We start from the raw sequence: 57,286 nt of genomic DNA, 5'->3' as shown, positions 1-57,286 counted from the left end.
GACCACGATGCCGTCGTCGTCCTGGTCGAAGACGGCCGGTTCGGCAAGGACGCACTGGCCGGAGCCGACGCAAAGGCTGGTGTCCGCTTTGATCCGCATCACGGCCTGCTCACCAGGTGACCGGGAGCTCGTGAACACCGTAGATGACGGCGTCGCTCTTGAACGGCAGGTCCTCAGCCGGTACGGCGAGGCGAAGGGTGGGAATGCGACGGAACAGGGTGTCGAAGACGATCTGCAGTTCCATCCGGGCCAGGTTCTGGCCGAGGCACTGGTGGGGGCCGAAGCCGAAGGCCAGGTGGTGGCGGGCCCCGCGCTCGAGATCGAAATCGCCCGGGTCCTTGAACGCCGCCGGGTCCCAGTTGGCCGACAGCATCGAGACGATGACGCCCTCGCCGGCCTTGATGCTCGCCCCGCCGATCTCCACGTCTTCGGTGGCCACCCGGGAGGTGACTCCGTCGGCGATGGTGAAGTAGCGCAGCAGTTCCTCCACGGCCATGGGCGTCCTGCTCGGGTCGGCCGTGATGAGGGCCAGTTGCTCCGGGTGGGAGAGCAGCCCGACCACGCCGAGCGAGATCATGTTCGCCGTGGTCTCGTGCCCGGCGGTCAGCAGCAGGAAGGCCAGGCTCACCAGGCCCGCGTGGTCGAGGGTGCCCTGCTGGCGTTGCCGGGCGATCTGCCGGCCCAACAGATCGTCGCCGGGTTCGGACTCCTTGCGGGTGATCAGGCCGTCGATGTAGACACGCAGTTCGGCCAAGGCTCGCTGGCGGTCTTCCAACGAGGTCTTGCGCACCATCATGGCGGTGCGGCTCTGGAAGAAGTCGTGGTCGGTGTAGGGGACGCCGAGCAGTTCGCAGATCACCAGGGAGGGCACCGGCAGGGACAGCGCCTGCACCAGGTCGACCGGTCGCTGGCCGGTGGCGAGCATGTCGTCGATGAAGTGGTCGACGATGTCCTGGATTCGCGGGCGCAGCGCGGCCAGTCGCCTCACCGTGAACTCGCTGATCACCGAACGGCGGGCCGCGGAGTGTTCCGCGCCGTCCATGCCGAGCATCAACGGCGGCTGGCTGCGGAGCTGCTGGAGGGTCGCCGCATCGAGGGTGAAGAGCGGGAAGCCGTCCTTGCGCTTGTCGGAGGAGAAGCGGGGGTCGGCGAGAACGGCACGACCTTCCGCATGTCCGGACACCCACCACGCCTCGCCGCCGCTGGCCAGGCGCACCTTGCTGACCGGCGCCTGCTCGCGCAGCCGCTCGTAGGCGGCGGGCGGGGCGAACGGGCAGCCCCGCTCGACCGGCAACTCCAGGTCGGCGAGTTCACCGGCAACGCTCTTCGTCATCAATGACCTCCCAGTGATAGGTATGTCTGACTTGTTCTGCTTGTAGACGGCCTCAATGGTGTGATCGACACCGCCGGCACCGGCTTCCGGGCCTGTCGGATCGTCTTGGCAGGATGAGAGGCTCATGTTGTGCCACCGTCGGGTCCGGGGCGCTCCGAGGCTGCCAGCCGGCTCGTCACCGGCGCTCATCGCAGGGTGAGCGAGGTCTCCGATGCGCTGCGATCGGCATCTCCGGGTTGCGGACGCGCGGGAGAGGCCGGTGACGCGGGCGTCCTCGCGGATCTCGCGGCGACGGTGGCGGCACGGCGCGCGCGCAGGCCGCCGACCAGGCACAGCACGACACCCAGCGTGAGCCAGGACAGCAGGACGATGACGGACTGGGCAGCGCCGCGGCCGTCGAAGAACGCGGTGGAGCGCAGCAACTGCCCACCCGACCCGGGCGGCAGCAGCCGGCCCAGCATGCCGGACCAGCCGGGCAGCATCTCGGGTGCGGTCGCTGCGCCTGACAGGGGATTGCCGATGAGCATCATGGTGACGGCGCCGAGACCGAAGCCGACGAACCCGAGCAGTGCATCCAGCCCGAGGATGCTCAGGGAGGTGGCCGCGATGGTCAGGGCGACGGCGCCGCTGTTGGCCCAGTAGGAGCCGCCCAGCGAGCCGAGCCAGAACTGCAGGATCGCCGCCGCAGCCATGCCGCCGGTGACCGCGAAGGCGAGCGCTCCGGTGACCCGGCGGGTCGCGCCCCGGACGAGTCTGGTCAGCAGGACCGCGGCGAGCAGACCGACCATCACGAGGGGAAGGGCTCCGGCAGCCAGGCCGGCGCCACGCGGGTCGTCGGCCGGCAGGGCGGCGAGGTCGCGGATCGCGGCCTTGGCGCCGCCGGTCTGTGCCTGCGCCTGGCTGAGCCCGGCCGCGACGCTCTGCAGGGTCTGGGCGATCGCTCCGCTGGCGGCGGAGGCGATGACGACCTGCGGGGCGCCGGAGCTGACGTCGATCGCCCCGTACACCTCCCGGTCGCGGATCAACCGTTCGGCGGCCGCGGTGTCGGCGACCTCGGTGATTTCGAAGGCGTCCGGCAGGCGCTGGGCGAGGGCGGTGCTGACCTGTTTGACTGCGGCGGCCGGCCCGGCGACGGCGATCGGCACATCGTGTACCGACGAACGCACCGACGGCCAGGCGAAGGCGGTGAGCAGCACACCGGTGATCGCTGTGAGCAGGACGACTGCCTTGGCCACTGCCGGCCAGGGTGACGGCGATGTGGCGGCTGCCAGAGGGGCTGGGGCCTGGGGGGCCATGTCTACTCCTCGAAGAGAACGTTTGCGTGATGACGGGGCGGGTCGGTACGCGCTTGTGCCGATGAGCGGATGCCTCGCCGGGCTGCTCAGCACTGTCGAGATACCGCGATCAAGGCACGGCGGTTGCAGCTCTACTTCAGCGTGAGCGGGATCTCCGACGTGATGCGCGTCAGCTTCTGCGGGTTGCGGACGTAGTAGAGGCCGGTGATGCGGGCGTCCTCCACGCGGGCTGCTATGACGCCGTCGATCTCGCCGTCCACGCGCAGGAGGAGGGCCGGGTTGCCGTTGACCACGGTGGACTCGCTGGTGAGCGCGATCTGGGCCTTGCCGAGGCCGCTGACGATCATGCGGGCCACCTTGTCGGCGCCGATGATCGGCTGCGGCGCGGCCTGCTTTACGCCGCCGCCGTCGCTGATCAGGACGACCTCGGGGGCGAGCGCGTCGAGCAGGCCCTGCAGATCCCTGGCTTCCAGCGCGCGCTGGAAGGACGCCACAGCCGCCCGGGCCTGGCTCGGGGAGACCACCTCACGAGGCCGCCGGGCATCGACGTGCCGGCGGGCGCGGTGCGCGATCTGGCGTACGGTCGCCTGGGTCTTGCCGACGGCTTCCGCGATCTCGTCGTAGCCGACGTCGAAGACCTCGCGCAGCACGAAGACGGCACGCTCGGTCGGCGACAGCGTCTCCAGGACGAGCATCAGCGCGATCGACACACTCTCGGCCAGCTCGGCCTCCTCGGCCACGTCCGGCGTGGTGAGCAGCGGCTCGGGCAGCCAGGGGCCGACATAGGCCTCCTTGCGGCGCTTCAAGGCGCGCAGCCGGTCCAGCGAGCGCCGGGTGGCGATCCGGACCAGGTAGGCGCGCTGGTCCTGCACCTGGTCCATGTCGACCTTGACCCACCGCAGCCAGGTCTCCTGCAGGACGTCTTCGGCGTCGGCCGCTGAGCCGAGCATCTCGTAGGCGACGGTGAACAGCAGGTTGCGGTGGACGACGAACGCCTCGGTGGCAGGGTCCATCCGGCCGGCACCAGCCGTCGGCTCGGTCGGACCCGTCGTTGCCTCGCTGCGCTCGTTCATTGCCGCTCCTGCCTGTTCGCTTCTCACCTTGCTTCATGCACAAGGCGCCGGCACCCACCGCTGTGTGACACCCGGCATCGGTGACACACGTCACATGACCGCACTGTCACAAAGCGCGGGGCGCCGACGCCGCATGGTCGTCAGGACGCCGCACGAACGGCGCCCGCGTCCCACATCTCCACGAGTGATCGCCTTGACCCCGTTGCGTGGTGACCGCCGCGCGACTCATACCGCAGAAAGAACGGAACGCACATCATGAGCAAGGTCTGGTTCGTCACCGGCTCGTCGCGCGGCCTGGGCCGCGACTTCGTCGAGGCCGCCCTGTCGCGCGGCGACAAGGTGGCTGCCACCGCCCGCAACACCGCAAGCCTGGACGAACTGGTCGCCACCTATGGCGACGCCGTACTCCCGCTCGAGATGGACGTGACCGACAAGGCCGCCGTCTTCGAGGCCGTCAAGCGGGCCAAGCAACACTTCGGCCGCCTCGACGTCATCGTGAACAACGCCGGCTACGCCATGATCGGCGCGATCGAGGAGCTGACCGAGCAGCACCTGCGCGACCAGCTGGAGACCAACCTGTTCGGTGCGGTGTGGGTGATCCAGGCCGCTCTGCCCTACCTGCGCGAGCAGGGCGCGGGCCACATAATCCAGATGTCCTCGGCCGCCGGGCTCATGGCGTTCCCCCTCGGCGGCGCGTACCACGTCTCCAAGTGGGCCGTGGAAGCCCTGAACGAATCCCTCGCCCAGGAGGTCGCCGACTTCGGCGTCAAGGTGACCATCATCGAACCCGGCGGCTTCGCGACCAGGAACGGCAAGAACCCCGATCCCCTCGCCAACGGCCACATGGCCGAGCCCGACCCGGCCTATGACGCTCTGCGCCTGCGCATCGCCGGGATCGCCGGCAAGCAGCCCGCCGGCGACCCGGCCGCCGCCGCCCAGACCCTCCTCAAGATCGTCGACTCCGACAACCCGCCCCTGCGGGTGCTGTTCGGCCTGGGCTTCTACCCCATGATCCAGCAGGTCTACGCCGACCGGCTCAAGACCTGGGCAGACGGACAGGACCTCTCGGCCCAGGCCCACGGCAACCTCGACCAAGAAGAGCGCTGACCCGTTGCAGAGTCGACCCACCCGAAGCAAGCCAACCGACAGGAGCAACACATGAAGCACCGCATCGTCGTCCTCGGCGCCGGCTATGCCGGGGCCTACGTGGCCGGGAACCTGGCCCGCCGGCTGTCCCCGGCGGACACCGAGATCACCGTCGTCAACGCCGAGCCGGACTTCGTCGAGCGGCTGCGGCTGCACCAGCTCGCGGCCGGCCAGCAGATCGAGGCTCCCGCACTCGCCGACGTCTTCGCGGGCACCGGGATACGGCTGCGCCTGGCTCGTGTCACCGCCGTCGATCCCGAGCGCCAGGTCGTCGCCATCGCTGACGCCGACGGCGGCGGCGAGCTCGGCTACGACACGCTGGTCTACGCGCTCGGCAGCCACGGCGACGACTGCGGCGTCCCCGGCGTGGCCGAGCACGCCTTCGACATCGCCGCCCGGCCCTCGGCGCTACGCCTGCGCGAACGCCTCGACAGCCTGGACAGCCTTGGCGAAGGCGGGAATGTGGTGGTCGTCGGCGACGGGTTGACCGGCATCGAGACCGCCACCGAGATCGCCGAATCCCGCCCCGGCCTGTCGGTGGCGCTCATCGCCCGCGGCGAACTGGGCGCCCGGCTCTCCGACGGAGCACGCAGCCACCTGCGCCAGGCCTGCGACCGGCTGGGCATCACCGTCCTGGAGCACACCAGCGTCGAAGCCGTCGAAGCGATGCGGGTGCTGTGCGCCGACGGCACCGCCCTGACATCCGAAGCGACCGTGTGGACGGCCGGGTTCGCGGTCAACCCCATCGCCGCCGCCAGCGGACTGGAGGTCACCCAGAACGGGCGGATCATCGTCGATGACACCATGCGGTCGATCTCGCACCCGAACGTCTACGCCGCCGGCGACAGCGCCCACGCCATCGGCGACAACGGCCGGCCGCTGCCGATGTCCTGCGCATCGGCCGGCGCCACCGGCCGGCAGGCCACGGACGCCATCGTGGGCCGCCTGACCGGCGGCAAGATCGCCAAGAGCAAGCTCGACTACCCGGGCAACCACATCAGCCTCGGCCGGAAGGACGGGATCCTGCAGCCGGTCGACGGCGAAGCGCAGGCCAAACCGACGTACGTGGGCGGCCGGAAGGCCGCGCGCATCAAGACGGGCATCCTGAAGATCTCGCTGTGGGGCGTCTCCCACCCCACCTTCGGCCTGCCCAAGCGCAAGCGCCGCCTGGCCGCCTTCGAGGCGTGGGGCCGCGTCCCCGAGTCCTTCGTCCGCTGAACCGTAATGATCAATTCGGTGAAAGGGCCGGCCGCCGTGCCTGGGCTCGCTCGCATGGCACTGAGCACTTCCGCCGTCTAGAGATGAGGAACTCGTATGAAAAGACAGCAACGTCGATCAGTCGGGGCGATCGCCGCCCTGGTGCTCGGCGCGGCACTGACCGTAACGGCGTCGCCGTCGCTCGCAGCGGCGGCCGAGCCCGTTCCCGCTCCGGTGGGCACAGGCAAGCCACCAGCGGCGCCCGCCTTCCCGACGTTCGTGCGGCTGCCGGCCGATCAGGCGGCGCATTCGGACGCGCGCCAGGAATGGTGGTACCTGGTCGGACACGTCAACGCCCGCGGCCACCGGTTCGGCTACCAGGTCACGATCGGCGGCGCCGGACGACCACAGGTCATGATCGCGATCTCCGACAAGACGACCGGCGCGTTCTACACCGAAAGCAACAGCTACTCGCTCGACCAGACCAGCATTTCCACTACCGAACTGGACATTCGCACGCCCACGGCGATGCTGTCCGGCCCCATGGAGGCGATGCGCCTGCGCGCCACGCTGCCGGTCGGCGAGATCGACCTGACACTCAAGGCGCAGGGGCCGGTGCTGTACAACAACGGGACTGGGCTGATCCCCTTCCTCGGCGGCACGAGCTACTACTACTCCCTGCCCAGCCTGGCGACTCAGGGAACGCTCAAGGTGAACGACCGCACCTATCCGGTGACCGGGCAGTCATGGTTGGACCGCCAGTGGGGCACGTGGGACTGGAGCACCATGCGCAAGTGGACCTGGATGGCCGTGCAGCTGTCCAACGGCGACCGGGTCAACCTGTGGGACCTGTTCGCCGAGGGGAACGAGTTCCCCTACGCGACCGTGCTGCGCCGGGACGGAACCCACGAGGTCGTCGCGGTGAATCCGCTCGCCGACACCACCTCCGGCTTCTGGACCAGCCCCACCAGCGGGCAGCGGTACGGCACACGGTGGAGCGTGAACATCCCCGCGCTGGACGCCGGCCTCACCGTCATCTCCCGGCCCGGGCACGAACTCCAAAGCGCTTTCGGCGGCCTCTACGAGGGCGCGGCCACCGTCACCGGACGGTACCGGGGCAAGCCGATCACCGGGCAGGCGTTCGTCGAGCAGAACGGCAACTGGCGATAGCGCCGCTGACAGACGCCCGGCCCTGAACGGCCCTGAAAGGCCAGTTCCGCCCCATCACCACATCACACCTGAAACCCTCCTAGGCGCTCCGCGTCGGCACCTCCACCGCTCCGCTGTGCTCCGGTTCGCCCAAAACGATCGAAAGGATCCCCCATGTCCGTCGGTCTCCTGCTCGCCGCACCCGAGGCCGTGGAGCTCTCCGTCGCCGCCGCTGGCTACGACATCGGCTCCGGGCGCACGCTGCCCACAGTGGCCGTCGTGGTGGGACTGATCAGCGTGGTCATCGGCGGGCTGGCCCGAGCCCGCTCCACGGGACGTATCGGCGTCGGCAACCGGCGCGCCAGCGCCGCCACGGCCCTGACACTCGGGCTGACCAGCCTGATTATCGGTGGACTGCATGCGGCCAACTCCGCCGGCGGCTTCGGTACCGGCAACGGGCTGGCTGCGGCCATCTTCGCCCTGCTGCTCGGGCTGATCGGCATGGTCCTGGGTGGGCTGGCCCTGTCCCGAGCCCGCCGCACCGCCTGACTCGAACAATGCTCGGCTTCACCGTCGCCTCCGACGCGGGTCCGTGTCGGATGTGGTGACGTCTGAGCATCTCCAGTCGTGGGCGGCCGGGTTGGATGAGCTGTTCGCGCGGGTGGCCAGCCGTTTCGGGCGGGTGGAGCCGCGTCGGCAGGCGCGGGCGTATCTGGTCGGGTTGCTGGCGCCGGTGAAGCGGAAGAACGGCTGGCAGCTGGCCGAGGCCGCGGGTGATGCGCAACCTCATCGGATGCAGCGTTGACCTGCGCGGGCGGTCCTCATGCGATCCCATCCTGGATGGGGCGGATCGGGACTCGCCCCGCGCGGGGGGTGGCCACTTCTTTGCCTGAGGCATGTCGTGATCAGGCTGTATGGACAGTGACGCCGGACTGCGTAGCACGTATACCGTTCGCCTGGCCAGCGGCAGGCGTCGTCCTGCCGGCGATTTTGCCGACACGATCAAGACCGGCCAGGCATGTGGGTGAGCCGACGATCTAGGCTGCCAGCGGTTCCGAACCTCCCGAGCGAGCAGGCCATTAAATCCTCCTGCTCGCCCGGGCCTTGCAGGACGCGACCGTGTCCTCCTGTCTACGCCGGCCTCGTCGGCGTAGACAGGAGTGTCCTGGTCACGGTCATAACGCGGATTGTCCCCGCTGAAGAGGGACTGCCCCGAGCGGAGACCGTCAGCTGATGTCGAACAGGACGTCGACCCAGTAGTTCGTGCCCTGATAGGTGCTGGTGGGGAAGGTGTTGGACGCGCCGTAGGCGTACACGCCGTTGGAGCCGGCGACGCCGCCGTTCTCCAGCGCGGTCAGCGGGTGGTTGCTGTGCGCGTTGAAGAACCCCTGCTGGGTGTACGAGAAATGCCCCGATGGGGCGAAATAGGAGGCGACATAAATGGTGTCGGCGCTGAGGGCGACCGGTGAGGAGAAGTACGCCTGCTGCCAGCCGCTCGCGCTCTCACCCGAGAAGGTGACGGTGGCGAGCTGCGTGCCGCCGGTGGTCCACAGGCTGCCGACGTGGGTGCCGGTGTTCTGGGAGCCCTTGTAGAAGCGGATGCCCCTGGCGGTCCCCGCGACTGCGGTCCGGAACTTCACCCCGAGCGTGACCGGGTCGGTGCTGGGGTGATTCTCCACGGCGGGGGTCGCCGCGTCGGTCCATATGGCGTCGGAGCGCAGGAAGACCGGTTCGACCCAGTAGTTGGTGGCCTGGTAGGTGGTCGACGGGAACGCGTTCGTCGTGCCGTAGGTATAGAGGCCGTTGCCGGCCCCGGCGGTACTGGCCGGCGCGGTCAGGGGCGGGTTGTTGCGGTCGGTGGCGAAGTAGTTGAGCGTGTAGGAGAAGTGCCCGACTGGCGCGAAGTACGAGGCGATGTAGGTGGTGTCGGCGTCGATCGGCACCGGTGAGGAGAAGGTCGCCTGTTGCCAGCCTGATGCGCTCTCGCCGGTGAAGGTGACGGTGGCGAGCTGTGTGCCGCCGGTGGTCCACAGGGCACCGAAGTGGGTGCCGGTGTTCTGGGACCCCTTGTAGAAGCGGATTCCCTGCACGACTCCGGACGTGGAGGCGCGGAACCTGACCCCGAGCGTGACGGGGGCGCCGCTGGTGTGGTTCTCGACTGCCGGGGTCGCCGAGCTGGGCCACAGGGTGTTGGTGACCACGTGGTTCACCCCGGCTGAGGTGCTCGGGGCGAGGGTGACGAGGGCCTCGCTTTCGAAGGCCTGGCCGCCGAGGAAGACGGCCGTGAGGCGGTGGGTGCCGCCGCTCAGCGCCGAGGTCTGGAGCTGGGCGTGGCCGTTCGCGTCGATGAAGTCCGTGCCGAGCAGCGTGGTCCCGTCCTTGAAGGCCACCTTTCCCTGCGGGTCGATCAGGGAGGGATCGACGCTGACCGTGGCGGAGAGCGTGACCTGCTGCCCTTCGACGGATGAGCCGGAGGGCGAGACGCTCAGCGTCGTCTGCGACGGCACGTCATCGGGCACCGAGACGCGGGTGTTGGGGCCGGACGTGGTGCCCTGGAGCGTGACGTTGTTGGTCAGGGCGAAGACCCGGCCGGTGACCGCGGCCCCCGAGCTGACCGTGGCGGCGTTGTTGGCCAGCACGTTGCCGCGGAACGTCGAGCTGACGCCGAGGGTGGCCGTGCCGGTGATCTGGAAGAAGACGTTGTCCGTCTGCGCGCCGTTGACCAGGTTGAGGTTGCTCACGGTGGCGGTCGTCAGGGTGGCCGCGCGGAAGATGAAGATCGCGTTCGGGTCCGCCTCGGCGTCCAGGGTGAGCGTGCCGTTGATCTGGAAGGTGGTGCCGGACGACGGGACGTAGACGCCCGGCCCCTTGACCGTGCCGCCGAGCTGCGCGGCCACGCTCGCGGTGACGCCGCGGCCCGCGGCATTGTTGTAGGCGGCGACCGCGTCGGTCTTGGCCGACGCGGCGGTGGCGTCGCCGGCGTGGATCGTGCCGATCACCTGGCCGGGCGGGAACCCGGACACCACGGTGCCCGGGCTGGTGCCCAGGTCACCGGTGACGGTGGTGTTGTCGGCGTTGGCGACCGCGCCGCCCGCCAGGACCGCGAACCCGGCCGCGTTCCCGAGCGGGATCAGCGGCGCGGCTACGGCCCTGTCAGGCATCACCGCGAAGAGACCTGTCGCGAGGATGATCGGGATCGCCGCCAGCGCGGTGCGGCGCGCGCCCGGCCGGCGCGCGGGCAGCGCGCGGCGGGAGCGGAGGCGGGCGAGCGGCGCCGGTGACGGCGAGCCGAGCGGCCCTGAAGTGCGGTGCGACGGGGCGGGTGTCGCCGAGGTACGCCCCTGCGAGGGGAACACACCCCCGTTGTACTGCTGTCATGGCGCTGAGTAACTGAGCTGCTATGCCACGTCATGCTAACTATGGGCCAGCTCACCCTTACGGTAAGTTGGCGAAACGTTGGATCTCGTCCGTGCGTCCGGACACGATGACATGGCTTCCGCGGCGCCCGGGGATCCTCGTCGTCGCCGGGGCCGGGAGGTGGTGGAGCTCTGGGGTATTCCATCCGTCGTGATCGGCTGACCAGCATTTGATCGGACACAAGCCGCAGCGGCGACCGATTGATCACTTACGGTGTTAACGTCTGCGTGACCTCCCGTTCCACCTACAGGTACAGGTACAGGAGGACATGCCCATGAGGAGACGCAGCCTCGCGTTGCTGACGGCGCTCGCCACGGTGAGCGGGACGGTGGCGATCACGGGCGGAGTGGCGGGGCCCGCCTGGGCGGACACGTGCGCGGAGGACGTGGCCTGTGCCACCACCACGACCTTCGACGTGAGCGTCGGTGCGCTGGAGGTCACCGTGCCGGACACCGCCGATCTGGCCAACGACGCCGCACCCGGCGGATACGCCTACGGGCAGCTCGGGGCGATCACGGTCACCGACGCCCGCGCGTCGGCCACGCCCGCGTGGACCGTGACCGTGAGCAGCACCGACTTCGTCACCGGCGGCGGCGACGACCCGGGCGAGACCATCGACAACGGCGACGTCTCCTACTGCTCCGGAGCCGCCACCGCCACCACCGGCACCGGGACCTTCACCCCGGGCCAGACCGGCTGCGCCGCGCCGCCCCCGGCGACGGGGCAGACACTCGGCGTGAGCCGCACGGCCTTCAGCCACACCGACGGCACCGGCAACAACTCCGCGACGTGGAACCCGCTGCTCACCGCACGTCTGGACATCAGCAACATCGGCGGCCAGTACACCGGCACCATCACCCATACGGTGACCTGACCGCGTGGGCGAGCACCGCGCGATCCTCCGCTGGGCGGGGCTGCTGGCCGCGCTCGTCCTTGCGCTGACCGGTGCGCCGGTGTGGGCGGCGGATGCTCCGGACGGCTCGGACGCGGGCCGTCCGGACCGGACCGGCTCCGGCGGGATCGGCCTCGGCATCAGGCTGTTGGAGGCCTCCTCGAACCGGCGGGACGACCCCCGCGCCCGGGTCTTCATCGTCGACCACATGAACCCGGGCAACAGGATCACCCGCCGGTTCGAGGTTCGAAACCCCTCGAGTCACTCGCAGCATGTCCGGGTGTACGCGGGCGCCGCGCAGATCGTCGACCACGAGTTCGTGCCGGCGGCGGATCGGGACGCCAACGAGATCAGCTCGTGGGTGTCGATCGACCGTCCCGACATCGTCGTCCCTGCGCACGGCCGGGCCGAACTCCGGGCGACGATCGACGTCCCCGGGTCGGCCTCCAAGGGGGAACGGTACGGCGGCATCTGGGCCGAGGCCCGATCCTTGGCCGGGCCCCGCCGCAACATCGAGATGGTCAACCAGGTGGGCATCAGGCTCTACCTCGACATTGGCCCGGGCGGCGACCCGCCCTCGGACTTCGCGATCGACCAGCTCACTCCGGGACGCACCGCCGACGGCGTGCCGATCGTCAAGGCGACGGTACGCAACACCGGCGAACGCGCGCTCGACCTCGGCGGCAAGCTGTGGCTGTCTGAGGGAGCGGGCGGGCTCCGGGCGGGCCCTTACCAGGCGCGGACCGGGACGACCCTGGCGCCGGGCGACAGCGCGCCCGTCATGGTCAACCTCGATCCCCGGCTGCCCGAGGGGCCGTGGCAGGTCAGGCTCACCCTGGAGAGCGGCCGGGTCCGGCACACGATCACCGGTAGGCTCACCTTTCCGGCACAACCGGGAACGTGGGGACTGCCGGCCGTCCTGGACAGCCTGTTCACCAGTCCTGTCATGGTCACGGCCGCCGCCGGGGCCGCCGCAGCCGTCGCGCTGTGTGTCTTGCTTATCCTGCGCCGGCGCGCCCACAGCCGCCACAACTAGACGAGTAGCTCCGATGCGGCTCAGGGGTGTAGGCAGGTGACGGGTGCGCCGGTGTTGCGGTGCCATTTCGCGCAGATCATCGCCACGATGCGCTGGGCCGCGCGGACGACGACGCCCTCGACGGTGCGGCCGCCGTGCTGTTCGAGGTCGAGGTGGCCTTTGAGAATGTCCCACCGACTCGATCAGCTGCCGAACCGTCTCGAGTAGAGCTTCTTCCGGTTGCGAGGTGTCGCAGTTGCGATAGAAGAGTCGCAGCAGGCCAATACCGCGGTGGCAACTGCCGCGACGTGGATGACCTGGACACGCCGGACACCAGTGCCTCACCGCTCCCCACCGCCTCGGCGTAGCGCCGCCGGCGGCGGTGCGCGAGCGCCTCGCACGCCGGGCCGCAGTACAGCGCATTCGCGCGGGCGGTGGCCCACACCGGCCTACGGCAGTACCGGCAGCGTCCTTCCCATGGGCACCTCTACGGCAGGTTGGCGAAGCGTTCGACCTGATCCGTCCGGCCGGACACGATGACGACGTCGCCGTAGCCGAGCACGGTCTCCGCGGTGGCGTAGGTGAACTCCTGCCCCTGGCTCTTGACCGCGACGATGGTGACGCCGTACTTCCGCCGCAGGTCGGACTCCCCGAGCGGGATGCCCACGTACTGCTTGGGCGGAGGCGTCTTGGCGAGCGCGAAGTTGTCGTCCACCTGCATGAAGTCGAGCATCCGGCCGCTGATCAGGTGGGCGACCCGCTCGCCCATGTCGTGCTCGGGGAAGACGACGTGGTGGACGCCGATGCGGTCGAGGATGCGTCCGTGCTGCCGGCTGACCGCCTTGGCCCAGATGTGCTCGATCTCCAGCTCCACGAGCAGCGACGCGGTCAGGATGCTCGCCTCCAGGTCGCCGCCGATCCCGACGACGGCACGGTAGAAGTCGGGCACGCCGAGCTGCCGCAGCGCCTGCATGTCGGTGCAGTCGGCGGTGGCGATGTGGGTGATCTCGCCGGACAGGCTCTGCACCACCTTGGCGCGGTTGTCGATGGCCAGTACCTCGGTGCCGCGCCGGGTGAGCTCGACGGCGAGCGAACTGCCGAACCGGCCCAGCCCGATCACCACGACCGGATCGCTTGTCCTGTCAGCCAACGATGACCCTCTCCTCGGGGAGTTGGAAGCGGCGGGTACGGTCCTTCAGCGCGAGGGCGGAGCCCAGGGTGAGCGGACCGGTCCGGCCGACGAACATGAGCAGCACGAGCAGCACCTGCCCGGCCGGAGGGATGTCCGTGGTGACACCGGTGGAAAGGCCCACGGTGCCGAACGCCGAGACCGCTTCGAACAGCACCTGATCCAGGCTGTGCGGGGTGAGCGCGAGCAGCGCGTACGTGGACACGGCGACCAGCGCCACGCTGACGAGGCTGATCGAGATGGCCTGGCGCTGGGTGCTCTGCGGGAGGCTGCGGTGCCCGACGGTGACCTCGCGCTCGCCGCGCAGCTCGGCCCAGATGACGAAGGCCAGCAGCCCGAACGTGGTGACCTTGATGCCGCCCGCGGTGCCGGCGCTGCCACCGCCGATGAACATCAGCAGGTCGGTGGCCAGCCAGCTCGTGGGGTACATGCCGGCGAGGTCCAGGCCGTTGAACCCGGCCGTGCGCGGCATGACGGCGGTGAAGAACGCGGCCAGGACCTTGGCCTGGCCGTCGAGCGCGCCCAGCGTGCGCGGGTTGTCCCATTCGGCGGCCAGGAAGACCAGCGTGCCGCCGACGAGCAGGATCAGGGTGACGCCGACGGTGACCCTGGTCAGGACCGACCAGCGGCCCGGCCGCCGCCATGCCCGCAGCAGCTCGAACACCACCGGGAAGCCCAGCCCGCCCACGATCACCGTTACGGCGACGGTCAGGCAGATCCACGGGTCGGCGACGAACCGCATCAGGTTGTCCGGCCACAGCGCGAAACCGGCGCTGTTGAAGGCCGAGACCGCGTGGAAGACGCCCAGGTAGACGGCGCGGCCGAACGGCTCGCCATGACCGATGAGGAACCGGCCGGTGAGAACCACCGCCGCGGCCGCCTCGCACACCAGGCTGAAGACGACCACCTTGCGCACCACGTGCCGCAGGTCCGCCATGCTCAACGTCTTCGTCTCGGCCTGCGCGAAGATCCTGGCCCGCAGGCCGAGACGGCCGGCCACCAGGATGGTGAACAGCGTGGCGAGCGTCATGATGCCCAGCCCGCCGACCTGGATGAGACCGGCGATCACCCCTTCCCCGAACGCCGACCAGTGCGTCCCGGTGTCCACGACCACCAAACCCGTCACGCACACCGCCGAAGTGGAGGTGAACAGCGCGGTCAGTAGCCCCGCCGCTTCGCCCGACTCGGTGGCGATCGGCAGCGCCAGCAATGCCGTGCCGATCAGGACCACTGCCGCGAACCCGACGACGATCACCTGGGCCGGATGGTGGAAGCGGTTGAGGACGCCGGGGGCACGCCTCACGACTCGCCGCCCCGTCTGCGCAGCCGCCCGAACCAGGCGGGCACCTCGCGCTCGTCGTCGAAGCCGCGCGCCACGACGATGTCGGTGGAGGAGTGCAGCAGGATGGACAGCACGATCGTGACCGCGACGAGCTGGAAGACCTGCACGTTCGCGGCGATGCCGGAGCCCAGCACCAGCAGCCCGTACACCACCGACGCGAACCCCTTGGGACCGAACCACGCCACCGCCGCCTGCTCACGCACCGACAGACCGGAGCCCAGGAACGACAGCCAGATCGCGACCGGCCGGGCCAGCACCAGCGCGCCGAGCGCGAAAAGCCAGCCCGTCCAGCCCACCGAGCCGAGCAGCGCCGGCGTGATGAGCGCGCCGAACAGCAACAGCGCCGCCAGCTTGAACAGCTCCGCGATCAGCTCGCCGAAGTGCTCGAACGACTCGCGCTGCCGCGGGCCGAACGTGGCCACGGTGATGCCCGCCGAGAACGCGGCCAGGAACAGGTTGCCGTGCGTGGCCTTGCCCAGGGCGAGCACGAGCAGACCGATGGCCAGGGCGTTGAGCGGCTCGTACTGGGTGGAGGCGGCGAACCAGCGCGTCTGCTCCAGCTTGATCGCCAGCCAGGGCACGGCGACACCGATCAGGACGCCGACGCCGAGCTCCAGCCCCAGCTCGCCCAGGTGCAGGTTGTCCGCGCCCTGGGCGATGGCCAGGAACACGATGACGAACGGCAGCGCGAGCCCGTCGTTGATGCCGGACTCGACGTTGAGCAACTGCCGCAGCCGGGGCGGCACCTTCTCGTTGCCGACCAACGCGGCGGCGAACACCGGGTCGGTGGGCGCCAGGATGGCGCCGACGAGCAGCGACTCGATCCAGCCCAGCCCGGCCAGGTAGTGCGCTCCGACGGCGGTGATGACCAGCGTGAGCGGCAACCCCCACCCCAGCGCCCGGCCGGGCAGCCGCCACGCGGCGCGCAGGTCCTGCCAGCCCACCCGCATGCCGTCGCTGAACAGCACCGCGAACAACGCCAGCTCGGCCAGCGTGCCCACCAGCGGATCGGTCGCCTGCACCGAGACCACGCCCAGCACGCCGTCACCCAGGACGAACCCCGCGACCAGGAACAGCGCGGCCGTGGACAGGATCGTACGGTGAGCGAGGCTGGACAGGAGCACGGCGAGCAGCAGAACGCACGCGAACGCCGTCAACAGCGTGGCCAAGGGGAACCTCCGGTCGATGTCCGTCCAACGTGAAACCTTGCCGACCAGACTTCCCGGCGCACCGCGCCCACCGTAACGCAACCCCCCGACGCGCATTTACACGGGAGCCACGAGGGCGGGCCGCTCGGACGGCCGGAACGCCCCGCGCCTGCCGGCGAAGCCCGATGCGCCGGTCGCCGCTGGCCGCTGGCCGCTATGCCATGGAGTCTCGCGATGGGGCGCGACTTGCGCGCATTGATTCTTGCATTGAGCAAGAGTCGTGTACTGTCGTGTCCAGGTGAGCCGGGAAGTCTGGTCGGCGCTGTTTCGCTGTGCCGTCCAGAAGGTGGTCGAAGATGCCCCCGCCGCTCCGTCCCGTCGTTCACCTTCGCGTCGAAGGCGCTGGCACCCCATGACAGGAACATCAGGGCCGCCCCCCGGGCTCTCGGTGGACCGGTGGCTGTGCGGCCCGATCACCGTTCTCGACCTGGCCGGATCCCTCGATGCCGTGGACGCGCTGCGCCCCTACCTGGTGCCTCCACTGGCCCACCGTATGCCGATGATCGTTGTGGACCTGACCCGGCTGGAGACGGTCGCCCCCGAAGCGTTCGAGATGCTCGCCGACGCGTGCAGGCACGCCGACGAGGCAGGCGGACGGATGATTGTCGTCACCCGTCCCGGGACCGCGCCCGACACTCCGGACCTGATCTTGTCCTCCTCCATGGAGGGGGCTCTGGAGGCGTTCGTGATACCTGGCCGCGGAGGCCGCCACCGCAGCCGGGACCGCGCGGCGGGCGGTGTACAACAGGGGGATGGAACAGCGCCCCCCGACCCAGGTGGACGGTGACGAACTCGACGCCGTGACCTCCGCCGTCGTCACCGGCTCCCGCCTGCTGGTGGCCATCGCGGCGCGTTCCCTGGCCGGTGCGCAGGACAAGGTGACGCTGCCCCAGTTCCGCATGCTCGTGGTGCTCTCGGTCCACGGCGAGACCAAGCTGGTGAAAATGGCGGAGCTGCTCAACGTCAACAGCTCGACGGCCATGCGGATGGCCGACCGGCTGGTCGCCGCCGGGCTGATCGTCCGCGAGGTCAATCCGCACAATCGCCGCGAGAGCCTGATGCGGCTGACCGCGGAAGGGCGGCGGCTTGTGGACGAGGTGACCGGCCGCCGACGTGAGGAGATCGCGGTGATCCTCTCCCGCATGACGTCCGACGAGCGCAGCGCGCTCGTGGCGGCCATGGCCGCCTTCACACGAGCCGGTGGTGAACCGCCGGAGGACATCCGCTACCCACTGGGCTGGCCGGACGCCTGACGCGTTTGCAACCCAAGCCGAAGGCCGGCACGTCAGATCAGGAGACGTCGTGTGACGATGCGGGTGCCGACCTCGTGGTCGCACCAGAGCTGGAATTGGTCCAACAACCCGCAAGAACGGCTGAACAAGGAGATCCGCCGTCGCACCGACGTGGTCGGCATCGCCCCGACCGGTCCGCGATCGTCCGCCTGATCGGCGTTGCTCTAGCCGAACGGACCGACGAATGGCTCGACGCCCGCCGCTACATGGGCCTGGAAGCCCTCGCCGAAGCTCACCTGCGCGTCCCGCCCGGCGACACACCAGTGCGGCATCCACTCCCGCAGAAACCTATTGTTTGACCTGCACAGGATCCCACGAAGATCGATGGGGAGCGAGGTTGGCCAGACCGCGCTTGAGCACGGACCAGACCTGCTCCACCGGGTTGAGCTCCGGTGCGTAGGCGGGCAACTGAAACACCGTCAGCCAGGCACTGCGAGCGTCGATGTAGGCGCGCATCGCCTTGGACAGGTGCCGGCGGTCGTTGTCCCACACCAGCACGATCTTCCCGCCGAGCTGGGCGTGCGCGGCATCCAGCAGACCGGCGAATTGGCGCGGGCCAAAGCCCTTGATCTCACCCGAGCGGCCGCGTCGCAGCAGCGTGCGGAATATCAACGGGGTGCGCTGCCGCGGCCGGATGCAGGTCAGCGCGGCCAGGCTCACTCGCCCGTATCCCTTGCCGGTGACCTTGACGACCGGGGTCTTGCCGCGTGGAGCCCAGGTGCGCGCCTTGGGCGGGCGCAGGCTCTGGCCGGCCTCGTCCTCGAAAACCAGCCACGCACCCTGCTCAGCGACGGTCGCTTTTGATCCGCGGCCACTGCTCGGCCACCCACCGCTCGATCACCTCCTCATCGCGCTCAATGGCCCGATGCACCGGCACCTGCGGACTCCACCCGACGCGATGCAGCAGATACGACACCCCGCGCGGGGTATAGCGGACATGGAACAAGGTGGCGATCAGATCGGACACCCGCGCCAACGTCCAGCGCTGATCCTCCTCCCAGCCGTGCGCCGCCGGGCCACGCTCCAGCTCCGCCGCCAGCCGGGCCAGCCGACGCTCATCCAACCGGCACTTCTCCCCACCGGGTCCCTTGGAGGCCAACACCTGCGCACCACCCTGCTGCCAGGCTCTATGCCACCGACTGGCCGACATCCGCGTGATCCGAAACCGCCGGGCCACCTCCGCCGCCGAGACCCCTTGAGCGAACAACTCCACCGCCTGCAGGCGTAATCGCTCCCGCCGCTCGCGCTCCTCGGCGCTCAGCCCACCACCATGCGCATACCTCACCCACCGGGCATAACCCAGCCAGCCACCGCCGTCACTACCCCCGAACGGCTGTAACTCCTACCTTTCAATCTCAGTAGCATGTTCGGCTGTCAGCCTGTGTGATCAGGTTGGAGAAGGCGTTCTAGCGAGGTCAGGCGCCGTTGGGAATGCGGTAGAGGACGCGCGACGTCGCGAACCATTCCCGGTCAAGGAACCGGCCCGTGATGCGTCCCGCCAGGGTGAGGAAGCTCTCCACTGTCAGCTGAAACCCGACGTCCCAGCCCACTTCCAGGTCATCCGTGTAATGCCGGAACTCTTCGATCGCCCCCAGCGAGCCTATGAGCTCCCCATCGTAGTAATAGAGCATGCCCTCATCGGGGAGCTTATATATGTGATCCATATGCATATGGGTGAAGATGCGCCTCCGTTCCGTGCTGGCTTCCTCTTCAATCGAAAGTCGCCCGCTCATGGCGACCGCGACGGACCAGCCTGGAGAATGCGTCCCGATCCATACCAGAGTGTCCTGGGCGTTATCGCCAGCCTCATTGAACGCCGTTTCAAGATCGCAAAGGATCCCGGAATGCTGATCCGCCCGGAAACGCTGCGCGATCTCCTCTATGTCCTCCGTGTCGATCCAGGCCGCATCGAACCGTCCGTTCAAATTGTGCTCCTCCAGGAGATTCCATTGACTCTCCGTCGGCACAGCTCGTGACATGTCCAACAGCTCGCTCCTTCGATGTTGTACAACGCTATAGGGTGGAGGCGATCCTGCAATCGCCTCCACCCTATAGGCATCCTGACTAGACCATCGCAGCCCTCCAGGTCGGCACCGGTCGCCGCCAATCGAGCCGTTCCGGGCTCTGGACTAGCTCACGATCTTGACCCAGAACTGGCTGTCGGGCACGACACGGTAATCGGCATAGAACATGGCGAGGGCTTCCCCGTGCGCATCATTGTGGGCGTAGCTGACGGCTTTGATGGAGTAGTTCCCATCCTGCATGCCAGCCCCCTGCTTGGTCGAGGCGAACGGATACTCATCGCATGCCACGTCCTTTTTGTTCGGAACCCCGGCGACCACCTTGTCTGGAGGTTGGTACGTCTCCTCGAAGTAGTACTTGCAGTAGTTCACTGAGAAGAGATCCCACGGCCTCGGCTTATCGATATCCGGCCAGCGTCGCTGAAGAGAAGAATTCTTATCCGTGGTGAACTGCAAGCCTTCAAACTGAGCCCGGTTGGCGTTCGCCTTCTCCTGGTTCACCTTGATCAACGGCGTGCTGCTCAGGTTCACCCAGTTTCCGTGGATGGCCTTGCTCACGGGAGTCACGATGCTGATCTTCGCGGGCGGATGCTCGGGGTGAGTCCAGTCGTGACCGGGTCGCTTCGGAGGGGCGGTGCCCGCGTTGGTCTGCGGGTTGAGCGCCCTTTCGATGTGCTGGATGACTTGGAGGAAGTTCGCGTTCCTGCTCTTGGACATTACGAACACTCGGGGGACCGAAGGGATGATGCATCCCCCTCTCCGTTGATGCTTCCCAAACCCGACTTGTTCCCAGTCGCACTGGACCACAGGCACCAATTCCGTGTACGGGTAACCGTCCCAGTCGCTGACGGGAATCCCCGTACCGTGCCGGAGAACCATGTTCTCGTCGACCTTGTATCGACTGTCGACAAGTTTCCGGTTCCAGAGCGGGATGGCCAGGCCTGTGCCCTCGTCCTCGCCCGGAATGAAGACGACGACACCGACCTCGCACCGGTGGACGCCGCTGTTGATTCCTTCCCATCCGAGAAGGAACTGGGCGTCGGGGGCGGCATGCCATGCGGAGACATCACGCAGTGTTCTGGGTCCGCTCTGATAGCGGCACTGCCCCGCCCCAGAGTCGGGGTGGACCTTCATCTCGATCCCGCTCAGGTCATTCGACGGCACCTTCACGTCACCGTCGCTGCCGACGACGGCGAACCCGTCGAGGCGGGTCCATATCTTGAACGTCTGGGCCGACAGTTGCCCCTGGGAGAACTCTCGCCCGCTTGCGTTGCCGAGCATGGTGTGCATGACCCAGGTGGCGCGGAAGCGGAACGCATCGTCGTCCTCGACTTCGACCGCCTCCCCGTTCTTCTTCTTCGCCTTTTTGAGTAACGACCGCTTCGCGGCCCGCACCATCCCGCCCGTGAAAGGATTCTCGGCGAATTCCAGGACGTAGATGTAGGACGACCAGCAGTAGTTGTAGCTGGATTCATGGATTCGGGACTGGCCGAAAGCGTACTCTCCCTTCATCCAGGTCACGTAGGTGTCTGCTGTGTCTCCGTCATAGTTGTCGGCCAGGGAGTGGCAGTCATCCAGCTCGACCCGCTTGTAGAAGCCGCCGTCGATGGCGGTCGCAGGCGGGGTGTTCGCCGCCGTGGCGGGGGCGGCGTGAGCCTGCGCGGATGGCGTCGGCGCAGCCCGGGACTGGGTGAACAGGTCGGCCACCCCGGCTGCTGTCAGCGGCCGCTGGTAGACCCGGACCTCGTCGATGCCCCCGGCCATCGCCGCGCCGATCCGCAGTGGGGCCTGGGCATCCCAGGGGGGAAGGACAACCGCGTGGTTCCGGCCTGTGTCCCGTCCAGGTACAGGGTGGCCGTCCGGGTGGCCGCGTCGTACGTTGCTGCCAAATGGAACCACTCGTCGACCGGTGGCTCAACCTTCGATAGGACACCCTCGGCCATGGCATCCGTGGCGTCAGCGTTAGTGAAGGTGAACACCAGACCGTGTTCGGCGGTGTTGCCCAACCGGAACGGCGCCTGGTGGGTGCCTCGCTGCTCGGCAACGGTGTCCGCCCAATATCAGTACGGAGTGCTCCACGGTGATGTCCTCTCACTGACCTACATTCTGTAACTTTCATTTTGTAGCTTATGCTGTGAGACGACGCAAGGGAGGACGATGGCCACAGGATCGACTCGCCTGTCCAAGCCGGCCAGGCGGGAGCAGTTGCTCGACACCGCCATGGCGATCGTGCGCGCCCACGGCACCGACAGCCTCACGCTGCTCAGCCTGGCGGAGGCCGCCGGAGTGAGCAGGCCAATCGTCTACGACCACTTCGGCACCCGCCCCGGCCTGCTGATCGCGCTCTACCGGCGGCTCGACGAGCGGCACCGGGCCGCCGCGGCGGAGGCCCTGCGTGACGCCCCGGCCGTCCCCCGCGAAATCGCCCGCGTCCTGAGCGCCGCCTACTTCGCCTGCGCCACTGACATGCCGGAGTGGACCGCCATCTCGGCCGCGCTCAAGGGGAGCCAGGAGATGGAGGAGATCGAGCGCGAGCTGCTTGACGGCTACACGGACCTGATGGTCACCGCCCTGCGGCCGTACTCCGGGCTCACGCAGGAAGCCCTCCGGCTCCGCTGCGTCGGCGTGCTGGGCGCGGCCGAGGCGATCGCCGCGGAGGTGAACCGGGGGCGTGCCACCGTCGCCGCGGCCATCGCGGCGCTGACGGACCTGACCGTCGACGGCATTGACACCGGAGCTCAGGATTGACGCTGTCGCGGCCCATTGTGTGGTGATGCTGCCGAAGAGCAGGACCCCGCCCGAGGCCGCGTTGCCCCTGGCCGGTGAGGGACTACGCCCCCGGGAGAGCGTCACAGCCCCAGGCCCGCCTCAGCGCTGGGCCAGGACAACCATGAACTTCGGAGTCATAGCCCTCGCTCAAGAGGAGTCGATCTTCGACCGGATACTGCCAACTTCGATGACGGGAGCGCCGATATTTCGGCACCCATCGAAGTGACAACGCCCAGCTTGAGAGCGGGCTCCACTGTCATCTTCGCTGCCTCCAGACATACGCGCCGGCGACCCGGAGCCGGCCCGCCGGATCGTCGAGGCCGTGGAGGCGCAGACCGGCGGCGTACGCGTACCCGTGGCCCTGAGCAGGAGGCATCTGTCCCGCGCGCTGCTCTCGGACGGCGCCGACGCGGAGTCGCACTACCGCGGCGCGCTGGCGGGCTGCGAGCTCGACCAGCGCCTCTTCGACCGGGCCCGGATCCAGCTCCTGTACAGCGAGTGGCTGCACCGCGACCGAGGAGCCGAGGCCCCGCCGATGCTCAGGGCGGCGCGGGAGACCTTCGAGACGCTCGGGGCGGAGACCTGGGCACGGCGTGCCCTGGGCCCGTTCCGCGCGGCCGGTGGCACCCTCGACCGGGCCGGGCGGTCGCCGCCCTGCTCAGCCCGCAGGAACCGGAGGTGTCCAGGTTCGCCGCGAAAGGGTTGAGCAACCGCGAGATCGGTGAGCGACTCCACCTGAGCCCGCGGAGGGTGGGCTCGCTCCTGTACCGGGCGCTCCCCAAGCTCGGAATCTCCACCCGCGCCGAGCTCCGCGACCTCGACCTCGACTGAGTTCGGAGCCGGCCGAGGCCCCGCCCGGCGCGGCCGGCTTCAGCGGCGGACGGGTTTCGCGACCTGCCCCGCCACGAACATGCCGATGGCCACCAGGGCTGCCCCGAGGACCAGAAAACCCAGATCCCACAGAAGCTGGTCGGCGCCGTGGCGGACGTGATGCACGCCCATGACCAGGTGGTCGATGACGCCCTCGACGAGGTTGAACACGCCCCACCCGGCGATGATCCAGCCGGTCAGTGCCCTGCTCGGCACCGGTGCGGCACGCACCAGCAGCGCGAGACCCGCGCAGACCAAGATGAGGCAGAGGAGGTGGAACAGGCCGTCACCGAGCATGTTGATCTTTTCATCGTGCGGATACCAGCCGGACAGCATGTGGTGCCAGCCCATCAACTGGTGCAGCACGATCCCGTCGACGAACCCGCCGAGGCCCAGCCCGAGCACCAGACCGGCGGAGCGTGTGGAGGCCATGGCCGGTCCCGTACCCAGGACAGGCCGGATAACCGGGTTTCCGAATGATGCGTCCCTTGACCATGGTGTACCGAGTGCGGTGACCACGAACGTTCACCGGCATGAGTGATCAGGCTGCTCGAGCACGTGGTCGATCCCAGCGGCGTTGTTTCTCGCTGCGGACACGGGCGCGTTCCCGACGCTGGGCGGCCAGCACGTCGGGATTGGCGTAGCGCGTAAACGCCCAGGTAGTGACGGCTTCGTCTTGCTGGCGGCGGACTCTGATTGTTGATCGCAGGTGATCGCCATTCCTTCCGCGTGTGGCGGCGGCGCATGCTGCTACGAGTCCTGTGATCGCGGATCAGCCCGGGTTCTCAAGAACGGGCGGGCCGTGAATGACGTCGCCGCCGATGATGGGGCGGATGGCCGCGGCTGCTGCCCCCGCTTGAACTTTGCTTGGTTCAGCCTTGCGCTACTCTCCGCATTCGAGTCATTACTTGAAGTCAAGATGCGGAACGGAGAGAACCAGCGTCGAAGCGTTAGTCGGCGTTCGTGCTGGCCGCTGCTTCTGCTCTGTCTGACTCTTGTCGGCTGCCGGGGAGGCGTGACTCCTTCCCTGCCCGAGGACGTTCCCAAGACCCATCCAGCTCAGAGCTCAGCCAAACCCTCGCCGGGACCGCACGACGTGGTCGTGACGACGTACACCGAGTACTGGCCGGTGCTCGCCCAGGCCGGAAAGTCGTCCCCCGAGCAGGCGCGGAAGCTGCTCAAGCCGTACGTCCAAGGGGCCTACCTCGACCACCTCGTCAACGGCGTGCGGCGGATGGTGGAGCAGGGACGAGAGCCGTACGGCCAGATGATCCCGGGGGTGAAGGAAGTCCGCGTGGGTGGGAAGCACGCCGAGGTCGTTGACTGCCAGGACATGTCACAGGCAGGCATGGCCGACCGGCGGACCCATCTCCTCATCCCGGAAACCGCCAAAGGCCAGACCAGGGCCGACATCCGTGCCCAGCTGGAGCAGTCCTCCGACGGCCGGTGGCGGCTCACCGGCATCGTGCTGCCGACGACGACAACGGGGCATGGCGATGGGGAGACAGCTGGATCGCCTACGGCGGCCATGAGATCGCCCGCCCCGGCACTCGCGGGGGAGCAGGCGCTCGCAGAGCAGGAGGGGGCGGCCTGCTGATCGCATCCTCCGACCTTGCCGTGATGCTGCTGCGCCCCTCCCTGCGCCAGATCACCGAGGCCCGTCCACGGCTGGAGGCGCTCGGCCGATACGTCGGGACCAGCGTGCCGGTGGCTCTGTGCCTGATAGGTGACGGCGACTACAGCGCGTCGGCGACCAGCTCGGTGCGCATATGATCGGCGATCGACCAGCCCGCCAAACGGCGTGAGTGCAGGTCCAGCACGGTCGCCAGATAGAGGAAACCACCGTCGGCCAGGGGCAGGTAGGTGATGTCGCCGACATAGCGCCGGCCGGGCGCGGGGGCGGTGAAGTCACGGCCGAGCAGGTCGGGCACCTTCTGATGCGACGGCTCGGACACGGTGGTGCGCACCTTCCTGCGCAGCCGCAGCCCGGCGATACCGAAGACACGCATCACCCGCGCCGCCCGCTTGCGGTTGACCCGCCGCCCCGCAGCGCGCAGCTCGGCAGTGACGCGAGGGCTGCCATAGGTGCCGTCGAACTCGCCGTGAATCCGCTTGATCTCCTCCGCCAGTGCGGCATCGGCCACGGCCCGCTCAGCCCGAGCCGGCGCCGCCTTCAGCCACCGGTAGAAGCCGGATCGAGACACCGCCAGCACCCGGCACAGCCGCTTCACCCCGAAGGCGTCCCGGTGGTCGGCGACGAACTGGAAACGGCTCACCAGTTCGTCTCGCCCGCGAAATACTTCGCCGCCCGGCGCAGGATGTCGCGCTCGGTCTCCAGCTCCCGGATCCGCGCCTTGAGCTGCTTGTTCTCCTCTTCCAGCACGTCGTCGGACGATAGCGGGCCGCTCGCCGGCTTCTTCGCCGGGCCCGTCTGCTTCGCCCCAGCGGTCCCGTCTGCCTGGGCCTGACGCACCCAGTTACGCAAGGTTTCCCGGCTGATGCCCAAATCCTGAGCCACCGACGCCAGTGTCCGGGCCGGATCGGACAGGTACAACGCGACGGCGTCCGCCTTGAACTCCGGCGGGTACGACTTCATCGCCACGTGGAACTCCTTGTCTCCGGATTTCCATCATCCGGTACTCAAGGTGTCCACACTTCAGGGGCAACCCCCGTACGCAGCCGCCGCAGAAGCGGCCCGCTGCTGCGCATGGGTGCACTTCGATGACGGTTTCCACGCCCAAGCAGAGCGATTCTTCGACGCCGCGCTGCGCGCCTCCGCCACCGCCGGTGACCCGCTCACCGGCGCGTACGTGCTGTCCTTCCGCGCGATCCAGCACTACACCGCCGGGGATCCTCGTGATGCCGTGGCTCTCGTGGAAGCTGCCAAGGTCCAGGCCAAGTCCAAAGCCACTCCACGCTTCCGCGCGATGCTTGCCGCTCGCGCCGCACGCTCCTACTCCAAGGACGGCGACCGCCGCGCATGCGCACGCGCCCTCAATGAGGCCCGCGACCTCCTCGCCGCGGGGCCGCACGATGAGGACCCGCCTTACCTGTATTGGGTCGATCTCGGCGAGGTCGAGATGATCGCCGGGTCGTCCGCGCTCCAGCTCGGCGACCCCTGGGAGGCGATCCGCCGCTTCGAGGCGGCGATTGAAGCGAACTACGCAGGGGACGACCAGTATCCACGCACGCACGCCATCTACTTGACGCGTGCCGCTGACGCCCACCTTGCGCTCCGAGATTTGGACCAGGCGGTAGCGGCAGCTCAGCATGCCGTTCGCTGCCTGGGTGGAGTGGACTCCGCCAGGTCGACGGCGACCCTTGAGGAGCTGCGGGGCAAGCTGGCCGAGTACCGGCATGTGCCTGTGATCCGACATTTCCTCGACCCCACCGCCTGAAACGCGGGGCACTCCTACGAACGTGAGGTGCCGCGTAGAGCGCAGCCTGGGACCTATCGAGGAAACTCAGCAGCAAGACCGCCAAGATCATCTGGCTCGCTGGCGCGCACCGTGAGAGCGAAGCAGCCGCGCCGGGGTGAGTGGACAGGCGATCAGGCCCTCGCTGGCCACGCCGCCTCGGCGCGAGAAGATCGGCATGCGGGGTTGCCCCGCTACGAGTTGACCGCAGTCGTCCAGACGCGGGTCTCGTTGATCCGTTCTTTCGCGCGCAAGGCTTCGGCCAGATCGACCCCAGCACGATTGGCTATTGCCGCGACGTAGATGAGGACGTCGGCCAGCTCGTGCGCGACAGTGCCGATCTGACTGGTCGGGTCGATCGACATGGCGGCCTGCTTGCGCACCGCCTTGCACACCTCGCCGGTCTCTTCGGCCAACTTCAGGCACTGATCGACGATGCTGCTGTGAGTGAAGCCCCGTTCCTGCTCCATCTCGGCGACGTAGCGCTGGAGTTCTTCCAGGGACGTTGAATGCGTGTTGGGAAGAGGCTGCATGGTGATCCCGCGTGTGGCTGATGGGTTTGCCACGCTAGCAGCAGCGCCGGTTGAGGCTCACCAGAAACCAGACTTTCACAAGCTCAGCTGGCCTACCGCGATTCGGGGGTCGGGCGTGCGGTGTAGGCCGGAGCGCATAATGGCCGTGAGCCGGGCGGCGGCTGCTCGAACCTCGGCATGTCGGGAGGATGGCACGAAGCGAGGGATGAGCCGGTGGCGCACCCGCTTGGCCGTGGGGTCCCATGTCCAGGTGCCGACCACGCTGCCGTCCAGCAGGATCGTGGGCAGGACCTCGCCGATCTGGTTGAACGCCGCCTCCGGGGCCAGATCGCCCATGTATCGGCGGCGGGTCTCGAAGTAGGCCTTGAGCGCGACATCCTCGTGCGCGAGCAGGTTCACGCCGCTGGCGTAGTCGGCGTCGTCGGCCACGGTGAACTCGGCGAACCGCTGGGCGCTCATGTACAGAGGGCTGTCGCTCCACGGGGTGGACAGCTGGACGAGCTTGATGGCGGCTCGCTCGAGGCCGCCCGCCACGGCGGCGCGCGACAGCGCCGACCACCAGGTGGCGTCTCGGATACTGATCGGTCCATAGCGGTCGAGGTAGGCGGCCATCAGGCGGTCGGTCGCCACATGCGGATCCAGGGCGGTGTCGAGCACGGGGTAGGCGCGGGCGGTGAGCGTGAACGTGCGCACCTCACGGTTCCACCCCGCGGCCTGGTTCACGTAGGTCAGCGTGCCGCGTTCCCAGGCGAGCTTGAGCGCCAGCCGCGTCACCACCACCGGCATCCCGGCCGCGGCGAGCCGGTCCTCGATGGTGCGATGAAACAGCGGCCCGGATTCGCCCAGCAGCTCGACAACGGCGGCGGTGGCGGTGGCGACGGTGTGGGTGCTGTGACCGGCGTTGACGATCGCGCGCAGGGCGTCCCGTTCCCGGAAGCGCAGGGTGGCGGCGTGCGCCGCGGCGGCGAGGTCCAGCGGCAGGGTGTGCAGAGTCTTGCGCATGCACCGCAGAGTCACCAGGCGGGAGCGAACCGCTGGGTCGAACAACTTCAGCGGGATGGCCGGGTCTGCCGCGCGGGCCGCCACCGTGGCGAACGGCGACGGCAGCCGCGCGGCGTGCAGCCCTAGCCCCGCATCGGCGATCTCCTCCACCCCTTGCCGGCGGGAGTGGGGGGCGAGGCCCTGGCGGGCCAGCACCCAGTTCCACAGCCTGTCGGCCTCTCGCTGGTTGAGCGCGTGGGACTCTGTTGTCTGTGGGACGGGGCTGGCCATGCGGGGCAGGTTAGCAACGGCGGTCACTCCTGCGGTCCCCATTGGTCTTCGACGAACCCGCGCAACTCGGCATAGGACCGTTCGGTTTCGGCCCACTCCTCCTCGTCGCCCCACCAGTGGTGGGTGTTGTGGTGGATGTGGAACTTGCTCCAGTCGCCGTCCCAGCCCGGCTGCTGGTGGGTGCCGCGAATGCCGTGCAGCAGCGCGTTGGCGTACACCTCGGTGCCGGGCAGCGGCACGAATCGAAACAGCGACACCCGGCCGAGCATCGGCCGTAGCTCGCGGAGCAGAGCGATGGTCTCCCGCGTGGTCTCGGTGTTCTCGCCGGGGTAGCCGTGGATGACGAACACCTTGGCCGAGATCCCGGCGGCCGCGGTCATCTCGACCGCGGCGCGGATCTTGGCCCGGGTGGTGTTCTTCCGCATCGCTTTCAGCAGGCGTTCGCTGCCGGACTCCATCCCGTATTTGATCTCGATGCAGCCCGAGGCGGCCATCGTCTTCAACAGCGCCTGGTCGACGGTGTCCACCCGCGACAGCGCCGACCAGCGCAGGCCGAGATCGGCGATGTCGGTGCAGATGTCGGCGACCTTGGCCTTGTTGACGATGAAGTTGTCGTCGACGATCGCGAAGCCCTCGATGTTGTAGGCGTCGATCAGATGAGCGAGCTCGGTGCGGGCGCTGGCCCCTGCGCGGTACTGCATGCGGCGCTGGGCGACCGCGCAGAACGAGCACGGGAACGGGCAACCCCGGCTAAACATCACGTGCGCCATGCGCGCATCGGTGCCGGCCAGCCGGTCGGTCAGCACAATGTCCTCGCTCGGCAGCAGATGCCGGGCCGGCAGAGGCAGATGGTCGATGTCGCGCATGAGGGGGCGAGCAGGGGTGCGCACGATCTGGCCGTCGCGCAGGAACAGCACGCCCGGCACACCGGTGAAGTCCCGGTCGTCGGCGTGGCCGAGGATCTCCAGGATGGTGTCTTCGGACTCACCGTCCGCGACGACGTCGGCGGCCAGGTCCCGCAAGGCCTCCCCTGGGTAGAAGTTAGCGTGCACGCCCCCGGCCATGACCAGCGTGCCGGAGTCGAGCTTGGCTTCGCGGCGGGCTTGCACCATCAGGCCGTAGGTAGCGGAGGAGGCGAGGCTGAAGCCGACCGCGTCGAAGCCGGTCAGATCCAGCGCAGTGTGGCCGGGTGCGACGCGGTGGATCTCCACCTGGTGCCCGGCCGCCTCCGTCACAGCCGCCAGGTACAGCACGCCGAACGGCGGGAACTCCTTGCGCTGCTCGCGGAAGCGGGCCATGTCGTAGACCTCGGGGTAGAGCAGTGCGACCTTCACCAGTCACCTCACTGGAGGTAGGGGGTGGGGGCGTGCGGCGATCGCGGTGGCGATCTGCTTGGCGAGCGCGGCGGCGACCGCGTCGGCGTCGGCGTGGCCGATCTGGTAGATCAGGGTGGGGGCGCCGGTGGCGCGGAACTGCTCGGCGGTCTCGGCGAACAGGGCGCACTCCCGCTTTGCCGCAGCCAGGTCGCTGTGGTGGAACCGGCTGTAGGTGCCGCGATCCTTGGCGCGGCGCAGACATACCTCTGGCTCGCCGAGCAGGAACACCGCCAGGTCGGCGCGGCGGGCGTGCCGATATAGGTCGGTGATGAAGTCGTCGCCGGCGCCGTCGAGCCGGTCCAGGACGAACGCCGAGGGGACGTACCGGTCGCACACCACCACCCGTCCGGCCCGCAGCTCGGGCTCGATCACGGTGGCGATGTGGTGGTAGCGGTCAGCGGCGACCAGGCACGTCAATGCCAGACCGTGGAAGTCGTGGGTTCCGGAGCGGGCTAACGAGCCGATCGGAGAGTTGGACGGCTGGGTGGTGCGAATCGCGGACAGCCCCGATGTGGTGAGGAATCCGCACAGGAGTCGACTGCAGGTCGTCTTGCCGACTCCGCTGGGGCCGTCCAACGTGATCAGGAAACCCGGAAGGCCATTTGAGCAGGTAGGCGGCATTGCGCTTCCCTTCTCGCGGGATTTGAGTGTATGCCGGGTGGATCGACCTGGACATGACGCGAGGAGCGATCTCCGGTAGGGCCACGTCGGTGTGGGTGCGGATCAGCACCCGCCAGCGTTCACGGTCGCCCGGTACCGCACAGTGTCTGTCCCCGTGATAGCCGACCCGTCCAGAGAGGGGATGACCTCGGCCCGCGGCTCATCCCCGAAACGCCTCGATCTCGATCTCGACCAGCATCCGCTTGTCGATCAGCCCCGCCACCTGGACGCCCGTACACGCCGGCCTGACGTGCCCGAGCACCTCCGACAGCGCCGTGCCGACCGCGTCGTAGTGGCTGTCATCCACCACGTAGTAGCGCACCATGACCACGTCCTGCCTGGTCAGTCCAGCCACCTCGACCGCATCGAGCGCAATGCCGAAGGCCGTCATGGCTTGCAGGTAGGCGTCGCCTTCATGCTGTATCTCACCGTCGATCGTGGCCGTGCATCCGGAGACCACGACCCTCGGCCCTGCCACCACCGCCCTGGCGTAGCCGTACTTGTCCTCCCAGACGCCGCCCGAGAAGACCCTCATCTCCTCACGCACGCAGCTTGCCTGAACCATTACGCATCCCTTCATCAGGCCCTGGCCCGCAGACTGCGGCCAGGGCGTCTGTGATCGACCGCGGTGCCCGGGGCGCTCGCCCGCGCGCCGGCATCGGCATCGGCCAGAACCCCACGCGTGCGTCGCGCACCGGTGCTGGGGAGCCCAGCGTCACCACGGCGCCCGCGTTGGTCAGGGCGGAGAGCAGGGTGTCAGCCACCACCCAGCCGGAAGCGGCCGACAACCGCTCAGGGTTGTTGGAGATGTTGAGCAGGTACAGCACCTTCGGTCCCATCACGCGCGTCCTTTCCGCTCTAAGGCCGCGCCGCTCGCGCGGCCACTGAGCTGGGCCTGCCTGGTTTCGTTGGTCAGCGTCTGCTCGTAGCGGAGGGCGACGCGGCGCGCTGTGGTCGCCACGTTCCCGGTGGAGGCACGGGCATAGATCCACCGGCCTCGCCCGGTCGTGTGGCCGGTCCACCACCACCAGATGTCCCCGTCCGTCCAGACGACCAGCTCGGTCGAGATCAGCACCAGCGCGACGCCGTCGCCGTGACGGACCTCGGAGGCGATCCGGTGTGCTGCGTGGAGCTGAGTCTGAAGCTGCTCGGCTGCCGCGTCGGCCGATCGCAGGCCGGGCACAAGCCACATGGTCGCGGTCATCGCTCGTCGCCTCCGTCAGCAACGCTGAGCAGGACGAGCTCCGCGACGCCCTCGCCGACCTCGACCCCCAGGAGGCGACGACCGGGCTGTCGTGCCTCGCGGACGGCGCCGACGCCATCTTCGCCCGCGCCGTGCTCGACGCCGGCGGGCTCCTGGAGGTCGTGGTGCCCGCCATGGCCGTTCCCGCGCGTGGGCAACACGACCGACACCGTGCAAGAGCTGCTCGATAGATGTCCTCGGACATTGCAGCGACGCTATGGCCGGATCTCCTGGTTATCCCCAAGCCGCACTTGGGGGTGGGCAGGAAGCTCTATCCGTGTTAGGGCCTGCCGCTGCCCGCTCAAGGCGGGCCGTGGGAAGCTCTCCGAGCTCAGTTCTTCGTGCTGGCGATCCGGTTCATGCAGACCTCGTAGATCCGCTTCAGCTCGGACCTCAGCTCCGTCCACGGGAAGGAGGCGGCGCCGGGCTCGCCGGACGAGGGCTGGGGCAGTCGATTGGTGTCCAGCAGCACAGAGATCCCGCTCGACGTCAGCCGCTCCACACTCAGCGGGAAAGCCGGGTGCTTCGCCAACGCCACGTTCGGCCACGGGACCGCGACGACGGGCAGGCCAAGGCCGATCGCCTCATTCAGCAACCCCAGCGCCAGCGTGTCGGAGATGCCGCCCGCCCACTTGTTGATCGTGTTGAATGTCGCGGGCACCACCGCCATCGCGTCGGCCGGTGGTAGCACGTCCGGCTCTTCCGGCCGCTTGTAGTCGTCACGCACCGGATACCCCGTCAGTTCCGCCAACCGCTCCCGGTTGACGAACTTCCGGCCCGAGGGTGTTGTGACCACGCACACGGTCCACCCACCGGCCCGCAGCGACGCCACGAGATCTGGAAGCCCGCCCGCCGGGCGACCGCCACACGCGATCACGTACAGAACGGGCTGTCTGACGTCGGTCATCGTGTCAATCTCCTGACTCACCGAGTGAATGCCGTTAGCGTCAGTGACGACGCATCCAGTGCGGTCGGGGGGCACACTACGGCCAACACGCGAGGGCGCGCCATGACATCAGCTCACGAGCACGTCGATCCGCTCGACCGTCAGGTCGGCGCGAACGTCCGAGCGCTTCGGCTGCGCCGCGGCCTAAGCTTGCCTGCCTGCGCACAGCTGTGCGGCCGTACCGAGGAGTGGCTGCGCACCGTGGAGCGCGGCAAACAGCGGCTGGACAAGCTGTCGGTCGCGATCACGCTGGCCGAGGTTCTGGGCGTCAACGACCTCGCCGTGATCCTGGGCGAACGCCTGCAACGCCTGCGCTGCAGCATCGGCGAAAGCGCCCGTGTCCAGCACGAGGCCGTTCCCGTGCTACGGCGGCTGCTGTCCACCCCCACCTACCCGCAAGCCTCCACCCGCGACCCCTTCACCGGGTCCGAACGCATCCGTCGCCGGTTGTCCCTGGCCTGGTCCGCTTGGCATCGCTCCGATCGTCCCTACACCGCGCTCGGCGTCGTGGTGCCCGACCTGTTGAGCGACGCCCTGGCCCTGCACCGAGCCAGCCCGCCCGCTGGCCGCCGTCTCACCTGGCAGTTGCAGAGCGAGGTCTTCCAGATGGCCCAGCGCTTCCTGTACTGCGTCGGAGAGCCGCATCTGGCCGCTCGCGCCGCCGATCGCGCGATGGTCGCCGCCGAAGAGACTGACGATCCCGTCCTGATCGCGGTCTCTGCCTGGACCTCCACCATGGCCGCGCTCGGCCGCTCCGATGCCGAAGAGGCCCACGCCATCGCTCACGACGCCACCGCCCACCTCCGCCACATCGTGCCGACCAACCCCGCGGCACTATCCGCCTGGGGCGCACTCAACCTGTTCGATGCCATCGCCCTGGCCCGGCTGCACCGCCCCGCCGACGCCTGGCACAGCTGGACTCTCGCCCACCAAGGGGCCACCGCACTTGGAGCCGAGCACCATCACCCGCTGACCATGTTCGGTATGGCCAACGTCGCCATCTACGCCGTTGCTGTCCATATCGAAACCGGGCAGGCGGCCACCGCCCTCAAGCTCGCCGGCCGCCTCGATCTGGACACCATCCCCTCCACCAACCGCCGTGCCCAGCACCTCATCGACGTCGCACAAGGCCACCTACGCCACAACGAGCCCGACGCCGCGATCACCGCGCTGCTGGCCTCCGAGAAGCAATCGGCCGAGACCATCGCCTTCAACGCCACTGCCCGCACCACGATCATGGAGATCGTCTCCGGTACTCGACGGCCGCCGCGAGCCGCGCTGGAGCTGGCCGCCCGCGTCCTGCGCGCCGGTTGACCATCGGCGGACGTCGCCGTTCGGGCCCGGCATCGATCTTGACGTACCGTGGGACCACAGGGGGCTACAGCATCTGCTGGGAGAGTGGCGGCTGGGCATGCTGGCACGACGCACATTCCTTGTCCTGGGCGGCGCGGCGTTGACCGGTCCGGCCTGGCAGTCGCTCGACATCCCCGTCCCCATCCCGGAGCGGGGGACATCGAGCCAAGTGCCGCCTCCGCTGTTGTCCCTCATCGAGGCCACCGTGACGCGGGCACAGCAGCTCGACGAGGAACACGGCAGCGCCTCCGCCGACTTCGTCGCCAGCCAGTTCGCCAGCGTGGCCCACGTCGTGCGCACCAGCAGCTACGACGCCCAGACCGGCAGGCGCCTGTGCACGGCGCTGGCTCAGCTTGCGCAGACCTCCGGCTGGATGGCGCAAGAAGCCGTCCAGGACGGGCGCGCGCAACGCTGGTACCACCTTGCGCTACGCGCCGCTCACTCCGCAGGGGACCGCGGCGTGAAGGCCAGCATCCTGGCGTTGATGAGCAACCACGCGACCGCGCTCGGCCAGCACCGCGAGGCGCTCCAGTTGTCCGCCGCGGCCGCGGAGGCCGCCTCTCACGCTCCGGCCGCCGTGCAGGCGTTGATCGCCGCGCGCAGCGCTCTGGCGCACGCCGGCGCAGGAGATCTGATGGGTGTCGAGCGTGCCCATGACCGAGCCATGACCCTCCGCGCCGGCCCCGACGACGAGCGACCGCAGTGGGCCGGCTACGTCACCCCAACCGAGCTGGACGCTCTGGCCGGCCGCGCCCTTGTCATGCTCGCACGCCACGTCCCCCGACGTCGCAACCACCTCATCCAGCAAGCCGAACCCCTGCTACGTCAACGCGCCCTCGACGTCTCCGACGCTCACCGCCGCTCAGCGCTGCGCCACAGCGCGCTGCTCGGCCTCGCCCACACCGCAGCAGGCGACCTCGAGCAGGCCGTGCACGCCGGGCGCCTCGCGGTGCGACGGCTTCCGATGGTGACTTCAATCCGCTGCCAGTCCCTGCTGGGAGAGCTCCGCTCCGAGCTGGCCGCTCATGCACAGAGGTCCCAGGATGTGCGAAGCCTCATCGCAGAGATCGACACCCACGTGCCGGGCCCGTCTCGGCGCTGACGGCGGATGGGAGAGAACAGCTCCGGCGCGTTCGCCCTTCCGAGACTATCGATCTTGGTTTAGCGGATCACGCGGGCGGCGGAAATGTCAGTGGCATCTGAGACCGTAACAGACGGCGCTCATACGACTGCCGTCCGTCACTGTGATGGGAGGGGATGCGTTCATGCACGCCCGCAGGGCCGACACCCGGCATCCATGCAGCCGCTCTGCCGAATCGGGAACACCTGGGGACAAGACTCTACGGCTCAGTCCGACTTCTGCCCCGTCCCATGGAGAGTTCTTCGCCAGGGCGCGCCATGCTTTCGCCCTGGCAGGCAGGCCGCTCCCGACCGGGACCAGGAGCCGCCGACGTGGCTGAGGAGACAACCGTCACCGACACCGACGCCGCCCCCCAGCCGCCCACCGAGCAGCTGACGTTCAACTTCAAGGGCGGAGACAGCGCCGAGCTGGCGCAGCACCTGACCGGCCGCAGCCTGAGCCGACGCCTGCCGGCGCTGGTGGGCCGCTCCCTGGCCCTTGCCTGGGCGGTTGAGCGACGCTCGACGATCGCCCTGCTGACCTGCCAGGTGGTCTCCGGGCTCTTGGAGGCGCTCGGCCTGTTCGCCACCACCTCGGCGCTCAGCGCGCTGATCCAGTCCGCGCGCGACCCCGCGCACCTGCGCGCGGCCATACCGTCGATCGCGGTACTGGCCGGAGCAGCCGGTCTGCGCGCGCTTCTCGCCATCGCGATCCAGGGCCTGTCGAACCGGCTGGGGCCACGGATCGCCCGGGAAGCGGAGTTCCGCATGCTGGAAGCGGCCACCAACGCCGAGATGGCCGCCTACGACCACCCGGGGTTCAACGACCGCTACGACCAAGCCTCCCGCGGCGTCGAGGTCAGCCGCGACATGATCGGCCAGTCGCAGAACCTGGTCTCCTCACTGGCCACGCTGACCGCCGCAGCCCTGGTGATCGGTGCGCTGGCGCCGGTCCTGCTGCCGCTGCTCGCGCTGACCGCAGTTCCACGGGCGCTGGCGTCGGTCGCGGGCGAGCGGGTCGCCTACCTGGCGACTCTGCGCACCTTCCACGACCGGCGGATGCTGAGCATGCTGCGCTGGCACCTGTCCCACAAGGACCAGGCCGACCAGGTACGCACCGACACTCTGGCCCCGTACCTGCTGGGCAAGTACCGCTCCAGCGGCGCGCGGGTCGACCGCACCAACGACGAGGCCGCCTGGCAACAGGCCAGGATCAGTCTGCTGGGGTCAGCCGTCGGCGGTCTGGCGTCGGTGTTGCTGTGGGCCGGGGTGATGGTGCTGCTCGGCACCGGCTACATCAGCGCGGCCGCCGCCGGCACGCTGGTGTTCGCTCTGCGCTCGGCCGCCGGCGGGTTGCACGGCATCGTCGGCTACGGCGCCGACCTCATGCGCACCGGCCGATACATGGACGACTGGGAAGCGTTCATCGCCGAGGCAGCGGGCCAGCGGCTGGATCGCGGGGACATCGTGCCCGGACGTCCTCGGCATGTGGCGTTGCACCGCGTCACCTACCGCTATCCCGAGGCCGACAAGGACACCCTCCACGAGGTGGACTTCGAGGTCCGTCAAGGGGAGATCGTCGCCGTGGTGGGCGAGAACGGCTCCGGCAAGACCACGCTGATGAAGCTGCTGTCCGGGCTCAACCTGCCCACCAGCGGTGTGGTCACCTGGGACGGCGTCAGCACCCGAGACCTGGACCCGCACGCCCTGTGGCGGCAGTGCGCGGTCGTCCCGCAGGAGTTCGCCCGCTGGCCCATGACCGCCCGGGAGAACATCCAACTCGGCCAGCCCCAGCCCGGGGCGGATGAGGCCGTGCAGGCCGCGGCGGCCGCCAGCGGCGCCGACGCAGTAATCGCGGTGCTGCGCAACGGCCTGGACACGCTGCTGGCCCGCGAATGGTGGGGCGGCCAGGCCCTGTCATCAGGTCAGTGGCAGCGCATCGCGGGAGCGCGGGCGATCCACCGCGACGCCGGCCTGCTGGTGATGGACGAGCCCACCTCCGACCTGGACGCCCGCGCCGAGCACAGGATCTTCACCGGGCTGCGCGAACTCGCGCAAGACCGGGCGATCGTCCTGGTCACCCACAACCTCGCCAACACCGCCGTCGCCGACCGGATCGTGGTCATGCAAGCCGGCCGCGTCACCGACGAGGGCACCTTTCCTGAGCTGACGTCCCGGCCTGGGCTCTTTCGCGAGTTGTGGCTCTTGCAGCACGATCGCGCGCACCCGGCCACGCAGGAGGGCGCGACTCCATGACGGCCCCCGGGTAGTCGAGCCGCGCATCCCGGCCGCCGTCTTCTTCGGCGGGCGTTTCGTGCCCGACCAGCGCCTGGGGGAATGACGTGCGCTCCGGGTGTGACCTCGGTTACGGTGATCGACGTGGGCCGACCAACCGCACGAGCAGGCGCGTGATCTGACCGGCGCTGCCGGACCTGGTGTGCCGCGCCTGGCCCGGTTCGAGCGTTGACGGCCTGTGCGGCCCATCCAGCTACCGGAGGTTCGCCAGAGTGACGACCCGGCCCACTCCGTTGACGACCGGCGAATTCCTCAAGAAGCGCGCCCAGGACAAGGAACGTCGGGAGCTTCGCGGCGGTGACGCGGACGCGTTTCGGCGGCTGGACGCTCGGGAGTTCAGCCGCTTGCTCTCCAGGGCGTGCGCGGACGGCCTGTTGCCCGAGCTGTTCGCCGCCGAGGTCACCCGGCGAGCCGGGGCGGGCCGGTTGCGGACGCGGGACCTGCGGGCTCTTCTGCTGGACAGCACGATTGCGCACGCGCAGGTGCAGCCGGCCCGGTCGGCCGCGTGGACGGCGCTGGCCTCGGCTCCGGAGCGTGCCACTGCTGTTCTCACCTCGCAGGCCCAGGCGGTGGACGCGGTGTTCGTGCTGCGCACGTTGCCGGCCAGGGACGGGTTGGGCCGCTTCGGGGCGCAGGCCGGGTGGCGTACGCCTGAGGGGTTCGTTCACGGCATCGCCGCCTACGCCGACCAGCGCAAGGCGGCCCAGCACCGCGCCGCGGTGAGCCTGCTCGGGCATCTGTGCGCGGTTCAGCGGGTGGTGCAGGAGTCGGGCGATGGCCCGGAATGGGAACCAGTCGGAGCTGGCGGCAACGTGTCTGTGGCGCTTGCGGCCGTGCTGCCTGCGGACGGCTTCCATGCGCAGCTGCAGCAGGCGTGCGCGCAGGCCGCCGTGGCGCCGGTCCTGGTGGCGGAGATCGCGGCCCGGGCCAGGGCCGGCATGCTGGACCCGCGTGACCTTTACCTGGTGCTCTTCCAGGCGCCGGCGCCGCAGTGGGAGCCGGCGCGCCGGGCCATCCTGGACGCGATCGCCGCCGGCGGAGGGGCCGCGCCGGCGATCCTCAACCTCCACGCGGGCGCTACCGGGCAGCCCGCCCCGGTCTACGAGGACACCGTCATTCCTGGAGCCACCCAGGAGACGATGCGGTTCCAGGCGCGTGTGACCTATGACCCCGGCACCGGTCTCCTGCTCGCCGACAGCGGGCCGGGAAGCACTCCCGGCGCTCGGCCGCGGCCGCCGTCCTGGCCCAGCTGGCCGGGCTGCCGCTGCCCTCGCGCGTACCAGAGCCGGGGACCTCGGTGGGGCCGCTTGCGCCCGATCGGAATCCGGTCAGCGCGTTGAACGAGCTCGCGCAGGTCGAGTTGATCACCGGCTTGGCCTTCGAGGTCTCGCCCGGGTTCAGCGGCAAACAGCCGCTGTTCACGTGCCGGGCCACCTGCCGCTTCAAGGGCCGGGATCTCGAGACGGCGGGAGAGGGGTTGAGCAAGGGCGCGGCCCGCGAGCAGGCGGCCCGCGCGCTGCTGGCCCTGATCGTCGCCGACGATGAGCCCCGGCCGGCCGCGCCGGTCCAGGCGGTGCCCGCGATCAAGCCATTGGCTCCGGGCAAGGACCCCCTCGGCGCACTGAACTCCTTACAGCAGACCGGCGTCATCACCGACGTCGAGCCGGACTACTCGATGACAGGCCCGGCGCATCGGCCGCGGTTCCTGTGCACCCTGTCGTGCCGCTACCAGGACCAGACCGTCCAGGCCCAGGGGCGCGCGACGAGCAAGCGCGCCTCCTATCAGGACGCCGTGCGAGCGCTGCTCGACCGGCTCACGCTGGTACCCGCCGGCCCTGCCGCGCAAGCCGAGGACGCAGCGCCGGAACCGGCCAAGCCCGCGTGCGTGCCGCACCAGCGCGCCGCTCCTGCTGCGGGAACGCCCGCCCAGACGCTGCTGCCCGTGCGGCTGCTGCAATCCGTCCTTCGGGCGGGCGCCGCCGTGACCGCGGACCTAAGTGGCAGCGCCGCCCGCCTGCTGGTCTACCACCCCGACGGCAGCCCTCTGCCGGACACCGACCCGCCCGCGCCGCTGCCGGCCGAAAGCGTCGAGCTGGTGCTGCCAGGGATGGGCGTCGGAGTGCGCGCCCAAGCGGTCCCGGTGTGGCCAGTGCCGCTGAGGCTGCTGTGCGGGGTGCTGGCCCGACTGGACGGTGACGGCCTGCACCCCAGTGCGCAGACATGGCGGGCCGTCATCCGCCTGGGCCTTGAGGCCATCGTCGACGAACGCGTGTACCCGGGCACCGACTCCACCGGCTGCGACGCCTGGCACCTGGGGCCCCTCACCGCAGGGCAGCAGGCCACCGCTGCCGATCTCGCCGCGGCGATGCCCCCGTACGCGCACTGCGTCCCCGCCGCCCGCAACCCGTACCGCCTGTGTGCGCCACGCATCGTGGTGCGTCGCGTCCTGGACGCTCTGGCCGACGCGGTCGTGCGTGGCCCGGGAACCGCGTACGCGCTCGGCTCAGCCTCCTACACAGCCCCCTCACGGCGCCCGCAGAGTCCGGACCTGGTGGCGTGGACCGACCAGATCACCACAATCCTCGACCCCCGCCCGCCGCTCGGCCTGGTCGTGACGATCAAGCCGCCGCCGGCGAACAGCCCTGAGGACACCGAGCTGCTGTGGGCGGTGCTGCGAATCAGGACCGCCTCGCCCGGCGGCGAGCCCCGGCTCATCGACGCCGCCGAATACCTGCCCGAAAGCGGCGCCGAGCCGGGCCAGCTGGAGCGGGTCCGCCGGTCGCTGCGCGCCGCCGCCCGCCTCTGGCCGCCGCTGCAGCGACTCCTGGAGCAGGACCACCCGTCCAGGTTCACGTTGCGCGCCGCCGAAGCCGCGCTGCTGCTCGGCGAGATGGGCCAGCACCTGGCCCGGTCCGGCATCGAGATCACCTGGCCCGAGCAGTGGGCCCGCGCCCTGGGCGTGCGCGCGCTGATCGGCACCCGCTCCACCCCCGACACCTGCGAGCCTGCCTTCGGTCTGGACAACGTCCTGGACTTCCGCTGGCAGCTGACCGTCGACGGTGACGGCCTGACCGATGCCGAGATGGACGCTCTGGCCGCCGCCGGCCGCGCCCTTGTCCACCTGCGAGGCCGCTGGCTGCTGATCACCGAGCAAACCGCCCGCCGCGCAGCGGAGCGCGACCTTGGCACGCTCCCCGCGGCTGAGGCACTGACCGCAGCCTTGACCGGCAGCCTCACCGTCGACGGCGACGTGGTGGCCTGCGAGCCGACCGACGCGCTGGCCGACCTGGTGGAGTTCCTGCGCGTCGGCTCCCACCAGCCCATCTCCACGCCCGCCGCGCTGAAGGCGACGCTGCGCGACTACCAGAGGCGGGGACTGGCCTGGCTTGCCAACATCACCCGCCTCGGCTTCGGCGCGTGCCTGGCCGACGACATGCGCACCGGCAAGAGCATCACCGCCATCGCCCTGCACCGCCGCGAGCAGGCCGAACGCGCCGCACCGACTCTGATCATCTGCCCGGCCTCCATGCTCGCCACCTGGGAACGCGAGATCGCCCGCTTCGCCCCGGCCACCCCCACCCGCCGCTACCACGGCGACGGCCGCACCCTCGACGGCCTGAGCGGCGACGAGGTCGTCATCACCACCTACGGCACCCTGCGCCGCGACGCCGACACCCTCGCCGCGCAGCCGTACGACCTCATCGTCGCCGACGAAGCCCAGCAGGCCAAAAACCACCGCTCGCTGACCGCCCAGCAACTACGCCGCCTGAGCGCCACGGCCCGCATCGCGCTGACCGGCACCCCCGTCGAGAACAGCTTCATGGAGGCCTGGTCGGTCCTGGACTGGACGAACCCCGGCCTGTTCGGCACCTACCGCACCTTCAGAGACCGCTATGCCCGCCCCATCGAGCAAGACCCCGAAGGCGAAGACGCCCGTCGCCTGGCCCGCGTGTTCGCCCCCTTCATACTCCGGCGCCGCAAGAGCGACCCGCACATCCTCAAGGAACTTCCCCCGAAGGTCACCACCCGCCGCTACGTGGCCCTCACCCGCGAGCAGGTCGGCCTGTATGAGGCGGTCGCGCGCCAGACCATGGAGCAGATCCGCGCCGCGGGGCCCGGCGAGCGCCGCGCCCTGGTCCTCACCCTGCTCACGCAACTGCGCCAGATCTGCAACACCCCCGCCCACTACCTGCGCCAGAGCCCGGACCCGCATCGCTACGACCCAGACGGCGAGCGGCGGCGCTCGGGCAAGCTCACCGCGGTCGACGAGCTCCTGTCTCAGATCACCGCGGCGGGCGAGTCGGCGCTGGTGTTCACCAACTACACCGCCATGGGCCAGCTGCTGGTGACCCACCTTCGCGCCCAGGGCATCGAGCCGTTGTTCCTCCACGGCCAGATCCCGCCCGGGCAGGCCCGCCAGGACCTCGTCGACGCCTTCCAGGCCCGCCGCACACCGGTCATGATCCTCACGGTGAGGGCAGGCGGCACCGGTCTGACCCTGACCGAAGCCAGCCACGTCATCATGTTCGACCGGCCCTGGAACCCCGCCGTGGAGACCCAGGCCATCGAGAGCCCACCGCATCGGTCAAGCCCGCACCCTGGAAGTTCACCTGATGCAGACCGAGCTGACGATCGAGGACCGCATCGACGCCCTCCTGGAACGCAAGCGCGCCTTGGCCGACGCCGTCTTGGCAAGCGGAGAGACCGCCCTGGCTGACCTGTCGGACACCGAACTCGCCGAACTCATCGCCCTGGGAGCCCGCCCGTGACCGACACCACCTCACCGTGGGCCCTGGCCTGGGAGATGGCCCACAAGCAAGCCACCGGCAGCCCCGCCACCCTCCTGCAGGGCTACAACATCTACCTCGCCGGCGGCGTCCCCGCCGGCCTGAACTCCCAGCCCGGACAGATCAGCGCCGTCATCACCCCCCGCCACGGCGAACCCGCCCGCGCCACCATCCGCATCGCCCCACTCAGCCGACAGCAACAGCAGGCACTCGCCGCGGCCCTGACCCACAGCCGCCACAAGAGCGCCGTGCTGAAGGGCCAACTACCCGCCGCACTCGCCGACCCCGCCCACACCGGCGACGTCCCCATCGCCCCCGGCGCCGCCCAGCTGACCTTCGCCTGCGACTGCCAGCAAGCACCGTGCCAGCAGCTGACCGACCTGCTTCAAGCACCGGACCCCACCGCGGCAGCGCCCGAAAAGCACGAGCGGCCCCGCACACCGCCACGCCCGACAGGCTCCTACATCGCCACCAGGCCTACCAAAACCGGGAGCACAGCACACCGCCGCCTTCCTCGCGCGAAGCCGCCGTCAGCGGCGACGCGTCCACGGCGAGCTTCGCGGCAATGGAACTGCCCGAGCCGCCGGCACCCGCACCCTCGCTGCAGCTGCTTCGCCACCTCGTGACCGAAGCCGCCCGCCAGGCCCAGCAGCTCCTGACCGAGGGCACCCTGCTCGAGACGGACCCGGTCGCCGACGCCGTACGCCTGACCGCTTCCCTGCCGGCCGGGACGCGTGCCGAGATCGTGGCCCACCGGCTCGACATAGAACCGCAGGCCTTCCGCCGACTCCTGAACACCTATGCGCTGGCCGGCGCCCCCGGCGTCCGCGCCACCCGCCACCTCTACCCCGACGACCCCCAGGTCCTCCAGCAGGCCGCCGCAGCCATCACCCCGCTACGTCCGGACTCGGCCGCTCCGCTGACCACCGCCGACAACCGCGTCACCGACCCCACCGCCGACATTGAGATCCGCCACGGACATGACGGCAGGTGGTACCCCTTCGCCGCCGCCGGCCACGACTGGCAGCTCATCGCCGCTCCCAGCGACGACCCGGCCGGCGCATATCAGGACGCGCTCACCGCCCTCAACGCCCGCGCGCGCCCACGACGATGAAGCCCACGACCGCATGGCTCCACCCATCTGTGGGCTTCACCGTGCCCCTGCTCGCCGAAGGAAGCGGACCATCCCACCTGCCCGAGGCTCGACACCTTCCCTCCGCCGAACTTCCGTTCGAGCCCTTACCCTGACGTCACAGCGCTGCAGGCGGGGAGTTTTTGCAGCTTAGGCCGAGATGACCGTGGCATCAGCGGCGCAGGATTGATTGGGGTCCGTGCCCAAGCTGCTCCAGGGGTAGCGGGCCACGCGCTGTCCACGATGGGGTTGCGTTCGAAGGTGTGATCGGGGAACGATTCGCGGACGTGCAAGCGCGCTCCGCATGGGCCCTCCACTCGGGTCGCTGCGACCACCGGAAAGGTAGCTGATAGTTACATCTCCGGATCGGTACGTGTCGGTAACGGCTTGGCCGTACCGCGGGGTAGCCGTGTCATCACGGATCACTGTTTCTCTCGTTCTTCTGGGGCGGATCGGGAGAAAGGATCCCAGCCGATGCGGAGAGAGTGGGGGCTGGAGGACCTCATCGAGTGCTGGACGCTGGATGAGACCGAGGCCGAAAGACCGGGGCGACTCGTCTGGGCTTTGCCCTGATGCTGAAGTTCTTTGAGCAGGAGGCACGGTACCCGCGCCGGGAGGATGTTCCCAAGGCTGCGGTCGACTACGTGGTCGGGCAGGTCAAGGTGGATGGCGGGCTGTTTGCCGCCTACGACTTCGCCTCCCGTCAGGCGACCAACCATCGCTCCCAGATCCGGGAGTTCTACGGGTTCCGGGAGCCGACGGTCGCTGACGAGGACAAGCTGATCTTCTGGCTGGGGCGCGACATGTGCCCGGTGGAGACCTCGCGCGAGCGGCTGCGGGCGGCCCTGCTTGCCCGCTGCCGTGAGGAACGGATGGAACCTCCCACCCCCAAGCAAGTCGAGCGGCTGGTGGGCGCGGCCGAGGCGATGTTCGAGCGCGAGTTCACCACCGTCACAATGGAGCGGCTGCCGGTCGCGGCGGTGACCGCGCTGCAGGAGCTCATCAAGGTCCCCGACCCAGACCCTAATGGTGAGGGTGATGGCCGGGACGGCGGCGGCGCGGGGATGCGCAGTTTCTTGCAGGAGCTGAAGGAGGACCCAGGGCCGCTGCAGTTGGAGACGCTGCTGGCCGAGATCGGCAAGCTGGAGCGGGTCAAGGCGATCGGCCTGCCGGAGACGCTGTTCGAGGGCACCTCGGAGAAGGTCGTGGAGGCCTGGCGAGCGCGGGCGATGAGGATGTACCCCTCCGACTTCGCGGCTGCCCCGCCGCGGGTGTGCATGACGCTGCTGGCGGCGCTGTGCTGGGTGCGCAAGACCGAGATGATCGACGGTCTGGTGGAGCTGCTGATCCAGCTCGTGCACAAGATCAGCGTGCGGGCCGAGAAGAAGGTCGAGAACGAGATCAGCACCGAGTTCCGGCGCGTGCACGGCAAGCACGGCATCTTGGCCCGACTGGCCCAGGCCGCGCTGGACCTGCCCGAGGAGCTCGTCCGCACGGCGATCTACCCGGTGGTCGGTGCTGACACGCTGACCGACATCGTGGCCGAGGCCAAGGCGAACGAGAAGGCATTCAACGCCCGGGTGCGGACCAAGCTGCGCGGTTCCTATTCGCGCCATTACCGGCGCGGGCTGCCCAAGCTGCTGCGCGCGCTGGTCTTTCGGTGCAACAACGCCGCCTTCCAGCCCGTGATGGACGCGCTGAAGCTGCTGGACCGCTACGACGGCTCCGAGGCCGTCTTCTACGACGGCGCCGAGTTGGTGCCGCTGGAGCATGTGGTGCCCGAAGACTGGCAGGAGGCCGTGGTCGACGAGCGCGGCCGCGTCGAACGGATCCCGTATGAGCTGTGCGTGCTGGTCGCACTACGCAAGGCGATCCGGCGGCGGGAGATCTGGGCCGAGGGCGCCAAGATCTGGCGCAACCCTGACGATGATCTGCCGGCCGACTTCGACGACAACCGCGACGTGCACTACGAGGCTCTGGTCAAACCTCGTGATCCGGCCGCCTTCATCGCCGACCTGCAGCGCCGCCACACCGCCGCCCTGGACCGGCTGAATACGGCGATGCGCAAGGGCACCGCGGGCGGGGTGAAGATCACCCGCAAGAAAGGCGAGCCGTGGATCAGCGTGCCGCCGATCGACAAGCAGGAGGAGCCGGCCAGTCTGAAGGCGCTCAAGCAGGAGATCTCCCACCGGTGGGGCGTGATCGACCTGCTGGACGTGCTCAAGGACGTCGCCCACGTCACCGGCTACACCGCCGCCTTCACCTCGGTCGCCTCGCGCACCATCACTGATCCGGCGGTGCTGCAAAGACGGCTGCTGCTGTGCCTGTACGGACTGGGGACGAACGTCGGGATCAAGCGGGTCGCCGACGGCGTGGCCGCGGCTGCGGTGCCCGGGACCAGATCGACAACGAGGCGGCGCTGCGCCGTACCCGCCGGCTGTTCATCAACCGTGACAACCTGCGCGAGGCGATCCGCACGCTGGTCAACGCCACCCTCGCCGTACGCGACGTCGGGCTATGGGGGCCGGGTACCTCGTGCGCGTCGGACTCGCGCAAGTTCGGCTCCTGGGCGGCCAACATCATGACGGAGTGGCATCAGCGCTACGGTGGGCCGGGGGTCATGGTGTACTGGCATGTCGAACGCAAGAGTGTGTGCATCTACAGTCAGGTGACGTCCACCACCGCCTCCGAGGTGGCCTCGATGATCGAGGGCCTGCTGCGGCACCTGACCGACGCGGAGATCGACCGCCAGTACACCGACACGCACGGCGCCTCGATCGTCGGGTTCGCCTTTTCGGAGCTGCTGGACTTCAACCTGCTGCCGCGGTTGAAGAACATCGGCTCGGCGAGGCTGTACCGGCCAGGGATCGGGGAGGATGAGGCGTGGCCGGCGCTGGAGGCGGTGCTGTCGCACAAGACGATCGACTGGGCTGTGATCGCCCGCCACTACGACCAGATGATCAAGCACGCGACCGCGCTCAGGCTACGCACCGCCGAGTCCCACCAGATGCTGCGCCGCTTCACCCGCGGCGGCCCCAAGCACCCCACCTACCAGGCCATCGAAGCTCGGCCGCGTCGTCAGAACCATCTTTATCTGCGACTATCTCGCCGATGGGGAGCTCAGACGGGAGATCAACGAGGGGTTGAACGTGGTGGAGAACTTCAACTCCGCCAGTAAGGACCTCTTCTACGGCAAGGCGGGTGACCTGACCGGTGACGACCGCGAACACGCCGAGGTCTCGGCGCTGGCGTTGCACCTGGTCGCCGCAGCGATCGCCTACCTGAACACGGTGATGATCCAGATCGTGCTGCGCGATCCGGCCTGGCAGCGGCGGCTCACTCCGGCCGACCGGCGGGGCCTGTCGGCCCTGTTCTGGACCCACCTGAACCTGTACGGGCGCTTCGAGCTCGACATGAACCGCCATCTGGAGTTGGAAGCTGCTGTCGCCCCTGCGCCGAAGTGACCAGCGCAGGAGGGCGCGCACGGACGCGTTCACCGCACGCCGGTGCGCGCTCCGGTCTTAAGTAGCTGGTCAACTCTGGGCCTGCCCGACGCCCTGTGCAGCCTCGGCCACCTCCTGCTCTGTGGCTGCGACGTGGCTGCGACCGCTGTCAGGCGGATCGCCCTTCCGGCTCTGCGGTGTCGGTGCTGGGCTCCTTGATCACGAGGGGCAGCAGTTCCCACGCGTCGACGGCGTAGCCGAGGCGCGCGCCCGGCGCGCTGCGGGCCTGTAGCCGCCATGGGCCGTCGCCGGTTGGGTAGCAGCGCAGGGTGAGCGCCTGGCCGGTGGTGGACAGGAAGATCTCGGCGATGGAGTGGTCGACGACCACGCGCAGGTCGACCGGCTCGCCGTTGGGGCAGGGCATCCGGTAGGCGCCGCCGCGGGCCCGCGAGTCCAGTGAAGCGCGGTCGCGGTCGACGACCAGTACGCCCGCCACCGGGTCGAGGCGGATGTCGAGGTACTCGGAGCCGTCTGCGGTGGTCAGCAGCCGCAGACCGGCTTCCCCGGTCGGCTCCAGTCGGGCCGTCAGGTCGAAGGCGCGGCCGACGCCGCCGAGGTCCACCGGCTCCGGGCCGTGGGCGGTACCCGTGGCGCGGACGGTGTGCTCGCCGCGCAGTGTGAGCAGTTCGGCGGCGGGCTGCTGGTGCAGCGTGCCGTCGTCGGTGAGTGTGATTTCGCGTGGGAGGGTAAGCAGTCCGGCCCATCCTGCTGCGGCGGCCCATGATGCGTCGCGGGCTTCCCAGGACCAGCCCCACAGCAGCCATCGGCCGCCCGGTGCGCGCAGCAGGGCGGGCGCGTAGCAGTCCGGGCCGTGGTCGAGGAGCACGGGTGGGCCGGCCTCGAAGACGTCGCCGTGTTCCTCGCCTACCAGGGCTGTGACGCACTGCGGGCCGTCGTGTTCGTTCCACGCGCTGATGATGAGGGCGCCGCGCCCGGAGCCCGCAGGGAGGTATTGAGGGCACTCCCAGCCCTCCCCGGTACGGGCCTGTGTCCCGGGGATGTCCTGCGACTCCCGAGCGCAGAACGGCCCTTGGTACGACCAGGTCTCCAGGTCGGGCGACTCATACAGCAGGGCCGCGGCGCGGCCGTCGGCGAGTGCGGCGCCGACCAGCATCCGCCAGCGCCCGCCGTCCTGCCAGACGTACGGGTCGCGGTACATGGTGCAGCCGTCGGGCGGCTGCGGGATGAGCAGGTCGCCGCGAGGGCGGAAGGTGCGGCCGCCGTCGTGGGACTCGGCGGTGGTGACCGGCTGGCTCCAGCGGTCGTGGCGGTAGGCGGAGTAGAAGGCGACCAGCCGTTCGCCGTCGGAGATGGCGTTGCCGGAGTAGCAGCCGTCGGCGTCCTCGCTGCCGGGGGTGGGGGTGAGGGCGATGGGCAGCGTCTCCCAGCTCAGCAGGTCGGGGCTGCGGTAGTGGCCCCAGTGCATGTTCGCGTGGTGGCTTCCGTGGGGGTTGTACTGGTAGCAGACGTGGTAGTGGCCGTCGTGGAAGACCAGCCCGTTGGGGTCGTTGATCCAATTACGGGGCGGGCGCAGGTGCGCGACAGGCCGGTAGGAGTCAAAGGGCGTGGGGGACACACACGTGCCTTTCCGAGTATCAGAACGTGTAGGGGAAGGGTCAGCGGAAGGAGCCGGCCACGATTCCCTCGACGAAGTAGCCGGGCGGCGATGAAGATCAGCACACTGAAACCAGGGCGATGATCACTCCGGCCAGCACGATGGAGAGCTATCCCGTTGGCTTGGTAGGCCTGGATGTGCTGGCTCGCCACTGGTGATGGCGGGCGTCTCCGGCAAACGGCTCAGCCCTTCAGACCGGTCAGAGCGATGCCTTCCAGGATCTTGCGCTGGAAGATGAGGAAGATGACGATCACTGGCATGACGGCCACGACCGCCCCGGCCATGACGAGCTGGGGTTGCCCCACGCGGCCGGATACCAGTGCCTGCAGCGCCAGCGGCAGGGTGTACTTCTCCTGGTCCGACAGGATCACCAGCGGCCAGAGCAGGTCGTTCCAGTGGTAGATGAAGCTCGTGATGGTGACCACGGCCAGTGCCGGGCGGGCCAGTGGGAGGGCGAGGGACCAGAAGATCTTGATGCGCGAAGCGCCGTCGAGCATCGCGGCTTCTTCGACTTCCTGCGGGATGGTCAAGAAGAATTGGCGCAGGAGGAAGATGTCGAAGGCCGAGATGACATTCGGCACGATGATGCCGGTGAGGCTGTCGCTCATGCCCAGTTCCTGAGTGATGAACACCTTGGGAATCAGGAGAGCGACGCCGGGAACCATCATGGTCGCCAGCAGCACCATGAACAGGGCGTTGCGGCCGGGAAACTCGATGCGGGCGAAGGCGTAGGCCGCGAGGGCGTCCAGGAGCAGCTTGGCCGGGACCAGGATCACGACCACGATGACGCTGTTGAGGAAGGCGGTGGCGAAGCCGCCGATGCCCAGCACCTGCAGATAGTTGTCGAGCGTGGGGGCCCAGGCGCCGGTGCGGGCGTCTGTGGGGAGCAGGGTGGGCGTCGGGGTGAACACGTCCTGGGGCTGCTTGAACGAGGTAGCGATCATCCAGACGAACGGCGCGAGCGCGGCGACGACCCCGGCGAACAGCACCGCGTAGGCCACCAGCCGCAGTGCCGTGGGGGCGACTCCTCGGCTACGGCGCCGGCGTGCCGGTGGGGCGGCTCTCCTGGATTTCGGAACGCGGCCTTTCGCCAGTGCGGTGTCAACGGACTGCATGCGGGATCACTCCTCGTACTGGCGTGGGAGGACGCGGAACTGCACCGCGGTGATCAAGAGGATGAAGGCGAACAGCAGGAAGGACATGGCGCTGGCCGCGCCCATCCCGCCGTTGCGGAACCCGGCGAGGTACAGGTGCAGCACATAGGTCAACCCGGCGCCCTCCGGGCCGATGTTGCTGCTGAACAACACGTAGACGATGCCGAAGACCTGGAGCGCGGCGATGATCCCGGTGACGGTGAGGAAGAAGGTCGTGGGCCGCAGCAGCGGAAGGGTGATGCTCCACAGCCGCTGGCCGGCGTTGGCGCCGTCGACCTCGGCGGCCTCGTAATAGCTTCGGGGAATGCCCTTCAGCCCGGCCAGGAAGATCAGCATCGCACTGCCGGACTGCCAGGCGGCGATCAAAGCCAGAGCGGGCACCACCGTGCCGGGTGTGCCCAGCCAGTCCGGGCCGTCGATCCCGAAGAACCCCAGGGCGGCATTGATCAGGCCGAACTGCGGGTCGTAGAGCCACTTCCAGATGGCGCCGACGGCTGCCTCAGCGGTGATCACGGGCAGGTAGAACGCGAGGCGGAAGAACGGCTGGCCGCGGCGGATGCCGTCGATCAGGTACGCCTGGACGAAGCCGGTCAGGAGCGAGGCCGGGACGGCGAGCAGGCCGTAGACGAGGGTGACCCGCACGGACTTCCAGAAGTCGGGATACAGGTCGCCGTTGAAGAGCACTTCCTGGTAGTTGACCAGGCCCACCCAGCGTGCCGGCGAGATCATGTCCCACTCCGTGAAGCTGAAGTACAGCGCCGCCGCGGCCGGCAGGAGCATGAACAACAGCGTGTGGAGCATCGCCGGTGTGATGAACATGTAGGCGGTGAGCGCGTCCTTGCCGCGTCGGGCACCCTGCCGGCTGCCCGGCGCGGTGACGCCGGAGCTGCGGGTTCCCATTACCAGGCCAGCAGCTTGCGCGCACGCTCGGCGGCGGTGTTCAGCGCCGTGGCCGGGGCAGCGCCGCCGTCGACGGCCTCCTCGATCGCCTTGGCCAGGTAATCGTCGTTGATCTGGATCCAGTCCTTCACCGACGGTCGCGCCTGTGCGGTCTTGAGCTGATCGAGCACCACCTTGAACTGTGGATCGCCGGCCAGTGTGGACTTGTTCGCGGCCTTGACGTTCGTGGGGAAGTTGCCGGTGATGTCGGCGAACGCCGCGTTGTGGGATTCGCTGGACAGGAACTGGAGCCACTTGAATGCGGCGTCCTTCTGATCCGAGGTGGAGAACACCACGCCGTTGTCACCGCCGATGTTGCTGGCCTCCTTGACCTTGCGCGGCATCGGCGCCACGTCGAACTCCAGCTGCGGGAACTGCTCGCGGATGCCCAGGATGTCCCACGGGCCGGAGAACATCATCGCGGCGAGGCCCTTCTGGAACGGAAGCTCGCTGTTGGTGATCTTCCGGGGCGAGGACTGGAGCAGCCGCCGCCACAGTGCCAGCGCCTCTTGTGCCGGCGGCTCGGTGAAGGTGACCTTCTTGTTCTTTTCATCCAGCATGGTGCCGCCGGCAGAGGCGACGAAGCCCGGGAACACCCAGGCGCCGAACCCGTCGCCCTTCGGCACCGCCACCCCGGCGATGTTGGGTTTCGCCTGGTGCACGCGCTCCGCGGTGGCGACCAGGTCGTCCCAGGTCTGCGGAGGGGTGTCGACCAGTTCCTTGTTGTAGAACAGCACCACGGTGGTCTGCTGCAGGGGGACTCCGTACAGCTTGCCGTTCACCTTGTTGGTGTTCAGCGCGCCTTCGTAGAAGTCTCCCTCGTTGACGGTGCCCGCCGGCACTTCCGCGAGCTGCCCGGAACCGGCGTAGCGGGCCATCTGCGGCTGGTCCAGGTACCCGGCGTCAGGGCCCTTCTTGCCCGCAAGCGCGGAGGCCAGCTTGGTGTTGTAGTCGTCCTTAGGCACCTGGACCAGTTTGATGTCGATGGCCGGATTGGCGGCCTCGAACTCCTTGACCAGCTGCTGGACCTTGGCGGCCTGTTGCGGTGTGGGCTGGTAGTACCAGAAGTCGACGGTGGTGCCTGCAGACACTGCGGACGATCCACAGGCGGCCAGGCTTGCGACCAGGCCAACGGCGGCCACCCCGGCCAGGCTCTTGCGATGCAGTGTCATGACTCCTCCTTGGAGCAGATGTGCGAAAAGGGAACGCGAGGAGGTAGGGGATGGGGGCATTTCGGCAGGACGATGTCCGCCGGGGTGGTCATCCGCCTTGGCGGCGGCGACCGTGCACGTGGCTCGGCTCCGGCAGGAGTGTTTCTCGCTAGGGTTTGCCCGTCGCGGAGGTCGAGCCCCGAACGACGAGAGTGGTCGCAATGGTCCGCGAGAGGGTCGGCGACGGCGATCCGCCCACGTGGTCCAGGAGCAGGCGGGCCGCGGCCTCGCCCATCTCACGTAGCGGCTGACGAACCGTGGTCAGCGCCGGATCCGTGTACGAGGCGACGTCGACGTCGTCGAACCCCACGACGGCGACATCGTCAGGAACGCGAAGGCCTGCCTCGCGCAGCGCGACGAGCGCCCCCGCGGCCAACAGATCGTTGTGCGCGAAGATGGCGTCGAACCTCGCGCCGCCCGCAAGCGCCCGCCGGACGGCGTCCCGGCCGTCGTCAAAGGTGAATTCACCAGGAACGACATGACTGTCGTCGATCGTGATTCCCGCTTCGGAGTAGGCGTCCAGAAAACCGGCCAGCCGCTCCTGGGTGCAGCCGAACTCCTCGGGACCGGACACGACCAGGGGCCGGCGTCGGCCGATGTCGAGCAGGTGTGCCGCCGCCTGCGCGCCCCCTGCCCGGTTCGTCGTGTCGACGTGGGGGAAGACCGGCCGGTGCCCGTGGTCATCGACCATCACCACAGGCAGGCCCGCCGCGTGCAACTCCGTGATGTATCCCAACGTCCCCGGAGGCACGATCACCAGCAGACCGTCGAAGGACTTGGCCGCTACCTGAACCCCCAGCTTCCGCAGCGACTCCTCGCCACGGTTGAACGTGAGGAGTCGAAGACCGAATCCCTCGTTCTCCAGGACGTCGACGACTCCCTGGATGACGGTGCCGATCCAAGGCCAGGTCAGCGACGGAACCAGCATGCCGATCAGTTGCGTGCGGCCACGGGCGAGCCCGACCGCGCCGGCGCTCGGCACGTATCCGAGTTCGGAGATCGCCTGGCGAACCCTCTGCACGGTGTCCTCGCTGAGTTCGCCCTTGTCGTTGAGCACCCGCGAAACGGTCGTCTTGCTGACGCCCGCTCGCGCGGCCACGTCGCCGATGGTGACCGGCATCTCACCTCCTCATATCTCGGCTCCCGGTTAGGAACCGCTCGACACGCCGTCAGTTCCCGAAACCGGTTCCGGAATCGATTTCGTCACCGGTTGCGGTATCGGTTCCGGAACCGGTTTCCGAGCTGTTTCGCGAAGTTAACCATGGTAAGTTCAGGGCGGTCAACAGCATGGCGATCAATCTGGCGCCATCACACCTTCGTCCAAGGGAGGCGGCATTGCGGCAGTCTGTGGTGTATCTGGATGCTGACGCGCCCATGGAGGCCAGGGTCGAGGATCTGCTGGCCCGGATGACGCTGCCGGAGAAGGTCGGCCAGATGTTGCAGCTCGACGCCCGGCGGGATCTGACAGACGTGGTGTCGGCCAAGCTCGCCGGGTCGATCCTCCACGCATCTCCCACGCGGATGCTGGAGGCCGTCGAACTGGCTCGCCGGACACGGCTGGGCATCCCGCTGCTGACGGCCGAGGACTGCATCCACGGTCACTCGTTCTGGCCGGGTGCGACGATCTTCCCCACCCAGCTGGCCATGGCCTGTACGTGGGACCCCGCACAGCTCGAACGGGTCGCCCGTGCCACCGCAACGGAGGTCGCGTCGACGGGGATCCACTGGACGTTCTCGCCGGTGCTGTGCATCGCCCGAGACCTGCGCTGGGGGCGGATCAACGAGACGTTCGGCGAGGACCCCTTCCTGATCGGTGAGCTCGGCGCGGCGATGATCCGCGGTTACCAGGGCGCCGGCCTGGGGGACGCGACCGCCGTGCTGGCCGGCGCCAAGCACTTCGCCGGCTATTCGGAGACACAAGGCGGGCGCGACGCGAGCGAGGCGGACCTGAGCCCGCGCAAGCTACGGTCGTGGTTCCTGCCGCCCTTCCAACGCGCGGTCGAGGCCGGATGCCGGACTGTCATGCTCGGTTACCAGTCGATCGACGGTGTGCCGATCACCGCGAACCGATGGTTGATCAACGACGTGCTCAAGGAGGAGTGGGGCTTCACCGGGACGCTGGTGACCGACTGGGACAACGTCGGCCGGATGGTGTGGGAGCAGCGGGTCTGTGCCGACGACGCCGAGGCGGCAGCGCTCGCCATCCGCTCCGGCAACGATTTCGTGATGAACACGCCGGCGTTCTTCGACGCCGCGCAGGAGGCGGTCTCCCGTGGCCTGGTGGACGAGAAGGAGATCGACAACGCCGTACGGCGGATCCTGCGGCTCAAGTTCGAGCTGGGGCTCTTCGAGAACCCCCGTACCCCGGATCCCGAGCGCCAGGCGGCCGTCATCGGCTGCCGCGCACATGCCGACCTGAACCTCCAGACCGCCCGGCGTTCCCTGGTGCTGCTGCGCAACGACGGCGTCCTGCCACTCGACGGCGGACTGATCGGTGACGGCCAGGGCCGCGCGTCCGCACGGGGCGTCCGGCGGACCATCGCCGTCATCGGCCCCAACGCCGACGACCCGCAAGCGATGCTGGGCGACTGGGCAGGCGCTTCAGGGCAGGTCGACTGGATGCCCGAGGGACATCCGCGCGAGTTGGTGGAAACCGTTCTCGACGGCTTCCGCGCCCTCGTCCCGTCCGACTGGTCGGTGACGCATACGCGCGGCTGCGACATCGAGATTCTCATCCCGGATCCTGCGGGGCCGTTGCTCGACGATGGCCAGCCGAGGCCACCGATCTTCACCCCCGCGCCGGTCGACCAGGAGCTCCTCTCACAGGCCACCGCAGCCGCCCGAGCCGCCGACTACGCGGTGGTGGTGGTCGGCGACACGATCGCACTCACCGGCGAGGGACGCTCGACCGCCACGCTGGACCTCCAGGGCGCCCAGATCGCTCTGCTTGACGCGATCGCCGCCACCGGCACTCCCATGATCGTGGTGCTGGTCCAGTCCAAGCCGAGCACTCTGCCGGACTCCGCTCTGAACGCTGCGGCGCTCATCGAGGCGTTCAACCCCGGCATGCGTGGGGGCCGCGCCGTCGCCGAGCTGGTGCTCGGACTCATCGAGCCCAGCGGGCGGCTGCCGATCTCCTTCGCCCGGCACGCCGGGCAGCAACCGGTCTTCTACAACCAGGTCCGGGGCCAGCACGGCGACCGCTACGCGGACCTCACCCAAGAGCCCCTCTTCGCGTTCGGCGACGGACTGAGCTACACCACCGTGACCTACACCGACCTCACCGTGCGCAACCAGGAGGTGCCCGCCGACGGCACTGTCGAAGCGACAGTACGCCTCGCCAACACCGGCAGCCGCCCAGCCCTCGAAACCGTGCAGGTCTACGTCAGCGACCTCACGACGAGCGTCACCTGGGCCGATCAGGAGCTGAAGGCATTCACACAGGCCGAGATCGCTCCAGGGCAGACCATCGACGTCGACCTCCGCATCCCCGCGTCCCGATGCTCTCTGGTAACCGCCGACGGCCACCGAGTCATCGAACCCGGCGAATTCGAGCTCCGCGTGGGACCCAGCTCACGACGGACACATCACCTGACCGCGCGGTTCCACATACGCCACTGACCCCAAGGCCCCTGGCGGAAGGAACCGGCACGCGTGGACCTCAGTGACGAATACGTTACCTGCGGGCGGCAGCAAGCTCCTGTAACCGCTGTACTCGGCGACTGCTTTGCGCACGCGCCCCGAGACCCGGGTCGCCGACGCCAAGCTCGGCGTGCGCCAAGTTGAGATCCAGCGGTCAGCGCCAGGAGCTATCGACATCGGGGGCCGGCGACCAGGTGGCGGCGCAGCCACTCCAGCTCCTTGCGCGCCTCCGCATGCGGGCGCGGTGGGCGGCCTGGCGGCAGGGCTTGCCGCAGTAGTAACTAATAACCCGCTGGCCGGGTTCATGCTGGCCCGGGCGGCGGCAGGGCTGTCGGACGGGACGATCTCCTCCGACGTGGCGCATCTGGAGCAGGTGCGGACCTGGTTCGGCCGGCCGTTGTGGGAGATGGAACCGGTCGACACCGATACGTACTTCGGCAAGGTGCTGCGCTCCACCGCCAAGGGTGGCACCCGGTTCGCCGCTACACCCCGCGGACGGTGGTCGATCCGGTGGCGCTGCGCAACGAGATCGCGGCGTGCCGCCGGACCGGAACCGCCGGCGTTCGTGGTGAGCTGACCGAGGGGGCCGACTCGGTGGCCACGCGCATTGTCGACGGTAGCGGCTGGGTCGTCGCGGCGCTGTCGGTGGTGCTCCGGGCGGGCTCGGTCAAGCACCAGGCCGCACTGCCGTCGGTCCTGGCGAGTGGCCTGGACATCTCGCGGCAGCTTGGATGGCGACCCGGCATCCGGGTCCGCTAAGGGTGAGACCTTCCGTCGCCGGGAGCGTCACGGGGGCGTGCCGGTGGGCCGGGGCGCGCTGACTCCGGCCCACCGGCGGCCGAACCCTACGAGGCCGGGTAATCCGTGACGTACACCGGCGCGCCGACCTTGGTCGCGTCGGCTGCGTCGCCGACGCCGTTGACGACGTGGTCGATCGTTCCGGCGTTGAGGTTGACGGTCATGATGTGGTGCAGCTTGACGCCCGGGGTCTCCGGAACCTCGAAGCCGTTCTCGGTGTGGATCTGCGGGTTGTTCTGGTTGAAGACGTAGACGCCGCCGCCGTAGAGGCGGTGCGTCTTCACGCGGTCGCCGACTTTGTATCCGGCCCAGCCCTCGATGTCGCCGTTCATCCAGTCGGCCTGGGTCGGCGGGTCGTAGGGCAGCTCGTTCTGGTAGAGGATCGTGGTGCCGTCGTCGCCGTTCCAGATGGTGTTGTACTGCTGGAAGTGCTCGACGAACAGGCCGGTCGCGGTCACGTGGTCGCCGTTGATGACGGCGCCGTTGCGGCCGATGTTGGTCTTCCAGCGCTGGGTGTCGGTGAAGCCCTCGAGTCCGTGGTCGGCGCGCCACACCCAGGTGTGGTCGATGAGCACGTGGTCGCTGTTGACCTCGAGCGCGATGTCGGTCTTGCCGACGTGCGGTCCGCCGACCCGGAAGTACACGTCGGAGAGAGTCGTCGGGTTGTCCGCCGAGCTCCAGCGCGGCCCGTGCTTCTTGCCCACCCTGAGCAGGACCGGCGACTTCTCGAGGCCCGCGTCGATGGTAACGCCGGCGACGACGACCCCGGGGACGTCGGCGACGTCGAGCGGGGTCGAGCCGTGGACGGCGGTGAGTGTGGCGTGCCCGAGACCGAGAACGACCGTGTTCGGGCGCTTGATCTCGATGCTTCGCGCGATGTCGTACACGCCGGGGGTGAGCAGCAGGTGCTTGCCGCGCGCGAGCTGGTTGTTGATGACCTGCACCGGGTCCGACGGCTTCGCGACGAAGAAGTCGGTGATCGGCAGCGGGCGGCCCGGCGTCATGCCGTCGGCCCAGGAGATGCCGCGCGTGTCCTTGCGGGCGGCGGGCACGCGGACTTTGTATCTGCCGTGTGCGTCGGCGT

The 57,286-nt window shown here is 69.0% G+C and carries 52 protein-coding genes and 6 pseudogenes (1 of these 58 cut by a window edge); 27 read left to right on the top strand and 31 right to left on the bottom strand.

Features of this window, described 5'->3' with window-relative positions:
• From AB0H81_RS07745 to AB0H81_RS07730, 4 genes are all read right to left on the bottom strand, one after another.
• A protein-coding gene (locus AB0H81_RS07745) for a (4Fe-4S)-binding protein (protein WP_358370697.1) crosses the window boundary here: on the bottom strand, positions 1 to 99 show its 5' portion. It extends 96 nt beyond the left edge of the window; 99 of the gene's 195 nt are visible here — the first part of the coding sequence; it begins with the start codon at positions 97 to 99; the stop codon falls past the left edge of the window.
• A 10-nt stretch (positions 100 to 109) separates the two neighbouring features.
• Positions 110 to 1,333 (bottom strand): cytochrome P450, encoded by a 1,224-nt coding sequence (locus AB0H81_RS07740; protein WP_358370695.1) that lies wholly within the window; start codon positions 1,331 to 1,333, stop codon positions 110 to 112.
• 185 nt (positions 1,334 to 1,518) lie between these two features.
• Complete coding sequence (locus AB0H81_RS07735; RefSeq protein ID WP_358370692.1) at positions 1,519 to 2,568, bottom strand: hypothetical protein; 1,050 nt, start codon at positions 2,566 to 2,568, stop codon at positions 1,519 to 1,521.
• Between the two features lie 191 nt (positions 2,569 to 2,759).
• Positions 2,760 to 3,701 carry an RNA polymerase sigma-70 factor gene (locus AB0H81_RS07730; RefSeq protein WP_358370689.1) on the bottom strand — a complete coding sequence of 314 codons (942 nt, stop codon included), beginning with the start codon at positions 3,699 to 3,701 and terminating at the stop codon, positions 2,760 to 2,762.
• Between the two features lie 255 nt (positions 3,702 to 3,956).
• On the opposite strand from AB0H81_RS07730, the gene AB0H81_RS07725 reads away from it, so the two are divergent.
• The 5 genes and pseudogenes from AB0H81_RS07725 to AB0H81_RS07705 form a co-directional block, all read left to right on the top strand.
• Positions 3,957 to 4,808: an SDR family NAD(P)-dependent oxidoreductase gene (locus tag AB0H81_RS07725; protein WP_358370687.1), complete on the top strand. Its 852-nt coding sequence runs from the start codon at positions 3,957 to 3,959 to the stop codon at positions 4,806 to 4,808.
• Between the two features lie 51 nt (positions 4,809 to 4,859).
• On the top strand, positions 4,860 to 6,065 hold the full coding sequence (locus AB0H81_RS07720; protein ID WP_358370684.1) for an FAD-dependent oxidoreductase: 1,206 nt from the start codon (positions 4,860 to 4,862) through the stop codon (positions 6,063 to 6,065).
• Between the two features lie 96 nt (positions 6,066 to 6,161).
• Positions 6,162 to 7,214, top strand: a complete 1,053-nt coding sequence (locus tag AB0H81_RS07715) for a lipocalin-like domain-containing protein (RefSeq protein ID WP_358370681.1) — start codon at positions 6,162 to 6,164, stop codon at positions 7,212 to 7,214.
• Between the two features lie 153 nt (positions 7,215 to 7,367).
• Complete coding sequence (locus AB0H81_RS07710; RefSeq protein WP_358370679.1) at positions 7,368 to 7,742, top strand: DUF6223 family protein; 375 nt, start codon at positions 7,368 to 7,370, stop codon at positions 7,740 to 7,742.
• A gap of 91 nt (positions 7,743 to 7,833) precedes the next feature.
• A pseudogene (locus AB0H81_RS07705) lies at positions 7,834 to 7,992 on the top strand (IS701 family transposase); the annotation flags it as partial.
• A gap of 427 nt (positions 7,993 to 8,419) precedes the next feature.
• On the opposite strand, the gene AB0H81_RS07700 reads toward AB0H81_RS07705, so the two are convergent.
• On the bottom strand, positions 8,420 to 10,549 hold the full coding sequence (locus tag AB0H81_RS07700; protein WP_358370677.1) for a DUF4082 domain-containing protein: 2,130 nt from the start codon (positions 10,547 to 10,549) through the stop codon (positions 8,420 to 8,422).
• A gap of 335 nt (positions 10,550 to 10,884) precedes the next feature.
• Between AB0H81_RS07700 and AB0H81_RS07695 the strand changes: the two genes are divergently transcribed.
• On the top strand, positions 10,885 to 11,484 hold the full coding sequence (locus tag AB0H81_RS07695; RefSeq protein WP_358370674.1) for a hypothetical protein: 600 nt from the start codon (positions 10,885 to 10,887) through the stop codon (positions 11,482 to 11,484).
• 4 nt (positions 11,485 to 11,488) lie between these two features.
• A complete protein-coding gene (locus tag AB0H81_RS07690) occupies positions 11,489 to 12,538 on the top strand; it encodes a hypothetical protein (RefSeq protein WP_358370671.1) in 1,050 nt (349 codons plus the stop codon).
• A gap of 77 nt (positions 12,539 to 12,615) precedes the next feature.
• On the opposite strand, the pseudogene AB0H81_RS07685 reads toward AB0H81_RS07690, so the two are convergent.
• The 4 genes and pseudogenes from AB0H81_RS07685 to AB0H81_RS07670 all read right to left on the bottom strand — a co-directional run.
• Positions 12,616 to 12,733 (bottom strand): annotated as a pseudogene (locus AB0H81_RS07685) (IS982 family transposase); the annotation flags it as partial.
• 271 nt (positions 12,734 to 13,004) lie between these two features.
• The gene (locus AB0H81_RS07680) at positions 13,005 to 13,667 is read right to left on the bottom strand and encodes a TrkA family potassium uptake protein (RefSeq protein ID WP_358370669.1); all 663 of its coding nucleotides are present in this window, start codon (positions 13,665 to 13,667) and stop codon (positions 13,005 to 13,007) included.
• Entirely contained in the window at positions 13,660 to 15,009 is a 1,350-nt protein-coding gene (locus tag AB0H81_RS07675; protein ID WP_358370667.1) for a potassium transporter TrkG, read from the bottom strand. The genes AB0H81_RS07680 and AB0H81_RS07675 overlap by 8 nt, the downstream gene beginning before the upstream one ends.
• Complete coding sequence (locus AB0H81_RS07670) at positions 15,006 to 16,217, bottom strand: cation:proton antiporter (RefSeq protein WP_358370665.1); 1,212 nt, start codon at positions 16,215 to 16,217, stop codon at positions 15,006 to 15,008. The genes AB0H81_RS07675 and AB0H81_RS07670 overlap by 4 nt, the downstream gene beginning before the upstream one ends.
• 391 nt (positions 16,218 to 16,608) lie before the next feature.
• Between AB0H81_RS07670 and AB0H81_RS07665 the strand changes: the two genes are divergently transcribed.
• The 3 genes and pseudogenes from AB0H81_RS07665 to AB0H81_RS07655 all read left to right on the top strand — a co-directional run.
• Positions 16,609 to 17,043: an STAS domain-containing protein gene (locus AB0H81_RS07665; protein WP_358370662.1), complete on the top strand. Its 435-nt coding sequence runs from the start codon at positions 16,609 to 16,611 to the stop codon at positions 17,041 to 17,043.
• Positions 17,009 to 17,509, top strand: coding sequence for a MarR family transcriptional regulator (locus AB0H81_RS07660; RefSeq protein ID WP_358370659.1), 501 nt, complete (start codon positions 17,009 to 17,011; stop codon positions 17,507 to 17,509). The genes AB0H81_RS07665 and AB0H81_RS07660 overlap by 35 nt, the downstream gene beginning before the upstream one ends.
• Positions 17,510 to 17,605: 96 nt before the next feature.
• Positions 17,606 to 17,847, top strand: a pseudogene (locus tag AB0H81_RS07655) (transposase); the annotation flags it as partial.
• On the opposite strand, the gene AB0H81_RS07650 reads toward AB0H81_RS07655, so the two are convergent.
• From AB0H81_RS07650 to AB0H81_RS07630, 5 genes are all read right to left on the bottom strand, one after another.
• Positions 17,837 to 18,319, bottom strand: a complete 483-nt coding sequence (locus AB0H81_RS07650; RefSeq protein WP_358370813.1) for a transposase — start codon at positions 18,317 to 18,319, stop codon at positions 17,837 to 17,839. The pseudogene AB0H81_RS07655 and the gene AB0H81_RS07650 sit on opposite strands and share 11 nt — an antisense overlap.
• Positions 18,320 to 18,332: 13 nt before the next feature.
• Positions 18,333 to 18,833 carry a winged helix-turn-helix domain-containing protein gene (locus tag AB0H81_RS07645; protein WP_358370657.1) on the bottom strand — a complete coding sequence of 167 codons (501 nt, stop codon included), beginning with the start codon at positions 18,831 to 18,833 and terminating at the stop codon, positions 18,333 to 18,335.
• A gap of 130 nt (positions 18,834 to 18,963) precedes the next feature.
• Complete coding sequence (locus tag AB0H81_RS07640; protein ID WP_358370654.1) at positions 18,964 to 19,473, bottom strand: hypothetical protein; 510 nt, start codon at positions 19,471 to 19,473, stop codon at positions 18,964 to 18,966.
• A gap of 204 nt (positions 19,474 to 19,677) precedes the next feature.
• Positions 19,678 to 21,333, bottom strand: a complete 1,656-nt coding sequence (locus AB0H81_RS07635; protein WP_358370652.1) for a hypothetical protein — start codon at positions 21,331 to 21,333, stop codon at positions 19,678 to 19,680.
• Positions 21,288 to 21,575: a LamG-like jellyroll fold domain-containing protein gene (locus AB0H81_RS07630; protein ID WP_358370649.1), complete on the bottom strand. Its 288-nt coding sequence runs from the start codon at positions 21,573 to 21,575 to the stop codon at positions 21,288 to 21,290. Before AB0H81_RS07630 ends, AB0H81_RS07635 begins: the two co-directional genes overlap by 46 nt.
• Positions 21,576 to 21,726: 151 nt before the next feature.
• Between AB0H81_RS07630 and AB0H81_RS07625 the strand changes: the two genes are divergently transcribed.
• From AB0H81_RS07625 to AB0H81_RS07615, 3 genes are all read left to right on the top strand, one after another.
• Entirely contained in the window at positions 21,727 to 22,317 is a 591-nt protein-coding gene (locus AB0H81_RS07625; protein ID WP_358370647.1) for a TetR/AcrR family transcriptional regulator, read from the top strand.
• Between the two features lie 343 nt (positions 22,318 to 22,660).
• A complete protein-coding gene (locus AB0H81_RS07620; RefSeq protein WP_358370644.1) occupies positions 22,661 to 23,044 on the top strand; it encodes a hypothetical protein in 384 nt (127 codons plus the stop codon).
• Positions 23,041 to 23,169: a hypothetical protein gene (locus tag AB0H81_RS07615; protein ID WP_358370642.1), complete on the top strand. Its 129-nt coding sequence runs from the start codon at positions 23,041 to 23,043 to the stop codon at positions 23,167 to 23,169. The genes AB0H81_RS07620 and AB0H81_RS07615 overlap by 4 nt, the downstream gene beginning before the upstream one ends.
• Positions 23,170 to 23,208: 39 nt before the next feature.
• Here AB0H81_RS07615 and AB0H81_RS07610 read toward each other — a convergent pair whose 3' ends face one another.
• Positions 23,209 to 23,640 (bottom strand): DUF2243 domain-containing protein, encoded by a 432-nt coding sequence (locus tag AB0H81_RS07610; protein ID WP_358370640.1) that lies wholly within the window; start codon positions 23,638 to 23,640, stop codon positions 23,209 to 23,211.
• 670 nt (positions 23,641 to 24,310) lie between these two features.
• Between AB0H81_RS07610 and AB0H81_RS07605 the strand changes: the two genes are divergently transcribed.
• A complete protein-coding gene (locus tag AB0H81_RS07605) occupies positions 24,311 to 24,805 on the top strand; it encodes a hypothetical protein (protein ID WP_358370637.1) in 495 nt (164 codons plus the stop codon).
• A 142-nt stretch (positions 24,806 to 24,947) separates the two neighbouring features.
• On the opposite strand, the pseudogene AB0H81_RS07600 reads toward AB0H81_RS07605, so the two are convergent.
• Positions 24,948 to 25,810 (bottom strand): annotated as a pseudogene (locus tag AB0H81_RS07600) (IS3 family transposase); the annotation flags it as partial.
• 109 nt (positions 25,811 to 25,919) lie between these two features.
• Between AB0H81_RS07600 and AB0H81_RS07595 the strand changes: the two are divergent.
• Positions 25,920 to 26,606, top strand: a complete 687-nt coding sequence (locus tag AB0H81_RS07595; protein WP_358370634.1) for a hypothetical protein — start codon at positions 25,920 to 25,922, stop codon at positions 26,604 to 26,606.
• A gap of 212 nt (positions 26,607 to 26,818) precedes the next feature.
• On the opposite strand, the gene AB0H81_RS07590 is transcribed toward AB0H81_RS07595, so the two are convergent.
• The 9 genes from AB0H81_RS07590 to AB0H81_RS07550 all read right to left on the bottom strand — a co-directional run bounded on the left by AB0H81_RS07590 (position 26,819) and on the right by AB0H81_RS07550 (position 32,615).
• Complete coding sequence (locus AB0H81_RS07590; RefSeq protein WP_358370632.1) at positions 26,819 to 27,157, bottom strand: MazG nucleotide pyrophosphohydrolase domain-containing protein; 339 nt, start codon at positions 27,155 to 27,157, stop codon at positions 26,819 to 26,821.
• A 75-nt stretch (positions 27,158 to 27,232) separates the two neighbouring features.
• On the bottom strand, positions 27,233 to 28,429 hold the full coding sequence (locus tag AB0H81_RS07585; RefSeq protein WP_358370629.1) for a crosslink repair DNA glycosylase YcaQ family protein: 1,197 nt from the start codon (positions 28,427 to 28,429) through the stop codon (positions 27,233 to 27,235).
• A gap of 23 nt (positions 28,430 to 28,452) precedes the next feature.
• On the bottom strand, positions 28,453 to 29,763 hold the full coding sequence (locus AB0H81_RS07580) for a radical SAM protein (RefSeq protein WP_358370626.1): 1,311 nt from the start codon (positions 29,761 to 29,763) through the stop codon (positions 28,453 to 28,455).
• 3 nt (positions 29,764 to 29,766) lie between these two features.
• Positions 29,767 to 30,426, bottom strand: coding sequence for a hypothetical protein (locus AB0H81_RS07575; protein ID WP_358370624.1), 660 nt, complete (start codon positions 30,424 to 30,426; stop codon positions 29,767 to 29,769).
• A 199-nt stretch (positions 30,427 to 30,625) separates the two neighbouring features.
• Entirely contained in the window at positions 30,626 to 31,000 is a 375-nt protein-coding gene (locus tag AB0H81_RS07570; RefSeq protein WP_358370621.1) for a Rid family hydrolase, read from the bottom strand.
• 4 nt (positions 31,001 to 31,004) lie between these two features.
• On the bottom strand, positions 31,005 to 31,304 hold the full coding sequence (locus tag AB0H81_RS07565) for a hypothetical protein (RefSeq protein ID WP_358370618.1): 300 nt from the start codon (positions 31,302 to 31,304) through the stop codon (positions 31,005 to 31,007).
• Positions 31,304 to 31,669, bottom strand: a complete 366-nt coding sequence (locus AB0H81_RS07560; RefSeq protein ID WP_358370829.1) for a hypothetical protein — start codon at positions 31,667 to 31,669, stop codon at positions 31,304 to 31,306. Before AB0H81_RS07560 ends, AB0H81_RS07565 begins: the two co-directional genes overlap by 1 nt.
• On the bottom strand, positions 31,666 to 31,869 hold the full coding sequence (locus tag AB0H81_RS07555; protein WP_358370827.1) for a hypothetical protein: 204 nt from the start codon (positions 31,867 to 31,869) through the stop codon (positions 31,666 to 31,668). Before AB0H81_RS07555 ends, AB0H81_RS07560 begins: the two co-directional genes overlap by 4 nt.
• 170 nt (positions 31,870 to 32,039) lie before the next feature.
• A complete protein-coding gene (locus AB0H81_RS07550) occupies positions 32,040 to 32,615 on the bottom strand; it encodes a flavoprotein (protein ID WP_358370615.1) in 576 nt (191 codons plus the stop codon).
• 102 nt (positions 32,616 to 32,717) lie between these two features.
• Here AB0H81_RS07550 and AB0H81_RS07545 point away from each other — a divergent pair, with 102 nt between their 5' ends.
• From AB0H81_RS07545 to AB0H81_RS07505, 9 genes and pseudogenes are all read left to right on the top strand, one after another.
• On the top strand, positions 32,718 to 33,968 hold the full coding sequence (locus AB0H81_RS07545; protein WP_358370613.1) for a helix-turn-helix transcriptional regulator: 1,251 nt from the start codon (positions 32,718 to 32,720) through the stop codon (positions 33,966 to 33,968).
• A gap of 97 nt (positions 33,969 to 34,065) precedes the next feature.
• Positions 34,066 to 35,109: a hypothetical protein gene (locus AB0H81_RS07540; protein ID WP_358370611.1), complete on the top strand. Its 1,044-nt coding sequence runs from the start codon at positions 34,066 to 34,068 to the stop codon at positions 35,107 to 35,109.
• A gap of 350 nt (positions 35,110 to 35,459) precedes the next feature.
• Positions 35,460 to 37,382 carry an ABC transporter ATP-binding protein gene (locus tag AB0H81_RS07535; RefSeq protein WP_358370608.1) on the top strand — a complete coding sequence of 641 codons (1,923 nt, stop codon included), beginning with the start codon at positions 35,460 to 35,462 and terminating at the stop codon, positions 37,380 to 37,382.
• A 251-nt stretch (positions 37,383 to 37,633) separates the two neighbouring features.
• A complete protein-coding gene (locus AB0H81_RS07530; RefSeq protein WP_358370606.1) occupies positions 37,634 to 38,761 on the top strand; it encodes a hypothetical protein in 1,128 nt (375 codons plus the stop codon).
• A complete protein-coding gene (locus AB0H81_RS07525; protein WP_358370603.1) occupies positions 38,758 to 42,138 on the top strand; it encodes an SNF2-related protein in 3,381 nt (1,126 codons plus the stop codon). Before AB0H81_RS07530 ends, AB0H81_RS07525 begins: the two co-directional genes overlap by 4 nt.
• Before the next feature lie 48 nt (positions 42,139 to 42,186).
• Positions 42,187 to 42,834 carry a hypothetical protein gene (locus AB0H81_RS07520; protein ID WP_358370600.1) on the top strand — a complete coding sequence of 216 codons (648 nt, stop codon included), beginning with the start codon at positions 42,187 to 42,189 and terminating at the stop codon, positions 42,832 to 42,834.
• Positions 42,831 to 43,322: a hypothetical protein gene (locus AB0H81_RS07515; RefSeq protein WP_358370598.1), complete on the top strand. Its 492-nt coding sequence runs from the start codon at positions 42,831 to 42,833 to the stop codon at positions 43,320 to 43,322. Before AB0H81_RS07520 ends, AB0H81_RS07515 begins: the two co-directional genes overlap by 4 nt.
• A gap of 590 nt (positions 43,323 to 43,912) precedes the next feature.
• A complete protein-coding gene (locus AB0H81_RS07510; protein ID WP_358370595.1) occupies positions 43,913 to 45,925 on the top strand; it encodes a DUF4158 domain-containing protein in 2,013 nt (670 codons plus the stop codon).
• Positions 45,808 to 46,804: pseudogene (locus tag AB0H81_RS07505) on the top strand (Tn3 family transposase); the annotation flags it as partial. The gene AB0H81_RS07510 and the pseudogene AB0H81_RS07505, both read left to right, overlap by 118 nt.
• A gap of 148 nt (positions 46,805 to 46,952) precedes the next feature.
• Here AB0H81_RS07505 and AB0H81_RS07500 read toward each other — a convergent pair.
• From AB0H81_RS07500 to AB0H81_RS07480, 5 genes are all read right to left on the bottom strand, one after another.
• A complete protein-coding gene (locus AB0H81_RS07500) occupies positions 46,953 to 48,419 on the bottom strand; it encodes a GH32 C-terminal domain-containing protein (RefSeq protein ID WP_358370592.1) in 1,467 nt (488 codons plus the stop codon).
• A gap of 221 nt (positions 48,420 to 48,640) precedes the next feature.
• A complete protein-coding gene (locus AB0H81_RS07495; RefSeq protein ID WP_358370590.1) occupies positions 48,641 to 49,459 on the bottom strand; it encodes a carbohydrate ABC transporter permease in 819 nt (272 codons plus the stop codon).
• A gap of 120 nt (positions 49,460 to 49,579) precedes the next feature.
• On the bottom strand, positions 49,580 to 50,512 hold the full coding sequence (locus AB0H81_RS07490; protein ID WP_358370587.1) for a sugar ABC transporter permease: 933 nt from the start codon (positions 50,510 to 50,512) through the stop codon (positions 49,580 to 49,582).
• A complete protein-coding gene (locus AB0H81_RS07485; protein WP_358370585.1) occupies positions 50,512 to 51,723 on the bottom strand; it encodes an ABC transporter substrate-binding protein in 1,212 nt (403 codons plus the stop codon). The genes AB0H81_RS07490 and AB0H81_RS07485 overlap by 1 nt, the downstream gene beginning before the upstream one ends.
• Before the next feature lie 148 nt (positions 51,724 to 51,871).
• Positions 51,872 to 52,882 carry a LacI family DNA-binding transcriptional regulator gene (locus AB0H81_RS07480; RefSeq protein ID WP_358370582.1) on the bottom strand — a complete coding sequence of 337 codons (1,011 nt, stop codon included), beginning with the start codon at positions 52,880 to 52,882 and terminating at the stop codon, positions 51,872 to 51,874.
• A gap of 215 nt (positions 52,883 to 53,097) precedes the next feature.
• On the opposite strand from AB0H81_RS07480, the gene AB0H81_RS07475 reads away from it, so the two are divergent.
• The 3 genes from AB0H81_RS07475 (at position 53,098) to AB0H81_RS07465 (ending at position 56,163) form a co-directional block, all read left to right on the top strand.
• The gene (locus AB0H81_RS07475; protein WP_358370580.1) at positions 53,098 to 55,383 is read left to right on the top strand and encodes a glycoside hydrolase family 3 N-terminal domain-containing protein; all 2,286 of its coding nucleotides are present in this window, start codon (positions 53,098 to 53,100) and stop codon (positions 55,381 to 55,383) included.
• Between the two features lie 265 nt (positions 55,384 to 55,648).
• Positions 55,649 to 55,981, top strand: a complete 333-nt coding sequence (locus tag AB0H81_RS07470) for a hypothetical protein (RefSeq protein ID WP_358370826.1) — start codon at positions 55,649 to 55,651, stop codon at positions 55,979 to 55,981.
• Positions 55,903 to 56,163 (top strand): IclR family transcriptional regulator C-terminal domain-containing protein, encoded by a 261-nt coding sequence (locus AB0H81_RS07465; protein ID WP_358370578.1) that lies wholly within the window; start codon positions 55,903 to 55,905, stop codon positions 56,161 to 56,163. Before AB0H81_RS07470 ends, AB0H81_RS07465 begins: the two co-directional genes overlap by 79 nt.
• 86 nt (positions 56,164 to 56,249) lie before the next feature.
• On the opposite strand, the pseudogene AB0H81_RS07460 reads toward AB0H81_RS07465, so the two are convergent.
• Positions 56,250 to 57,286 (bottom strand): annotated as a pseudogene (locus AB0H81_RS07460) (adenylyl cyclase); the annotation flags it as partial.

This window comes from Nonomuraea sp. NPDC050691, assembly GCF_040654455.1.
Taxonomy (GTDB): Bacteria; Actinomycetota; Actinomycetes; order Streptosporangiales; family Streptosporangiaceae; genus Nonomuraea.
This window is presented reverse-complemented; position numbering and strand designations above follow the sequence as displayed.

Bases quoted from the DNA above. Each gene is read 5' to 3' on its own strand.
- AB0H81_RS07490 (WP_358370587.1), bottom strand. From the start codon at position 50,512: ATGGGAACCCGCAGCTCCGGCGTCACCGCGCCGGGCAGCCGGCAGGGT.
- AB0H81_RS07625 (WP_358370647.1), top strand. From the start codon at position 21,727: ATGGCCACAGGATCGACTCGCCTGTCCAAGCCGGCCAGGCGGGAGCAG.
- AB0H81_RS07725 (WP_358370687.1), top strand. From the start codon at position 3,957: ATGAGCAAGGTCTGGTTCGTCACCGGCTCGTCGCGCGGCCTGGGCCGC.
- AB0H81_RS07550 (WP_358370615.1), bottom strand. From the start codon at position 32,615: ATGACCGACGTCAGACAGCCCGTTCTGTACGTGATCGCGTGTGGCGGT.
- AB0H81_RS07720 (WP_358370684.1), top strand. From the start codon at position 4,860: ATGAAGCACCGCATCGTCGTCCTCGGCGCCGGCTATGCCGGGGCCTAC.
- AB0H81_RS07510 (WP_358370595.1), top strand. From the start codon at position 43,913: ATGCTGAAGTTCTTTGAGCAGGAGGCACGGTACCCGCGCCGGGAGGAT.
- AB0H81_RS07540 (WP_358370611.1), top strand. From the start codon at position 34,066: ATGCTGGCACGACGCACATTCCTTGTCCTGGGCGGCGCGGCGTTGACC.
- AB0H81_RS07560 (WP_358370829.1), bottom strand. From the start codon at position 31,669: ATGACCGCGACCATGTGGCTTGTGCCCGGCCTGCGATCGGCCGACGCG.
- AB0H81_RS07710 (WP_358370679.1), top strand. From the start codon at position 7,368: ATGTCCGTCGGTCTCCTGCTCGCCGCACCCGAGGCCGTGGAGCTCTCC.
- AB0H81_RS07740 (WP_358370695.1), bottom strand. From the start codon at position 1,333: ATGACGAAGAGCGTTGCCGGTGAACTCGCCGACCTGGAGTTGCCGGTC.
- AB0H81_RS07590 (WP_358370632.1), bottom strand. From the start codon at position 27,157: ATGCAGCCTCTTCCCAACACGCATTCAACGTCCCTGGAAGAACTCCAG.
- AB0H81_RS07485 (WP_358370585.1), bottom strand. From the start codon at position 51,723: ATGACACTGCATCGCAAGAGCCTGGCCGGGGTGGCCGCCGTTGGCCTG.
- AB0H81_RS07665 (WP_358370662.1), top strand. From the start codon at position 16,609: ATGACAGGAACATCAGGGCCGCCCCCCGGGCTCTCGGTGGACCGGTGG.
- AB0H81_RS07715 (WP_358370681.1), top strand. From the start codon at position 6,162: ATGAAAAGACAGCAACGTCGATCAGTCGGGGCGATCGCCGCCCTGGTG.
- AB0H81_RS07730 (WP_358370689.1), bottom strand. From the start codon at position 3,701: ATGAACGAGCGCAGCGAGGCAACGACGGGTCCGACCGAGCCGACGGCT.
- AB0H81_RS07695 (WP_358370674.1), top strand. From the start codon at position 10,885: ATGAGGAGACGCAGCCTCGCGTTGCTGACGGCGCTCGCCACGGTGAGC.
- AB0H81_RS07635 (WP_358370652.1), bottom strand. From the start codon at position 21,333: ATGGCCGGGGGCATCGACGAGGTCCGGGTCTACCAGCGGCCGCTGACA.
- AB0H81_RS07610 (WP_358370640.1), bottom strand. From the start codon at position 23,640: ATGGCCTCCACACGCTCCGCCGGTCTGGTGCTCGGGCTGGGCCTCGGC.
- AB0H81_RS07585 (WP_358370629.1), bottom strand. From the start codon at position 28,429: ATGGCCAGCCCCGTCCCACAGACAACAGAGTCCCACGCGCTCAACCAG.
- AB0H81_RS07570 (WP_358370621.1), bottom strand. From the start codon at position 31,000: ATGAGGGTCTTCTCGGGCGGCGTCTGGGAGGACAAGTACGGCTACGCC.
- AB0H81_RS07660 (WP_358370659.1), top strand. From the start codon at position 17,009: ATGGAACAGCGCCCCCCGACCCAGGTGGACGGTGACGAACTCGACGCC.
- AB0H81_RS07575 (WP_358370624.1), bottom strand. From the start codon at position 30,426: ATGCCGCCTACCTGCTCAAATGGCCTTCCGGGTTTCCTGATCACGTTG.
- AB0H81_RS07480 (WP_358370582.1), bottom strand. From the start codon at position 52,882: ATGCCGGTCACCATCGGCGACGTGGCCGCGCGAGCGGGCGTCAGCAAG.
- AB0H81_RS07545 (WP_358370613.1), top strand. From the start codon at position 32,718: ATGACATCAGCTCACGAGCACGTCGATCCGCTCGACCGTCAGGTCGGC.
- AB0H81_RS07565 (WP_358370618.1), bottom strand. From the start codon at position 31,304: ATGGGACCGAAGGTGCTGTACCTGCTCAACATCTCCAACAACCCTGAG.